Annotated in this window: 43 protein-coding genes and 1 pseudogene (2 of these 44 running past the window's edge); 23 read left to right on the top strand and 21 right to left on the bottom strand. The window is 45.8% G+C overall.

Going from position 1 to position 57,671, the window contains the following annotated elements; all coding sequences use genetic code 11:
- Both ITJ87_RS17635 and ITJ87_RS17640 read left to right on the top strand, forming a co-directional pair.
- Positions 1-35: the final stretch of a glutamine synthetase III gene (locus ITJ87_RS17635; protein ID WP_005832915.1), read on the top strand. It extends 2,155 nt beyond the left edge of the window; the window shows 35 of its 2,190 coding nt (coding positions 2,156-2,190); its start codon lies beyond the left edge, outside the window; it ends in the stop codon at positions 33-35.
- A gap of 294 nt (positions 36-329) precedes the next feature.
- Entirely contained in the window at positions 330-1,031 is a 702-nt protein-coding gene (locus ITJ87_RS17640; RefSeq protein ID WP_005832010.1) for a Crp/Fnr family transcriptional regulator, read from the top strand.
- 83 nt (positions 1,032-1,114) lie between these two features.
- Here ITJ87_RS17640 and trxB read toward each other — a convergent pair whose 3' ends face one another.
- The 5 genes from trxB to ITJ87_RS17665 form a co-directional block, all read right to left on the bottom strand.
- Positions 1,115-2,062 carry a thioredoxin-disulfide reductase gene (gene trxB / locus ITJ87_RS17645; RefSeq protein WP_117600519.1) on the bottom strand — a complete coding sequence of 316 codons (948 nt, stop codon included), beginning with the start codon at positions 2,060-2,062 and terminating at the stop codon, positions 1,115-1,117.
- Positions 2,063-2,102: 40 nt separating this feature from the next.
- Positions 2,103-2,753, bottom strand: a complete 651-nt coding sequence (locus ITJ87_RS17650) for a LolA-like putative outer membrane lipoprotein chaperone (RefSeq protein ID WP_117964173.1) — start codon at positions 2,751-2,753, stop codon at positions 2,103-2,105.
- 3 nt (positions 2,754-2,756) lie between these two features.
- Positions 2,757-5,261: a DNA translocase FtsK gene (locus ITJ87_RS17655; protein WP_117964172.1), complete on the bottom strand. Its 2,505-nt coding sequence runs from the start codon at positions 5,259-5,261 to the stop codon at positions 2,757-2,759.
- Positions 5,262-5,532: 271 nt separating this feature from the next.
- Positions 5,533-6,144 (bottom strand): winged helix-turn-helix transcriptional regulator, encoded by a 612-nt coding sequence (locus tag ITJ87_RS17660; RefSeq protein ID WP_057252352.1) that lies wholly within the window; start codon positions 6,142-6,144, stop codon positions 5,533-5,535.
- Between the two features lie 359 nt (positions 6,145-6,503).
- On the bottom strand, positions 6,504-6,746 hold the full coding sequence (locus ITJ87_RS17665; RefSeq protein WP_117964170.1) for a hypothetical protein: 243 nt from the start codon (positions 6,744-6,746) through the stop codon (positions 6,504-6,506).
- A 150-nt stretch (positions 6,747-6,896) separates the two neighbouring features.
- Between ITJ87_RS17665 and ITJ87_RS17670 the strand changes: the two are divergent.
- Positions 6,897-7,525: pseudogene (locus tag ITJ87_RS17670) on the top strand (transposase).
- 133 nt (positions 7,526-7,658) lie between these two features.
- Here the strand turns inward: ITJ87_RS17670 and ITJ87_RS17675 are convergent.
- The 6 genes from ITJ87_RS17675 to ITJ87_RS18870 form a co-directional block, all read right to left on the bottom strand.
- Positions 7,659-10,052, bottom strand: coding sequence for an alginate lyase family protein (locus ITJ87_RS17675; RefSeq protein ID WP_117964169.1), 2,394 nt, complete (start codon positions 10,050-10,052; stop codon positions 7,659-7,661).
- 23 nt (positions 10,053-10,075) lie between these two features.
- The gene (locus ITJ87_RS17680; protein ID WP_117964236.1) at positions 10,076-12,673 is read right to left on the bottom strand and encodes a glycoside hydrolase family 2 TIM barrel-domain containing protein; all 2,598 of its coding nucleotides are present in this window, start codon (positions 12,671-12,673) and stop codon (positions 10,076-10,078) included.
- Positions 12,674-12,873: 200 nt separating this feature from the next.
- The gene (locus ITJ87_RS17685; RefSeq protein WP_117964168.1) at positions 12,874-14,847 is read right to left on the bottom strand and encodes a RagB/SusD family nutrient uptake outer membrane protein; all 1,974 of its coding nucleotides are present in this window, start codon (positions 14,845-14,847) and stop codon (positions 12,874-12,876) included.
- Between the two features lie 31 nt (positions 14,848-14,878).
- Positions 14,879-18,073, bottom strand: a complete 3,195-nt coding sequence (locus tag ITJ87_RS17690) for a TonB-dependent receptor (RefSeq protein ID WP_117600469.1) — start codon at positions 18,071-18,073, stop codon at positions 14,879-14,881.
- 46 nt (positions 18,074-18,119) lie between these two features.
- Positions 18,120-19,523 (bottom strand): DUF5125 domain-containing protein, encoded by a 1,404-nt coding sequence (locus tag ITJ87_RS17695; protein ID WP_117964167.1) that lies wholly within the window; start codon positions 19,521-19,523, stop codon positions 18,120-18,122.
- A gap of 29 nt (positions 19,524-19,552) precedes the next feature.
- A complete protein-coding gene (locus ITJ87_RS18870) occupies positions 19,553-20,005 on the bottom strand; it encodes a hypothetical protein (protein ID WP_229135053.1) in 453 nt (150 codons plus the stop codon).
- Positions 20,006-20,255: 250 nt separating this feature from the next.
- Between ITJ87_RS18870 and ITJ87_RS17705 the strand changes: the two genes are divergently transcribed.
- Positions 20,256-23,132 (top strand): transcriptional regulator, encoded by a 2,877-nt coding sequence (locus tag ITJ87_RS17705; protein ID WP_117600521.1) that lies wholly within the window; start codon positions 20,256-20,258, stop codon positions 23,130-23,132.
- A 180-nt stretch (positions 23,133-23,312) separates the two neighbouring features.
- On the opposite strand, the gene ITJ87_RS17710 is transcribed toward ITJ87_RS17705, so the two are convergent.
- Positions 23,313-24,182 (bottom strand): IS982 family transposase, encoded by an 870-nt coding sequence (locus ITJ87_RS17710; protein WP_118696551.1) that lies wholly within the window; start codon positions 24,180-24,182, stop codon positions 23,313-23,315.
- 199 nt (positions 24,183-24,381) lie between these two features.
- Between ITJ87_RS17710 and ITJ87_RS17715 the strand changes: the two genes are divergently transcribed.
- The 12 genes from ITJ87_RS17715 to ITJ87_RS17770 all read left to right on the top strand — a co-directional run bounded on the left by ITJ87_RS17715 (position 24,382) and on the right by ITJ87_RS17770 (position 37,584).
- Positions 24,382-24,987 carry a hypothetical protein gene (locus tag ITJ87_RS17715; protein ID WP_229135054.1) on the top strand — a complete coding sequence of 202 codons (606 nt, stop codon included), beginning with the start codon at positions 24,382-24,384 and terminating at the stop codon, positions 24,985-24,987.
- Between the two features lie 96 nt (positions 24,988-25,083).
- Positions 25,084-27,174: a BT4734/BF3469 family protein gene (locus tag ITJ87_RS17720; protein ID WP_117964165.1), complete on the top strand. Its 2,091-nt coding sequence runs from the start codon at positions 25,084-25,086 to the stop codon at positions 27,172-27,174.
- A gap of 64 nt (positions 27,175-27,238) precedes the next feature.
- The gene (locus ITJ87_RS17725) at positions 27,239-27,793 is read left to right on the top strand and encodes a DUF5063 domain-containing protein (protein WP_196096299.1); all 555 of its coding nucleotides are present in this window, start codon (positions 27,239-27,241) and stop codon (positions 27,791-27,793) included.
- Positions 27,794-27,796: 3 nt separating this feature from the next.
- Complete coding sequence (locus ITJ87_RS17730; protein ID WP_005826911.1) at positions 27,797-28,420, top strand: 3'-5' exonuclease; 624 nt, start codon at positions 27,797-27,799, stop codon at positions 28,418-28,420.
- A 39-nt stretch (positions 28,421-28,459) separates the two neighbouring features.
- The gene (locus ITJ87_RS17735) at positions 28,460-29,641 is read left to right on the top strand and encodes a class I SAM-dependent rRNA methyltransferase (protein ID WP_117922846.1); all 1,182 of its coding nucleotides are present in this window, start codon (positions 28,460-28,462) and stop codon (positions 29,639-29,641) included.
- A gap of 314 nt (positions 29,642-29,955) precedes the next feature.
- Entirely contained in the window at positions 29,956-31,212 is a 1,257-nt protein-coding gene (locus ITJ87_RS17740; protein WP_117964164.1) for a nucleoside permease, read from the top strand.
- 26 nt (positions 31,213-31,238) lie between these two features.
- Positions 31,239-31,823: a bifunctional nuclease domain-containing protein gene (locus tag ITJ87_RS17745; RefSeq protein WP_117964163.1), complete on the top strand. Its 585-nt coding sequence runs from the start codon at positions 31,239-31,241 to the stop codon at positions 31,821-31,823.
- A gap of 1 nt (position 31,824) precedes the next feature.
- A complete protein-coding gene (locus ITJ87_RS17750) occupies positions 31,825-32,523 on the top strand; it encodes a 16S rRNA (uracil(1498)-N(3))-methyltransferase (protein ID WP_117964162.1) in 699 nt (232 codons plus the stop codon).
- 22 nt (positions 32,524-32,545) lie between these two features.
- The gene (locus ITJ87_RS17755; RefSeq protein ID WP_117964161.1) at positions 32,546-34,099 is read left to right on the top strand and encodes a DUF4836 family protein; all 1,554 of its coding nucleotides are present in this window, start codon (positions 32,546-32,548) and stop codon (positions 34,097-34,099) included.
- Positions 34,100-34,140: 41 nt separating this feature from the next.
- Positions 34,141-34,785 (top strand): ATP-binding cassette domain-containing protein, encoded by a 645-nt coding sequence (locus ITJ87_RS17760; RefSeq protein WP_117964160.1) that lies wholly within the window; start codon positions 34,141-34,143, stop codon positions 34,783-34,785.
- 11 nt (positions 34,786-34,796) lie between these two features.
- A complete protein-coding gene (locus ITJ87_RS17765) occupies positions 34,797-36,002 on the top strand; it encodes an ABC transporter permease (protein ID WP_117964159.1) in 1,206 nt (401 codons plus the stop codon).
- A gap of 619 nt (positions 36,003-36,621) precedes the next feature.
- A complete protein-coding gene (locus tag ITJ87_RS17770) occupies positions 36,622-37,584 on the top strand; it encodes a TIM-barrel domain-containing protein (protein ID WP_229135055.1) in 963 nt (320 codons plus the stop codon).
- Positions 37,585-37,731: 147 nt separating this feature from the next.
- On the opposite strand, the gene ITJ87_RS17775 is transcribed toward ITJ87_RS17770, so the two are convergent.
- Both ITJ87_RS17775 and ITJ87_RS17780 read right to left on the bottom strand, forming a co-directional pair.
- Positions 37,732-39,591 carry an SLC13 family permease gene (locus tag ITJ87_RS17775; protein WP_005832990.1) on the bottom strand — a complete coding sequence of 620 codons (1,860 nt, stop codon included), beginning with the start codon at positions 39,589-39,591 and terminating at the stop codon, positions 37,732-37,734.
- A gap of 78 nt (positions 39,592-39,669) precedes the next feature.
- Entirely contained in the window at positions 39,670-39,945 is a 276-nt protein-coding gene (locus ITJ87_RS17780; RefSeq protein ID WP_117964158.1) for a putative quinol monooxygenase, read from the bottom strand.
- A gap of 167 nt (positions 39,946-40,112) precedes the next feature.
- On the opposite strand from ITJ87_RS17780, the gene ITJ87_RS17785 reads away from it, so the two are divergent.
- Positions 40,113-40,406, top strand: coding sequence for a YtxH domain-containing protein (locus ITJ87_RS17785; RefSeq protein WP_117964157.1), 294 nt, complete (start codon positions 40,113-40,115; stop codon positions 40,404-40,406).
- A gap of 66 nt (positions 40,407-40,472) precedes the next feature.
- On the opposite strand, the gene ITJ87_RS17790 is transcribed toward ITJ87_RS17785, so the two are convergent.
- On the bottom strand, positions 40,473-40,823 hold the full coding sequence (locus ITJ87_RS17790) for a helix-turn-helix domain-containing protein (protein WP_009038044.1): 351 nt from the start codon (positions 40,821-40,823) through the stop codon (positions 40,473-40,475).
- Between the two features lie 213 nt (positions 40,824-41,036).
- Between ITJ87_RS17790 and ung the strand changes: the two genes are divergently transcribed.
- Positions 41,037-41,699, top strand: coding sequence for a uracil-DNA glycosylase (ung, locus tag ITJ87_RS17795; protein ID WP_005826944.1), 663 nt, complete (start codon positions 41,037-41,039; stop codon positions 41,697-41,699).
- 4 nt (positions 41,700-41,703) lie between these two features.
- On the opposite strand, the gene ITJ87_RS17800 is transcribed toward ung, so the two are convergent.
- Positions 41,704-42,411 (bottom strand): TIGR02757 family protein, encoded by a 708-nt coding sequence (locus ITJ87_RS17800; protein WP_117964156.1) that lies wholly within the window; start codon positions 42,409-42,411, stop codon positions 41,704-41,706.
- Between the two features lie 193 nt (positions 42,412-42,604).
- Between ITJ87_RS17800 and ITJ87_RS17805 the strand changes: the two genes are divergently transcribed.
- Together ITJ87_RS17805 and ITJ87_RS17810 are read left to right on the top strand one after the other, a co-directional pair.
- Complete coding sequence (locus tag ITJ87_RS17805) at positions 42,605-43,462, top strand: GyrI-like domain-containing protein (RefSeq protein WP_117964155.1); 858 nt, start codon at positions 42,605-42,607, stop codon at positions 43,460-43,462.
- A 342-nt stretch (positions 43,463-43,804) separates the two neighbouring features.
- Entirely contained in the window at positions 43,805-44,701 is an 897-nt protein-coding gene (locus tag ITJ87_RS17810) for a DMT family transporter (protein ID WP_117974322.1), read from the top strand.
- Between the two features lie 6 nt (positions 44,702-44,707).
- Here the strand turns inward: ITJ87_RS17810 and ITJ87_RS17815 are convergent, their stop codons facing one another.
- Positions 44,708-45,724: an N-acetylmuramoyl-L-alanine amidase gene (locus tag ITJ87_RS17815; RefSeq protein WP_035457740.1), complete on the bottom strand. Its 1,017-nt coding sequence runs from the start codon at positions 45,722-45,724 to the stop codon at positions 44,708-44,710.
- Positions 45,725-45,861: 137 nt separating this feature from the next.
- Here ITJ87_RS17815 and ITJ87_RS17820 point away from each other — a divergent pair, with 137 nt between their 5' ends.
- Positions 45,862-47,142, top strand: coding sequence for an O-acetylhomoserine aminocarboxypropyltransferase/cysteine synthase family protein (locus tag ITJ87_RS17820; RefSeq protein ID WP_087331714.1), 1,281 nt, complete (start codon positions 45,862-45,864; stop codon positions 47,140-47,142).
- Positions 47,143-47,206: 64 nt separating this feature from the next.
- On the opposite strand, the gene ITJ87_RS17825 is transcribed toward ITJ87_RS17820, so the two are convergent.
- On the bottom strand, positions 47,207-49,711 hold the full coding sequence (locus tag ITJ87_RS17825; protein ID WP_117964153.1) for a family 20 glycosylhydrolase: 2,505 nt from the start codon (positions 49,709-49,711) through the stop codon (positions 47,207-47,209).
- A 175-nt stretch (positions 49,712-49,886) separates the two neighbouring features.
- Here ITJ87_RS17825 and ITJ87_RS17830 point away from each other — a divergent pair, with 175 nt between their 5' ends.
- Both ITJ87_RS17830 and ITJ87_RS17835 read left to right on the top strand, forming a co-directional pair.
- Complete coding sequence (locus ITJ87_RS17830) at positions 49,887-52,175, top strand: NADP-dependent malic enzyme (RefSeq protein WP_034522738.1); 2,289 nt, start codon at positions 49,887-49,889, stop codon at positions 52,173-52,175.
- A 363-nt stretch (positions 52,176-52,538) separates the two neighbouring features.
- Positions 52,539-53,876, top strand: a complete 1,338-nt coding sequence (locus ITJ87_RS17835) for an NADP-specific glutamate dehydrogenase (protein WP_117964151.1) — start codon at positions 52,539-52,541, stop codon at positions 53,874-53,876.
- A 214-nt stretch (positions 53,877-54,090) separates the two neighbouring features.
- Here the strand turns inward: ITJ87_RS17835 and ITJ87_RS17840 are convergent, their stop codons facing one another.
- The 3 genes from ITJ87_RS17840 to ITJ87_RS17850 all read right to left on the bottom strand — a co-directional run.
- Positions 54,091-54,933 (bottom strand): endonuclease/exonuclease/phosphatase family protein, encoded by an 843-nt coding sequence (locus ITJ87_RS17840; protein WP_118696548.1) that lies wholly within the window; start codon positions 54,931-54,933, stop codon positions 54,091-54,093.
- A gap of 91 nt (positions 54,934-55,024) precedes the next feature.
- The gene (locus tag ITJ87_RS17845) at positions 55,025-55,756 is read right to left on the bottom strand and encodes a DUF3823 domain-containing protein (RefSeq protein WP_117964149.1); all 732 of its coding nucleotides are present in this window, start codon (positions 55,754-55,756) and stop codon (positions 55,025-55,027) included.
- Between the two features lie 24 nt (positions 55,757-55,780).
- Positions 55,781-57,671, bottom strand: the 3' portion of a protein-coding gene (locus ITJ87_RS17850) for a RagB/SusD family nutrient uptake outer membrane protein (protein ID WP_226791211.1). Its footprint extends 68 nt past the window's final position; the window shows 1,891 of its 1,959 coding nt (coding positions 69-1,959); the start codon falls outside the window, past its right edge; it ends in the stop codon at positions 55,781-55,783.

The following is a 57,671-nucleotide window of genomic DNA, read 5'->3' on the forward strand; positions in this document are numbered from 1 at the left end:
TTCCGAAGTATAGGGAGCTGCTGTTTACAAAGTAGGCCTCTCCCTATCCCCCTCCCCCGTAGGGAGGGGGATAGAGATACTACGATAAACAATTAAGTTACTACGATTTACGATTTGACGGTTTACGGTTGGAGTTACTCGTACAATCATAAACCCACCTGCTAATGAGCAGTTGTTTAACAATACAAACTTCAATCGTAAATCGTCTAATCGTAAATATATAGATTTTCCTTTATCTCCCCCCCCTACGATATCTTTTTGTCATATTTGTGCAATATTTAATTTTTTCTTTTTACATTTGTGCTGTATAACACAGTTTTGCAGCAGTTATGGTAAAAGTAAACTTATCTGATATTAATGTTCCGGAGTTGATTGCAGATATATGGTCTCCCCTGAATGACGAACAACGGGAATTCCTCGCCAACCACTTCACACTCCAGAACTACAAAAAAAACGAAGTCATCCATTGCGAAGGCGAGACACCTACGCACTTGATGTGTCTGCTGAGTGGAAAGGTAAAAATCTATAAAGACGGAGTCGGTGGTAGAAGCCAAATTATCCGTATGATTAAACCTGTCGAATATTTCGGTTACCGCCCTTACTTTGCAAAAACAGACTATGTTACGGCAGCATCTGCATTCGAGCCGTCTCTTGTTTGCCAAATCCCCATGACTGCCTTGATGACTCTGCTCACACAAAACAACGACCTTGCCATGTTCTTCATCAAGCAATTGTCCGTTGACTTGGGCATTGCCGATGAACGTACCGTAAACCTGACGCAGAAACATATCCGCGGAAGACTCGCAGAATCCCTGCTGTTCCTCAAAGAAAGTTATGGTTTGGAGGAAGACGGCTCCACCTTGAGTATCTATCTCTCGCGTGAAGATCTGGCCAATTTGTCAAACATGACCACTTCCAACGCCATACGTACGTTGTCACAGTTTGCCACAGAACGGTTAATCACCATCGACGGACGTAAAATCAAAATCATAGACGAAGAAAAGCTGAAGAAAATCAGCAAGATAGGATAAAGAATAAGTGACAAGGGATAAGCGATTAGGGATTAGCATAATAAAAACACATTGTTGCCATCCTAATCCCTAATCGCTAATCACTAAATCAGTCCTTTCGCAGACAAATATCTTTCCGCTTCAATGGCTGCCTGGCAACCTGTTCCGGCGGCGGTGATGGCTTGACGATAGTGAGGATCAGCAACGTCTCCGGCGGCGAATACGCCCGGCACTTTCGTACGCGGTGTTCCCGGCTCGGTGACGATATAACCTACTTCGTCCGTATCTACATAAGGTTTGAAAATATCAGAGTTGGGCTTATGGCCGATAGCCAGGAAGAAACCGTCAATGGCCACATCATAGCGCTTCTCATCAGGTTCACCCACACGCTGTACCAAATGCACCCCTTCCACACCGTTTTCTCCAAACAAGCCTACGGCATTATGTTCGAACAGTACTTCAATCTTGTCATGCTTCATCACACGCTCCTGCATAATCTTGGAAGCGCGAAGATAAGGTTTGCGGACAATCAGATAAACCTTGGCAGCCAGTCCGGCAAGGTAAACGGCTTCCTCGCAGGCAGTATCTCCACCCCCTACAACAGCTACCGTTTTCTTGCGGTAGAAGAAACCATCACAAGTGGCACATGCGCTGACACCCATCCCCGCATATTTCTTTTCATCCTCCAGTCCCAGATACTTCGCTGCGGCACCCGTAGCAATAATCAGCGTTTCAGCCTCAATCACCTTTTCGTCATCAATTGTAATCTTGTAAGGTGCTTCAGCAAGATTGGCAGCAGTAGCGACTCCATAACGCAAATCTGCACCAAAACGTTCGGCTTGCTTCCGCAAGTCTTCCATTAATTCCGGACCAGCGATACCTTGGGGATAACCGGGAAAGTTCTCCACATCAGTGGTGGTCGTTAACTGGCCACCGGGCTGCAATCCTGCATAAAGCACCGGTGAAAGATTGGCACGGCCTGCATAAATAGCGGCAGTATAGCCGGCAGGACCCGAACCGATAATCAGACATTTTACTTTTTCTGTTTCCATCATTATATTATTTACTATTTGACTATTTACAATTTACTATTTAGCGCATGTCGATGACTTCAGCTGTGGGATAGGCTTTTTTGTCAAAGACAAAGAAACTATCCGGATAGGATTGTCCGGTCTGGTAGCTATCAATAAGGATAGTAGTCATATACTTACTTCCCCGTGGCGCCAAGTGCACTTGATGCAGACGATACGTATCCTTTGTCACAAACAGATAGACACTTTCAGGGTCTTTCCTCTTGTCGGCAGCAGTCATGATGACATAATAAACAGATTTGTCCCGCTTACCACCGACACTGCCCAACTTCAATCTGTATCCCTGCTTGTAGAGGGACAACCAGGCATACGGATTAAGAGTCTGCAATTCCTCCTGCGTAGGTTCCGATACATTCACCTCATCTGTCGAAGCCACATAGCTCCACTGTGTATGTCCGTCAAACCAAGTCTTCATTCCCTCAGTCTCAACCACAAACTTCTCACCTTCCAGATAGAGAACTCCCGCATAAGAGCCCTGTTGTTCGTTCACGGTAAACGCCAGCTTCACCCCTCCCGCTTTCCGAAAGGCTTCGGCTGTACGATCTAATATATTCTTAGCATCCGGTTGCTGTGCCGACATCGGCACAGCAAACAACAACAATAGCATGCCAAGTAAAAGCTTATCAAGTTTCATCATTCTATAAATAACCATTCCTTATTGCAAATTGTTTAACCGCATTTCCAGGTCGTTCTCATCTATACAGAACACCTCACGCGCCTTGCTGCCTTGCGCCGGTCCCACAATCCCCGCTTTCTCCAACTGGTCCATGATGCGGCCGGCACGATTATAACCGATGGCAAACTTACGCTGAATGAGCGACGTAGAACCCTGCTGGTGAATAACGACGAGACGGGCTGCATCCTCGAACAAAGGATCAAGACGCCCCATATCCACATCCCCCAAATCACCTCCTGCATTTTCATCCACATATTCGGGCAGATAAAAAGCGGTGGGGTAGCCCTGCTGGCGGGCGATGAACTTCGTAATCTCCGCCACTTCGGGGGTATCGATAAAGGCACACTGCACACGCACCGGGTCTGCTCCCTGCAGGAATAGCATATCACCGCGACCTATCAGCTGGTTGGCTCCCGGACGGTCGAGGATGGTACGCGAATCGACCATTGCCGATACACGGAAAGCGATACGCGCCGGGAAGTTAGCCTTAATCGTACCCGTAATGATGTTTGTTGTCGGTCGCTGTGTAGCGATAATCATATGTATACCTACGGCACGCGCCAACTGGGCGATGCGGGCAATGGGCAGTTCCACATCCTTGCCAGCTGTCATAATCAAGTCACCGAACTCGTCGATAACGACTACGATGTAAGGCATGAACTTATGCCCCTTCTCCGGATTCAGACGACGGTTGATGAACTTCTCGTTGTACTCCTTGATGTTGCGCACATGGGCAGCTTTCAGCAAGTCATAGCGGGTATCCATCTCCACACAGATAGAGTTCAAGGTCTGCACCACCTTCGTGACGTCTGTAATGATGGCATCTTCCCCGTCGGGCAATTTTGCGAGGAAGTGATGCTCAATCACGGAGTAGATGCTGAATTCTACTTTTTTGGGGTCTACCAGCACAAACTTCAGCTCTGCCGGATGCTTCTTATATAATAAGGAGGTGATGATGGCATTCAACCCCACGGACTTACCCTGACCGGTAGCACCGGCAACGAGCACGTGCGGCATCTTGCACAAATCCACCATAAATACTTCATTCGTAATCGTCTTACCCAGTGCGATGGGCAAGTCGTAAGTAGACTCCTGGAACTTCTTGCTGCCGATAATGCTCTGACCGGATACAATCTTCGGATTGGAATTGGGCACTTCGATACCAATCGTACCCTTTCCCGGAATGGGAGCGATGATACGGATGCCGAGCGCCGAAAGGCTGAGGGCAATATCATCTTCCAGACCGCGTATCTTCGAAATGCGGACGCCCTGCTCGGGAGTGATTTCATACAGCGTCACCGTAGGACCTACCGTCGCCTTAATGGTACTGATTTCTATACCGAAACTACGCAGAGTATTGATAATCTTATCCTTGTTCGCGTTCTGCTCTACCATGTCAATGGTCGGACCATTGTCATCGTAATGCTTCATCAAGTCTATTGTGGGGTAATGATAGTTTTCCAAATCCAGACGGGGATTGTACGGCTCCTTCTCCGTTCCCACATACTCCTCCTCTTCAGCCTTCTCAACCTGGAATGCCGGCTCCTTCTCTACCGGCTGTTCCCGAAAAGGGGGCACCGGCTCCGGTGCAGGAGTCTCAAAAGTCATGGTAACGTCCTCATCCGCAGACTTGGCAGGCTTTATCTTTCCATCACTTCCACCCAAGTCAAGGGTGATTTCATTCAGCGGTTCGTCCTCTTCTTCCTCTGTAGCAATCTCCTCCTCCTTTTCAAGAACCTTTTCCGGCTCCGCAGCTTCCGGTGTCGGAGCAGCCGCCTTTTCCTTTGCACCCCAAGAGGTCTTGAACTCTTCCGGCGTTTCACCCTGCACGCTTTCCGCCTTCTCCTTACGCTTCAAGAAGCTGAGACTGAACAATCTGCGCAACCAGATGACAGTCCGTGCACTCAGATAGATGAGGAAGCAAATGGCAGTTACCAACAATAGCAGCCAAACTCCCGGCACACCGACTTGAGACACAAGCCAGTTACTGACATTGTATCCGTGCATACCGCCCAGATAGAGGAAAGAGTCCTTGTACTGGTCTACAAACACAAAACCGAAAAATACCGAGAACCACACCAGCATCAACGAACAGCCGATGAACCACTTCCACAAGCGCACCACACGCACCCGCATCAGCTTCAGTCCCGCCACAGCCAAGAACACGAGAATCAGGAAAGACGATACGCCGAAGCAATCATTTATCAGATAGCTGGCCAACTGCGCACCGCGGCTACCGGCGTAGTTCTTCACCCCATTGTTGGTGGAAATCAGCTCCTGCGCACTGCCTCCGTCAATGATGCTCTGGTCTGCCGCTCCCGTGAAAAAGAATGATGTGAAAGCAAGCAACAAATAAACCGAAAAGATTACCAGCACCAAGCCGATAACGAAATGAACCGTTTCACTTCTAAATAACGCTGCCACTTTCCCAAAAAACGAGAGTGACAGCTCCGTATCTTTAGCTGTTGAATTTTTCTTTGCCATATTTTTTAAATAACTATTGAGAATTGATTGCAAAAATAATAAAAACTATCCTTCTGCCGCGTTGTTTTCATTCTTTAATTTCTCGTCTGCCGATTATAGGTATTCCTAATCTACAACTGTAATTTTATCGCATGTTTTACTTACATACTTGCATGAAATGACATAGCGCACTAATTTACAACAGATTGCACCATGCAAGCAGACCTCATGCAAGCATGCAGGCAGATTTTGCCTACATGACGCAATCCATGCAAGCCCTATACGCATCAACCTACTCTTTTTCCTTCAAAAAATAAATCGGCTGTTTCTGCAACCCTTTGTTTACCAACACATTCTCCTCACAAAGACGACGAATCTGCCGCGTTGCAGTCGTGCGGGTCATGCCGCAAATCGACTGTACAACACTGCGGGTGATGAACTCATTCTTACGTAGATAGTTCACCACTTTTTGCTTCACCTCATCATCCGTCAGCCTCTTTTTCATGAGATTCCGCAATTTCAGCGGCTTTACTTTCAATACTCCTATCTCACTGCGCAACGCCTTGTCCGGTCTGAAAGTGATGTTTTTCAACTTCACCTTAGTACTTTTCCGCTTTGTCTCCAGTGTCACCGGTTCCGTGCAGGTCAGCGTGGGAACAAAGTAACCGATGCCGTCCAAATGTACCTGCCTGCCCTCCCCCAGCTCGCGTCCCACAAAATGCGACAAAGCATCGAGTACCGCCAGTACATCCGTCTCGGTCAGCGAGCAGTATTCTTGTATATGCCTGCGCAGCTCATCGGTCGTCGTGGAGCCGTTCAGTTTAATCCGGGGATGCAGGGTCAGCTCTTCCCCTTGTTTATCCTTCGTTTTCGGGTTTTCGTACCAATCAAATAAAATTGCCATATTCCTTCCTCCATTTTTAGATTCATTTCTGTTGCTGTCTGCAGGTTTCGCTCATGCAAAGTACCGGCTTTCATTAGGCAGAGCATAGGTCTTCCTTACGCAAAGAAGCGTTCTTCCTTCTGCTGAAAGCTTATCAAAAAAAGATGCGCACAGCTGTGGTTTACCTTCTTCATATTTGTGATACACCTTCTTCACAACTATGAGAAAGACATTCCACGACTGTGCGCAACTACAAACTACAGAGGCAAAGATAGTGAAAAGCAGGGGGCCTGGCAAAGGAATGCTAATCTTTTTCAGATTGAAGCATGTAATAATGCGGTAATAATAGCGCTATTTGCCCAGCTCCATAATTGCAATAATTAATCTTCTTCTTCATCATCGTCACCATCCCATCTACACCCACAAGCATCACAAGCATAATCATTAATACCGCTTGAATCAGGATAGACCAAATGCGAGCCACATTCAGGGCAACGCAACTTATTGTTATCATCGTCGTCGTCCGCAATTTCATCACATGGCCATTCTCTTCCACAATCCGGACAAACATAATTCACGCCATCGAAATAGGCATTCTCATTCAAACAAAAAATACATTCCATAACTATCTTATTTTAACGTGAGTTCGATATAAGAATAAATATCTTTCACTTATAATTAGAAACATAGCGATAAAAGTATTAAAATTATAGTGTCCAATTATAACATTTAAACGATTACCACTATGTTTCCAGAGTCTAAAGTTACATTGTATGGCCGATGATTTTTGCAAGGAATTTACATTGCAACAGGAAAAATATATGATTGAGGATAAGAAGACCAAGCATCGTAACAAACCCAACTGTATGAGTGATGCTGAGATTATGGTTGTTCTAATCCGGTTTCACTCCGGTGGTTTCCGCTGTTTCAAGCATTACTATAAGGAATATGTCTGTAAACATCTGAAACACCTTTTTCCGCGTCAGGTTTCTTATAACCGTTTTGTAGAACTGGAGAAGGAAGTACTGCTTCCACTGACCATTTTCATTAAGAAAGTCCTGCTGGGAACCTGTACCGGCATCAGTTTCGTTGACTCCACTCCTTTACGTGTTTGTCGTAACCAAAGAATCCTTATTCATAAGACATTTGAGGGACTTGCCGAGCGTGGAAAATATTCACATTGATGAGTATTGTTGACAAGATTCTGCTCAGAAAAAGAGCCTTGATTGAAACGGTCAATGACAAACTGAAGAACATCGCACAGATTGAACACTCAAGACATCGTTCATTCAATAACTTTATAGCCAACTCCTTGTCGGCTATCGCGGCATACTGCTTTTTTGAAAAGAAGCCCGCCATTGACGTAAACTTTGTCAATGACGGACAACTTGCTATTTTTTGATTTTATTTCGAACCCACGTTAATACAAGGTTGTGCATACTTAAAACGCACAACTTCTTCCTTTCGTAAGTACTGATTATACCTGAATATTTCCTTTGTTGACACAAATACTTGCTATTCCATTAACTGTTTGTCTACGGAGCCTTTCCAGGGCAATCCTTCATTTTCATATTCAATGCTTCTTTACGTGCCAATGCTTCTAGGTAGAAATAGTCGGCATAGTTCAGAGGAACGTCAATTTCACTTCCTCCGGGATGATGTCCCGTAGAGTGGAGCAACAGGAAGCCGTAGTGCGTATCCGGTGCTGCCTGGTAGTGCTTGTGGAGATTGCTTACGATTTTGTCGGCAACAGCCCTATATTTTTTTCCCTTTTCCGGAGAAACATACGTGCATAGTTCATAAAGGCCGGAAGCGATAAGGGCGGCGGCAGAAGCATCGCGTGGCACATCCGGATTGATCTTTTCGGGAGTACAGTCCTTGATGACATCCATTTTCATGTCCCAATAGGGTACACCGTCTGCCGGCATGTTGGGTAGATTCAGGAAGAAATCGGCAATGTTTTCGCTCTGTTTCAAGTAAGTGGGATCTTTTGTAAAACGATAGCACATAGCAAATCCATACAATCCCCAGGCTTGTCCGCGGCTCCAGAATGAATCGTCTGAATTGCCCTGGTGGGTACACTTCATGCGGACTTCACCTGTTTCCGGATCATAATCTACCACATGATAAGAGGAGTAGTCCGGGCGGAAATGGTTTTTCATCGTTGTATTGGCATGGTTCACGGCCACTTTCCAGTAAATGGAGTCTCCGGTAAGTTGGGTAGCGTGGAACAGCATTTCCAGGTTCATCATATTGTCGATGATGACCGGATATTTCCATTTGTCGCGGTTGTGGTCCCAGGACCGGATACTTTTCACTTTCGGACTATAGCGGGTAATCAATGTTTTGGCACTCTGTAGCACCACGTCCAGGTAGGAACGTTCGCCGGTTAACTCGTATGCCTTGCCGAAGCTGTCGTACATCATGAAGCCCAGGTCATGGGTACCTTTGTGCCATTTGGACTCTTCGATGGGCCAAGTCCATGAGATAGCAGACTGGCGCCAATAGTCGTTGTGCGTATAGGCGTACATCTGCCACAAAGAACCGGCAAAGAATCCCGAGCACCAGTCGTGGGGATGTATCATGGCCAGTGAACCGTCCTTATGGATACTTCGGGGAATGACACGGCGCTTGGCGGCATTCTTCTCTTCCTTTTTGGCCTTATCGGCACATTTCATGGCCAGATCCAGCTGTCCGGCGGCAAAGGCATAGGCATGGTCTGTTTCGGTAGCTTTTACATACAGAAGATTGAAACTGTCCTGCGGTTCCAGTATGCGGTGCGCATAGTAAAGTTGCAGGTAGTCTTTGCGTGCGGGGTTCAGATAAGCGGCTGTACGGTAGAGGTCCTTGCAGAGGTTTTGCTGGGAGTGTTCCCACCCGCTGATCTGCTGGTAAGGCCATTCACCGAGGCTCTTTCCCACGTAGGATGCCAGAAAATCCATGGCTTTGTAGAAGCTTCGTCCATCGGTTGATGTGGCGTTGTCAATGTTGCTGCCCAGTTTCTTTGCCATCAGCATGATGTCAATGAAATGTGTCAGGTTATATTGGGAATAGTGGAAAGCGAGGGTACGACGCAATTCCTGCGGTTGGCGTCCGTCGGGTTCTATCTGTGGGAAGATACGTCTTTCGGCGAAAGCATTGACTACCTCTTGTGCTAGTTTCTTGTTGCCGGTATAGAGGGCGAAAGCAATGATTTGGGCGTCGTAGGCCACACTGTGGTTGTTGGCTCCAGCCGCCTCTTCCTTGCCTTGCGGGCTGGTGAGCATCCAGTCGGTCAGTTCGGCAAACCATTTCTTCAGTTGCTTGCTGTCCTTGGCAGTGAATGCTTGTGATTGTTCCAACAGCGCTACAGCATCCAGCATCTCTATGAAGGAGTAGGTATCTATCAGTCCGTAGCAGCGCCCCTTGTTGTTATTGTGCCCCGGTATCATCTGCGCGTATTCCAGATTAGGATTCATTCGGGTGTCTTTGTCCAAAAACCACACACGGATAAGCTCAGTCGCTTTCCTGGCATATTTTTCTTCTTCGCTGAAGTACCAGGCTAATGCCAAGGTGGTGATGCGGCTAACGGTTGTACCCAGACGGTTGCGGTCCAGTTTGCTCAGTTCGGGATTCGATATGCCGTCGCGGTTGATGTAGGGCAGTCCGTCAGGTTTTGCTGGGTCGGGCCAAAAATAGCGGGCCTGGCTCATATAGTCGTGCTTGTCACCGCTGGCGGGTGTCTTTTCTTTCATCATGACAGAAAGAGGCTGTACGTCCGATAGTTTGTCCGCTTCCTTCTTCAGTGCCTCGTAAGCTGTGGCGTAGAACGGTTCCCGGATAGAACGTTTCACATTGGCAAGGTGTGTTGTGTTCCATACGGATTGCGCTTGCATGCAGGGTGCCATAAACAAGATGGCAAGTGTCCATTTTACTGCTTTCAGTTTCATTATATTCTGCTGTTTTATATGGATTAGTAAATATTACGGAGTTTGATACCATTCAGGAAGCATTTGCCGCTGATGGTATGGAAGCGTATTTCAAGACTGTCCGCTTCGTTGTTGACGATATATTTCTTCCGTAGGGCATGGAAATAACCGCTTTCTTTACAAGGTGACAGACTCTCTTCAACAGTACTTCCATTGATGGAAATACCGAATGTGCTCTCACGGTTTTCATGTGCTCCGTCACGTCCCAACAGATAGGCTGCTGAGGAGTTTTGGCGAAAGATATCCGTGAAGAGGAATTCTATCTCATAGACACCTTTGGGCACGTCAAAACGGTATCCTTCGATGCCGTTTCTGAGAGTCTGGAACAAGGGACCGTCAGCAGTGTTGCGTATTTCAGTCTCCGTACCCCGTTCCTCACCACCGATATATCCCCAACTGCCGGGTGTATAAGGCTGGTCGGGAAGCCAAGTCAGTTGGCTTTCGTCGGAAGTGAAGAAGCACCGGCTTCCCACATTTATGGCCAGTTCCAGATTTTTCAAGTTGGTTGCATCCAGTCGGGCAGGAACCGGGTGGAAATTTACTTTCAAACCGTCTTGCACCCTTATTCCCTGATGGTTGCCTTGTGCCAGAAGAAAGGGTTTCCTGCTGCAGAACGGAACTTCGAAGGTGACGGTGTAATTCTTTGTTTGCTGCTTACCTATGGACTTCCCGTCGATGAAAAGCTCTACCTCGGGAAGATTGGAATAGACCTTTACCGGCAACAAGACAGGGGCATTTCCCTGCTGTACGCCACTGCGGTATGTCCAATCACGACTGGCAATGTGCAATACGGGGATGTCCTTACGCCAGGCAGCTTGGTAGTAATAATATATATCTTTAGGAGTACGGTCGGCATACAGCAATCCTTTGTTGTTGATGCGTGGCATGGACTCGTCACGTAGGGCCGAGCAGAAGTCGATGAAATTCCAGTGTGTACCGCCACAAACATAAGGTGTATTCTCCAGTACCGGAAGATAGTGTTCAAGGTATTTCTGCTGGTATTCAATACTGAAATCGAAAGCGCGTGGGGTGAGTGAATGCAACCGCTTGTCCGATCCTGCACCATATTCGCTGACAATCATCGGATGGGCAGGACAGTCCCGGTGCTGTTGTGCCAGATATTTTTCGAATCCAGTGACGTCTCCGCCATACCATCCCTGGTACAGGTTCCATCCTACAATATCGGTGATGTTGCTTATGCCGGTCTCATTATAGCTGTTGCTGCCATGGAATGCCATGGCACTGACGCGTGTAGAATCTTCCGCTTTGAGTACTTTCTCCAGTCTTTTGGCAAGTGACGATGCACGCTCTATAGCGGGCTTCAGTTCGGTTTCGGTTTTATATTTCCGTTGGGTGACAAGTAAGATCTCGTTCATGTATCCCCATGCAATGATGGAGGGATGGTTATAGTGCTGGCGAATCATCTCACGCAGGTTTCGTTCGCAATTGTCTCCATATCCGGGAGTCTCGGGCACGATGTCAATGATGGGGATTTCTTCCCAGGCCAACATACCGAGTTTGTCGCACATCTCCAGGAGAGCGTCATCCTGGGGGTAATGGGAGACACGGATAAAGTTGGCTCCCATTTCTTTCATCATTTTCATGTCACGGCGGTGTATTTCGTCGGTCAATGCCACCCCGATAGGTTTCTGGTCTTGGTGACGGCAGATACCGCGAAGCTTATAGGGTTTACCGTTAAGGAAGAATCCTTTGTTGGCATCGAAGTGGAACCACCGGAAGCCGGTATGATGGTTACTCTGGTCCAGAACCACTTTAGTCTTGCAGTCACGCAAGGTGGTTTCTATCCGGTAGAGGGCAGGCGTTTCGGGAGTCCATAACCGGGGATGCAGGATGGGCGATGCAACATTCTGGAAAGCATAGGTCTCCCCAGGATTCAGTTGTATGGACTTCTTTAGTGTTTGTAACAAGATACCGTCTGGCTGGTAGATGGAATGAACGAGTTCCAGGTTTGCCTTTTCGCAGGCGTCATTCTTAATTTCGCCACGGATGGAGAGGGTGGCTTTCTCCTCGGACACTTGGGGGGTACTGATGAAGATACCGTCCGAACCGTGGTCGGTTAAGTTGAAATGTTGGTTGGGAACGGCAGTGAGCCATACATCCCGATAGATACCTCCGAAAAAAGTGAAATCTCCGGAGATGGGAGGGATGTCCATCCGGGCATTATCCACGCGAATAGCCAGAACGTTGGGGGAATGGAAAGAGAGGAAGGGGGTGATATTGAACGTACAAGCAGTATATCCTCCCGCATGTTCACCTATGTTTTTGCCATTGATGAAGAAGGTAGCCGCCTTGTTTGCAGCATCCAGTTTCAGAAAGACCTGCTTGCCTTTCCAATTTTTGGGAAGGGTGATACGATGGCGGTACCAGCCTATTCCGCGATAATAGTCTTTTTCGGTATAGGCATCAGTATTCCAAGTATGCGGCAGGTGGATGTTTGCCCATTGGCTGTCGTTGAAGGTACTGTCTGCAGCGGAAGTACATTCGCCTTTTAGAAATTTCCAGTCGTGGTTGAGGCTCTTCGTTTCTCGTTGCGCACGGAGTGACATTGGCATCACAATCATGGCAAAGCAACAGATCACTGTCCATAAGGCAAAAAGGAAACGGCCTCTTTTGTAAGGGTATCCCATAATCTGATAGTTGTTGAGTTGAGGTGGTAAAGTTATAAAAGAACGGTGGAAATTCTGTTTCTTTCTTGCACGAATTTCCACCGCTTGTTAATCCTTATATCATAATCTCTTTTTTTTCATCTTCTGTTGGTCATTTACCATCCATAGTTTTGAGGAATTCGTCCTTGTGACAGATTGATGACATTCTGATGAATAGGATACAAGTAAAGCTTGTCGCTCCATTGCCGGTTCTCTAACTGAGTACGGGTATAATAGGAAGCCGGGTCACCAGGGGTCTTGTCTTTTGAACCCTTCATGTTCATGCCGTAGAAGCGTGTCTGGTCACAGCCTATTTGCCCGTTGTCACATATCATCCAGCGGCGAATGTCGAAGTAGCGTTGACCCTCGCAGTATAGTTCAACATAACGCTCGTGCTGTATAGCTTCAAACTGTCTGTCGTAATTGCCGATAACCCCTGTTTTCATACCGCTTTCCTGCAAGTCTTGGTAGCCGTTGATGCCTGCGCGGTGTCGTATCATATCTACATATTTGATAATTTCCGGATTGCTCGGGTCAATTTCGTTCAAGGCTTCGGCATAGAACAAATAGAACTCGGCCATACGGTAAATGATGGAAACACGCTTCCAAGCTTGCGTGTAGCCGTTAGCATGGTTTACTGTACGGTTCTTGAACTTACCAAGCATATATCCAGTTTTTACATTGTCACCGTTGGAGAGGTCATTGCCACCACCGGCAGAGAAGTCTACGATGTAGTTCGGATTACCGTCCATCCAATTCTTGAACCAACTTCTTCCTTGATAAACCACGTTGGCATAGAAACGAGGTTCGCGGTTCGCATACATATTGTAAATGTTTTTGTCTATCTTGGTGGCTTTGTATGCGGGGTCGTAGCAGCGGTTTTCCACTTCACTGAATCCAGTTTCATTGTATCCACTATTGTCGTCATTGATTGTCAATCCATTGGACATGAAGAACATATCCACTGCGTCTTGGGACGGTCCAATGGTTCCGTAACAGGAGTTCACATCACGTGGGTTGGTACGCTTTTCCATTTTATATTGATCGGAATAGCTATTGTTCGTACTGCTCCAAAGAATTTCTTGATTGTATTCCTGAAAAAGGTTGTACACCGAACGGTCTGGAGCTTCCACCCCGTTTGCCATTACACGGTAGAGTCCATGGTGATGTGCTTCAGCATAATCTATCAGATCTTTTACACGGTCTCTGGCAATAATCCATTTCTGCGGGTCTTTGCTTTGGGGGAAGATGTATTCTCCTTTAGCATTTTGGAGTTTTTGCAGTCCTTGGTAGTATTCAGAGCCATCACCACCATTGAAAAGCTTGGAGGCGGCATACATCCACAGCTTGGCACGCAGGGCCTTAGCCACTACGATGGTGGGGCGTACTATTTCATGGAAGTTATAACTATAGTTTCCATCGGCAAACGAGGTGATGGCTGATTCTGGCAGTTTGGATTGTAGCGGATCGCATAGCGGCTCCAATATACCATCAATGTAATTCACCATTTCGTCCACAGTGGCACGATCGTAATCTGTCACATGAGGCTCTGCCGCATCATCTATTTCTGTAACGATACAAGCGGGACCGTAAAGTTCAAACATAGAAAAATAATAGTAGGCTATCATGAATCGGCATTCATCTTTCATGCGGGCTATTTCGTCAGCTGTGATTTTGTTGTTGCTGCTGGGGTCACCTACGCCTTCATTGTGGGCACGTTCTATGAAAATCATGGCTTGACGGATGTCTTTATAGAAAGCAGCCCAACGATGATAGCTTCCGCTGGCCGCCGTGAAGCCAGCCGTCATCACATCGCGTGAACTGGCTTTTTCGGATGCAATCTCACCACATAGGTTTGACCAAGGATTTTTAAAGGCATTGGTTTCCGAACCTGTTTCAGAATACTCCATCAAGTCGCGATAAATCACTCCATACCAATCGCGGGTATAGTTTGCGTTGTCCCAAACTTCATCCACTCCCAAGCTAGCATTAAACTCGCCAGAGATGTCCAGGTAGTCTGAGCAGGATACGGTGCCGAGTGCAAGAGCGGCAAAGCTAACAGTTGTATATAATAAATTCTTAAGTTTCATATAATATATATCTTTTAATTCTTTTGTTTAGTTAGAATGTTACCTCTGCTCCGAAAGTCCAAGTACTTGATATAGGGTATTTGGCTCCTGAGTTCGCATCGCCCAGTTCTGGATCCCAATATTTCACATGGTCCCAAGTCTTCAGGTTGGTTCCCTGCACGTAGAGACGCAAGTTGGTGAGGCGCAATGATTTAAGCTGCTTTCTATTGAACTGATAACCGAATTCCACGTTCTTCAAGCGAATGAAACTGGCATCACGATACCACCAAGTGCTCGGCTGCAGATTGTGTGCAAAGGTATTGTTGCGCAAACGCGGATAGAGCACGTTGTCATTGTACGGATCGGATGCTTTCCAACGACTCATAGCTTCCATACGGGCGGATGAGGCATCTTTGCCCTGATTGAACGGCATGAAGTTGGATGCTTTGCTCATTAGATTGATGGAAGCGCCTGATACACCTTGGAAGAAGATTCCGGCAAAGAAGCCTTTCCAATCCGCGTTGAACGACAGTCCATATACGCTGCGAGGTGTCTTATCCAAATGTCCATTGTGGTATGTCTTGTCATCGTCATTGATAATACCATCTTTGTTCAAGTCGCAATACTTGATATCACCGGGAGCAACCGCCGCACCGGGGTTGGGACGGTCAGATTTCAGTTGGTAGCTTTCGGCGCCACTTACGGGATCGACGGTAATGTTGAAGTCATCAGGTGTATAAAGACCATCGGCAATATAGAGGAACGGAGTCCATAATGACATTCCCGTAAGGTCTTGGTAGCTATAGACATGTCTGATCTCATCCGTTTCTATAATCTTGTTCTTTGCATACGTGTAATTGGCACGGAAAGTTAGATTAAGGTCGCCCACGTGTTGCTTGAAGGTCAAGTTGCCATCTATACCCTTGTTGCTCACCACACCATAATTCTGAATTGGTGTAGATTGCAAACCGCTCATGGACGGGATGGTATTACGGTTTACCAAGATATCTTTACGACGGTTGGAGAAGTAATCCATAGTCAGATCGATTTGTCCGTTCAGCAAGCCGAGATCGAAGCCGAAGTTGCTCTTGTCTTCAATTTCCCAACGCAGGTTGGGGTAGAATGCACGGTTTTCGCTTAAATTACCATACCAGTTCTCGGCATTCCCATTTGATCCTCCCGAAATGCCCAGATTAAGTCCACCAGCACCATTGTTCATCTCCTCCTGGTAAGGGAAACGGGTTCCACCCAATTGATCGTTACCGGTACGTCCGTAGGAGGCACGTATTTTCAAGGTACTGATAACCTTCTGTATTGGTTCAAAGAACTTCTCGTGGCTCACATACCAGGCTCCACCCACAGCGGGGAAAATACCCCAACGGTGTCCTGGAGCAAAATTCTCACTACCTGTCATACCAAAACTTCCTTCAAGGGTGTAGCGGTTGTCAAATGTGTAAGAGCCACGTCCCACAATGCTTTGTTTGCGATAGGGCAATAAATTCAGCCCACTTGCATTCTGATTTTGAGTCTCTTTTTGGTTGTAGAGCAACAAACCGGTAACATCGTGTTTATCGTTGAAGTTGCGTTTGTAGTTGAAAGAGGCTTCGATGTAGATCTTTTTGTTACCACCGGAAGCTCCGCTTGAAGGATTGCTCAGTGCAGACCCAGCTTCCAGTGCTTTGAAAATCAGATTGCCGTTGGCATCACGGCCAGTAGCTGTGAAAGTTGCTGGTGACATGGTTCGGTTGATGTACTGATTAGAGTTAGCATCGAAACTCACACTGCCTTTTACAGAAAGTCCTTTGGTGATGAAATCCAAATCCTGTTCCAACAAGACCTTGCTTTGGAAGGTTGCGTCCCAACTCTTGCTGTAACCGCTGAAGTACAAGAAATTATAAGGGTTCTGACGCAGCCCCGAATTGTCGTAGTTTGGGTGCTGTGAGGCTGAACCGTCTGAATAGATTTGTGGATAAAGGTGTACTGGTTGTAGTGTCATGCCACCAAAAATATCGGAAGCTGTCTTACTGGGGGCTACCCGGTTTATATATTGACCGGACATATCCACAGACATACGAGTAGTTTTGCTTAACTCGAAATCAATATTGGAGCGTAAGTTATAACGCTTGAAGCTGATATTGGAGTCATAGTCGGCATTTTTTTTCTCCTTATATACACCGTCTTGTGTATAATAGGCGCCGGATACGAAAAAGCGTACACGATCACCACCTCCCCGAAAGTTAATGGTATAACGCTGGCTGCTGGTATGGTCGCGCAACATATTCATCCAGTTGGCATCCGGATAAAGATCAGGATCAGCTCCGGTGCGGTATTTTTCCAAGTCAGCATCGCTTACCGGAGCAGTATAGTTGGCACGCGGATTACCATTACTATTCCAATCAGCCTCGTTATACAAGCTTAAATAGTCGTAAGAGCTCATCAGGTTGGGCAAGCGGAGCGGCGTAGAGTAACCATATTCAGCAGACATGTTAATGACCGTTTTCTGAGATTTACCTCGTTTGGAAGTAATCAATACAACTCCATTGGCACCTTCTGCACCATATACAGCTGTGGCAGCCGCATCTTTCAATATGGAGAAGGTCTCGATTTCATCCACATCAATATCGTTCATCTTACGGGGCACGCCATCCACCAATACCAGAGGGTCTGTGCCACCGGCATAAGAACTGATACCTCGGATAAAGAATTGGGCATCGTCCCATCCTGGTTCGCCCGAGCGTTGCACTGCAATCAGTCCGGGCAATTTACCTGCAATGTTATTGGTGAGATTAGCACTCTTTACGCTCAACTGAGCCGGTCCTACGGTAGACATGGAACTCACCACACTTTCCTTTTTCTGTTTACCGTAACCCACTACTACCACTTCTTCGGTAGAAATAGCATCCATCTCCATGCGTAGATTAAAGGTGGTCTCCTCTGCTTTTACTTTGTGTTCTACGGTGATGAATCCTATGTAACTAAATTGAAGTGTTTCGCCAGGATTTACTTCGATGGAGTATCGTCCGTTGATGTCACTGATCACGCCCCGTCCGGTAGTGCCCATTACCATGATAGTTGCCCCAATAATAGGATCGCCGTTAGAATCGGTCAGCAAACCTTTGATACGCGTTTTTTGTTGTTGCATGTTTTCCATGCCATCTGTCTTGCGGGCAGTGTCGGCCTTTACAAGCGCTGGTTGTATTGCCAGTGAAATAGCAAATAGCGCCGCAAGATAATATCTCTTCTTCATTTGATTGTCATTTAATTAAATTAATTATCCCTTTGTATTCCTTACCTTATTCTGCAGCCTCGTAAACAGGCATTTCCTCCAGTGCTTTCACCCACAATCCAGCGGGCTTGGTGGCAGTTTCCATGGTCATTACCATGTACTTGCCTGTAGGCCACATCTCTGCACTTTGGAAGTTACCGTCACTGGCATATTTTATATAGTTACCACCTTCTTTCAGCGTATATGCGCCAGGACCTACCCATTCCAATCCCCATCCTTTTTGGCCGAAAAATTTGAAGTTGACATTGCCGCTATCAATGTTCTGGCCCACCAACATCACCAGTTCGTACTTAGTGCCGGTCAGTGGAACGAGGTTGAACCCTTTGTTTGTATTCCAATTGATGTTGTTCTTGCTATATGATGGAAACCCTATTCTCTCATTTCCGATAACCCATACGGCAGATGCATTTTGGTTACCTGAGGCGGTCGCATTTTCCAACTGTTCCATCATGATGGCTTTCAGCCCTTTATCCAAGGTGAAGCGATATTTGCCATCTCTACCACGGAAATGGAGCAGTTGTTCATCTCCTTTTACACCACTGAACCAAGTGGGGTTTTTCCAAAGCTCGGGGTACTCTTCTTTGATGCCGCTCACTTTGATAATGTCATCCTTTTTAAATTCCGTCTCAACCGTAAACACATTGCCCGAACCCTCGAATTCCACAAATTTATTCTGCGTATCAAATCGTAAACCAAATTTAGGGAAAGGAGTTCCCTCAAAAGTCAAGGTGTTGAATGTAATGTCATACATACCATCATCGCCATATCCGGTAGTCTCAAAGCTGATATTTTTTGGAGCATTCATTGAAATACGACCGTTGTCCATACCAAAACGAATCTCGTTGCCTGTTAGATAAGGATTGTTGCTTCCGTCGGAATAAGCCGGGAGTACAATGGATGCTTCCATTTCAGCAGGAAACTTGGCGCGCGCACTGTACTCGTATTCCTTTCCTTTCACAGGCATCATGGCATATTCTGTTCCATCTGCCGCTACTAAACGAAGTGTCTGATACTTGGGACGCTCTATTGCTACCGTCATTTCACGGCTGTCTGCAGCAAAGCGTTCGTTTTGTACACGCAGGATTACTTTGGCATCTCCGTCCGGGGTATTCTTTAAGAACGGAACCAACACTTTTCCGCTATACTTTCCATCGGCTTTCAACATGTAAAGTGCTTCAGATACCATTTCTTCTCCATAATAGAGTTGTACTTTGGCCTGGTTGATTTTCACGCTACTGCTCTTTACTTCAAAGTCAAAAGAGATACTGTCGCCCATGTAGGCTTTATCGGAGCCTTGAAAGGAGACAATTGAGGAGTTACCGTGATCATCAAATTGGTCAATCTCATCTTTGCACGATGTTGTTCCGACGAGGCAGAATGTCATCATGCCGAGCAAAAATCGATTTCTCATAATCTGTGATTTTTTAATTTAAAAAGTAATTAGTTATCTCTGTTTTTATCATCCCATTTGAAAGAATTTACCGAACAGGGTTGCAAGATGCAATTTGCCGAGTGCTTTTTCCCAGAATTGTCTGGAGCGGTAAGTACAATATTCTTGGCTGTATTGCTTTTATTGATGATGACAAAGGCATAGCTTCCAGATGAACCAGTAAGTGCAGCTCCGAACCCTTGCATAGTCTGAAAAGTCTGTTGCGGATTCAACAAAATGTTTTTAGGTGACATGCTGACTTGGGATTCAAATTTCGCTGTAGACTCTTTTAGCTCATAGGTACGGGTGTCAGTGGTAGTAAGCATGTAGGCTTGCAAACCGGCCGAAGTCACCGGATTTTCTCCGTCAGGTATTTTGGAAGAAATTGTTCCATCATTGTCTGATCCACATGCACTACTGCTAATCAATAAGCTGAATAGGAATAAATAAGATGCTTTTCTCATTAGTATGCAATATATAGGTTTAACAAAAAGATGCTGCAAATATATGTGAGTAATAAAAGGAAGCTTAAAAAAATATTACATCAAAACTTTCTCATTAATTAGTCTTAACTACATCAAAACCTTCTCACTTCTTAATTATTTTGCTGATAATTAAATATTTATTATAATAATTCAAGTACATCTATAAATTATTATTTTATTTGTAGATAAAATATTTTATCTTTGTTTTAAAAATAAAATGTTAACTGCTATGAAACAAAAGCTCACTTGTTTTTATATTCTTCTTTTCTTTATATCTATTCCTATAAATGCCGGATGGCAACGTCAAGTGACAAATTACACTCGACATGTTTATAAGGCTGGCAATCAGAATTGGCATATTCAACAACACGATAATGGTTGGATATATTCAGCTAATAATAAAGGGTTATTGGAGTTTGACGGGGTGGAGTGGAATACATATCCGATTCATAATGCTAAAACACGTACGGTAAAAATGGGGCATGATGGACGGATCTATATCGGTGGAATGGGGCAATTTGGCTATTTTACCCCAAATCATTTGGGTGGATTGGAGTATACCTGCCTTTCTGATAGCTTATCGCCCAATGTAAATGTGGGGGTCATTTGGAATATTCTGCCGGATAGTGACCGTGTGTATTTTCAATCAGACCGCTGTTTTTTCTATATAGAGAAAGGCGTGATGAATAAGGTAGACCATACATCAGAGATCTATACTTCATTGATTTTACAGAACAAACTATATATAGTTTCCGATAAAGGGTTGTTAGTGCTAAATGGAACAAAATTCAAACAAGTGTCCAACTCTTCGGCAATAGGTGCTACGGTGAAGATTGGAGGGCTATTACCTTATAAGGACAACTTGCTGGCAGTAACCAGAGATAACGGTCTTTTCATTCATGATGCTACTTCTTTCCGAAAATTTCCTAACAGCGCTGAAGAATTCTGCCGTAAGAATAAGATATTCTGTGCAGCGTTACAAGACTCATTGTTGGCTTTAGGTAGTATTCAAGGTGGAGTTTGTCTTTTAAATCTGAAGACAAATAAAATGGAGGTGATATCTACAGAGAATGGCTTGCAAAATAAAACAGTCTTAAGCATGATGTTTGATAAGACTGGCAATCTTTGGTTAGGTTTGGACAATGGCATCGATTGCATCCATTTAAATGAACAGCTTGTTTCACTATATGGTGGTAAACCGATGATTGGTTCAGGATATGCTTCTTGCAACTACCGAGGCAAGTTCTATTTTGCAACGAATCAAGGTTTATATCGGTCTACTCCTCCAGAACTATTAAATCAGAAAAGTCCTATTGATTTTGTGCCAGATACGGGTGGACAAATGTGGTCGCTTCACCAATACGACAATAAGCTTTTCTGTTGCTCAGATAATGGTATTTTTATAATAGATGGAGATCATGTGGAGCATCTCAATAATCCTAAAGGGGTATGGGGGATGGTATCGGTAGATGCACGCAAAGATGCGCTGATTGCAGGAACTTATAGCGGATTGTATTTACTTACGAAAAAAGGGGCGAATTGGACTGTGGAAAGCTATATAGAGGGCTTCAGCCGCTCGTGCAAAGATATGTTGATGGAGAATTCCACCAATATTCTGTGGGTAGGAAATAAGGAAAATGGGGTTTCCCGCCTGACATTGTCAGATGATTTGCGGAAAATAGAAAAAATTAAGGATTACAATAACAGAAGGTTCCCTCGTGGCTATGATGCATGCCTGCTGCGAGTGAATGACAAAGTAACTATAGCTTCACATTATGGCTTATGGTACTATGACCAGAGCCGTGACTGTTTGGAGGCGTATACTAGACTTGAACAATTATTAGAAGGCAAGACTGCTTATACCTATATGAAGATAGATTCATTGCAGAATATCTGGTATGTGGTGAACGGAACATTGAAGGTGCTGCATTATGATTCCACCAATAAGGAGTACTATCAAGTGAATAATGAATTGTTTTTGAAAGGGATGTTAATAGAAAATTTTGAAGATGTATGTCTTTATAAAACTGACCAAGCAATTGTTGGAACTGAAGATGGCTTTTCACTGATAAAAATGGATAGCTCGCAAATACAGCGCCCACCGTTGAACTTACAAATCAGAAAAGTATATCTGACTGGATTTCGTGATTCGCTTATCTATGGCCGCAGTTATTTGTATGATACAGTTCCAGTGGTGATTCCTTATTCTCAGAATTCGATTAAAATAAAATATAGTGTGAATAATTATAATAAATCACGGACGGCTCTATATTCATATCAGCTAAGTGTAGACGGTAAGCAAGATGTCTGGAGTGAATACAGTGAGAATAATGTGAAAGAATTCACAGAGTTACATGAAGGCAAATACGTATTTAGTGTGAAATTACTGACCGACGGGGATCAAGATCCGGTAAAGACTGCTTTTACTTTTGAAATCCTGCCACCTTGGTATCGTACATGGTGGAGTTATTTGATGTATTTGATAGTTGTAATGTCGCTGTTTTATTATATGTATTATCATATTTCAGAAAGTCGTAGACGTCTGCTGGTACAAAAAGAATCGGAACTTTACCAGCAAGAACAGAAATTCCAAAAGGAGAGTGATTTGAAAGATAAAAAAATAGACATTCTGAAGGAAGAAAACTTGCAGTCGGAGTTGCGTCATAAATCAGAAGAATTGATTCGTACTACGCTCAATATTGTACGTAAGAATGAAACCCTATTGAATATCAAAAAAGAAGTATTAAATATTTCCCATTCCATCAGTGAAGAGAATCTTGTTTTGCTTCGCCGGAAGACACTTCGATTATTAGGAGAGATTGATACAAATATTGAGCATGATGATGATTTGCAGGCTTTTCAGAGTAGTTTTGACTCAGTATATCATGATTTTTTTAAAAAATTAGAGGAGGAATTCCCCGAACTAAGCAATAAAGAAAAGTTACTTTGTGCTTATATCAAGATGAATTTGCTTTCTAAGGAAATAGCTCCATTGCTGAACATCTCTTTACGAGGAGTTGAAATCAGCCGTTATCGCCTGCGCAAAAAATTAGGTCTAGAAAAGGGAAGTAATCTTACGGAGTTTCTGCAAAAGTTCTCAAAGTGACGCCTAAAAGTAGCGGTGCTTACTGCTTTATCCGTTACAAATGGATTTTTATAATACTAATAGGCTTTCTAGCCTCATATTAATAAGAAATCAATGATGCAGGAATGAGTCAGAAAATCAACGAATTCCTAAAAATATTGATTATAAATTTACTATCATTAACGTGAATTCAATATAAAATCAAAAAATAGCAAGTTGTCCGTCATTGACAAAATTCACGTCAATGGCGGGCTTCTTTTCAAAAAAGCAATATGCTACTATAGCCGACAAAGAGTTGGCTATAAAGTTATTGAATGAACGATGTCTGGAGTGTTCTATCTGCGCAATGTTCTTCAATTCGTCATTGACCGTTTCGATCAAGGCTCTTTTTCTGAGCAAAATCTTGTCGGCAATACTCATCAGTGAATTCTTCATATTGTTTTTAACTTTAGTGACAAGCTGTATCCCATTAAGAAAAAGATTCTCAAACAGAGCCTGACCTATATATCCTTTGTCTGCACATAGTTTTCCTTTGATGTTTTCCAGAAACTTACCCTGTTTCAACGGTTCCCGGTCATCCACGTTTCCAGACGTAAACATGAAATTGAGAATCTCACCCTTGTCATTGATTATCAGATGCAGCTTGAATCCGAAGAACCATCCCATTGAACATTTTCTACGCTCGGCAAGTCCCTCAAATGTCTTATAAATAAGGATTCTTTGGTTACGACAAACACGCAAGGGAGTGGAGTCGACAAAACTGATGCCGGTACAGGTTCCTAGCAGGACTTTTTTGATGAAGATGGTCACGGGAAGCAATACTTCCTTCTCCAGTTCCACAAAATGGTTATAAGAAACCTGACGCGGAAAAAGGTGTTTCAGATGTTTACAGACATATTCCTTATAGTAATGCTTGAAACAGCGGAAACCACCGGAGTGAAACCGGATTAGAATAACCATAATCTCAGCATCACTCATACAGTTGGGTTTGTTACGATGCTTGGTCTTCTTATACTCAATCATATATTTTTCCTGTTGAAATGTAAATTCCTTGCAAAAATCATCGGCCATACAATGTAACTTTAGACTCTGGAAACATAGTGGTAATCGTTTAAATGTTATAATTGGACACTATAAATTTAATGATTTTATCGCTATATCTCTAATTGTCAGAAAAATATATTTATTCTTATTTCGAATTCACGTTAACTTATGGGTATACCCCGACCGGACACCGGAAAGCGAAGCGGACATCTTCATCTGTCAATCTTTGGATGATAAGGCGCGAAAGAGACTGAGCCAAGGAGGAAAGATACTGCTTATACCCGACCACAAAGCCATTGAAGAACAGAGTGTAGGCGGCCTTTTCACTCCTGACTACTGGAACTATGCCATGTTCAAAAGCATTTCGGAAAACGCCGGCCGCGAAGTTTCGCCGGGCACCCTCTCCTTGCTGATGGACGAGAAACATCCCTTGTTCCGGCAGTTCCCCACCGAGTGCCATAGCAACTGGCAATGGTGGAGCATCGTACGCCATGCCCGTCCCTTTATTCTGAACGCTACACGCCACGAATACAAGCCGCTTATCCAAGTAGTAGACAATGTGGAGCGGAACCACAAGTTAGGCTTGCTGTTCGAATTTGCCGTAGACAACGGTAAGGTATTGGTTTGTATGAGCAACCTCGAAGCAATTCGCCACACTCCGGAAGGAGGTCAGCTGCGCAATGCCATTTTAAGCTATATGAAGTCGGCTGAGTTCTCTCCCACCGAGACGCTGACCTCACAGCAGTTGCAGCACATATTAACAACCGAGGTGAAAAAGCAAGACATTGTCGGCGTGAAAAACCAGTCGGATTACGACGTACAGCCGGAATAAAAAATAAGTATGAGAAGTTTCATCATAATTCCACTTTTCCTCGGCTGTCCCGTCATTTTTCAGTAGCTTTGCGGACTTTAATACAGCAAGCACCCCATGAAACTTACCCTTATACGCACCGCTCGTGAAACCGGCAAAGAGACATTCAGCACATGGCCCAGCGACACCTTGATGGAGAAGATGAAAACCGAGAACAAAGCCGGACACATATCCGCCTTGCGCAGCCTCATTCCCCACATCACCGGAAGCAACGGACACTACCCCTGCATAGACAAACTGCCACGCATCTGCCCTGCCGCAGAATATGCCCGCAGCAAAGAGGGGGAAAGATACCTGAAAACCTACAACGGACTGGTACAGATTGAAGTCAACCACCTGGCCAATGCCGTGGAAGTGGAGCAAGTAAAGCGCCAGGCGGCCCTGCTGCCGCAAACTTTTGCCGCCTTTTGCGGAAGTAGCGGACGAAGCGTAAAAATATGGGTACTGTTTGCCACCCCCGACGGTTCGCGCCCCAGGCAGGAAGAAAAAATCAGGCTGTTTCATACCGCTGCCTACCGGCTCGCCGTAAACTGTTACCAGCCCCTGCTCCCCTACCCCGTCACACTGAAAGAACCTGCCGTGGAGCAAAGCTGCCGCATGACGCTCGATGACCGTCCCTATTACAATCCGTCTGCCGTCCCTTTCTGTTTGGAACAGCCTTTGTCCGTGCCCGACGAGCCCACCTTCGGCCAACGGAAACAGACCGAAGCAAACCCGCTGATGCGCATTGCCCCCGGCTATCCGGCCTCCCAAACCTTCTCCATCCTCTTCGAAGCCGCCCTGAACCGTACCTTCGAAGAGCTGGAAAACTGGAAACGGGGCGATGACCTTCGCCCCCTGCTCTACCTGCTTGCCGGGCATTGCTACAAAGCCGGCATTCCCGAAGAAGAGGCAGTACGTCAAGTCATGATGCACTACTACCGCGAAGCGGATGAACAGCTGGTACGCATGACCCTGCACAACCTCTACCGCGAATGCAAAGGCTTCGGCACCCGCAGCAGCATGACCCGCGACCAAATCACCGCCTTCCGCCTGGAAGAATTCATGAACAGACGCTATGAGTTCCGCTGGAACACCGTGCTGGGAGAATTGGAATTCCGCCAACGGGACTCCATACACTTCCACTTCCGCCCTGCCGACCAGCGGGTAAGAAGCAGTATCGGACAGAATGCCCTGAAAGAAGGAATCAGCGTATGGGACAGAGATGTGGCACGCTACCTCAACTCGGACGCCATTCCCTTGTACAACCTCATCGAAGAATATCTGAACAGCACCGGACATTGGGACGGCAAGGACCGTATCCGCGCATTGGCCGACCTCGTCCCCTGCAACAATCCGTACTGGCGGGAACTCTTCTACCGCTGGTTTCTCAGCATGACGGCGCACTGGCAAAACATCGACCGTCAGCATGGAAACAACACGTCTCCCCTACTGGTCGGAGCCCAAGGCTATCGTAAAAGTACCTTCTGCCGCATCCTGCTGCCACCCGAACTGCGCTTCGGATATACCGACAGTATCGACTTCAAAAGCAAGCAGGACGCAGAGCGGAGCCTCGGCCGCTTTTTCCTGATAAACATCGACGAATTCGACCAAATCAGCGTCAATCAGCAAGGTTTTCTAAAGCATCTGCTGCAGAAACCCGTGGCAAACCTGCGCAAGCCTTACGGCACCGCCATCCAGGAAATAAGACGCTACGCCTCCTTTATAGCCACCAGCAACCAGAAAGACCTGCTGACAGACCCCAGCGGCAGCCGCCGTTTCATCTGCATCGAAGTCACCGGCCCCATCCATACCAATGTCACCATCAACTACCGGCAACTCTACGCACAAGCCATGGATGCCATAGCCAAAGGTGAACGCTACTGGCTGGACGATTCCGACGAAGCCATCTTGAAACAGACCAACCGGGAGTTTGAACAGCCCACACCGTTGGAACAGCTCTTCCTCTGCCACTTCCATCCCGCCGAAAATGAAGAGGAAGGAGACTGGATGACCCCTATGGAGATTCTCTCCTTCTTGCAAACCAAGACCAAAGACCGGCTGTCCATCAATAAAGTGGCTCTGTTCGGACGTGCACTCCACAAACTGGGCATCAGCAGCCGCCGGAAGACAAGAGGAACAGAATATCATGTAGTGAAAAAAGAATAATCCTGCCAATTAATTTGCTTCTACTTTCGGTTTGCGCTATCTTTGCGTTTCAAATCAAGAAGATATGAAAAAAGAAAGTCAAGTGATATTCGACCGGAATGCCGTAGAGTTTGTGGCCGTAGCCGCCGAGTTTTGCAAGTTTCTGGAACAAGCGGAAGGGGTGAAACGTTCCGCGTTCGTCGATACCTCCTTAAAAATACTTCCGCTGCTCTACCTGAAGGCCTCCATGCTGCCCGAGTGCGAAACCATAGGAGACGAGGCGCCGGAAACATTCGTCACCGAAGAGACCTATGAGGTACTCCGCATGAACCTCGCCAATATCCTGGCCGAGAAAGACGACTACCTGGACGTATTCGTATCCGACATGAAGTATAGTGACCAGCCCATCACCAGGAACATTTCCGAAGACTTGGCCGACATATACCAGGACATCAAGGACTTTATCTTCGTATTCCAGCTGGGTTTCAACGAGACGATGAACGATTCGCTTGCCATCTGCCAGGAAAACTTCCGCCTCCATTGGGGACAAAAGCTTGTCAACACCCTGCGTGCCCTGCACGAGGTGAAGTATGCGCAAGGCGAGGATGAAGAGGAGGAAACCGCAGACTTTGAATATTAAATTATGGTTATCAAAAGAACAATAGATAAAGAAACAGTGAAAGACCTGCCCAAAGCCGCCTTTCCGGGACAGATACATGTCGTACAGACACCGTGGGAAGCGGAGAAGGCAGTCGCCTATCTGAAGTCCTGCCCGTTGCTGGGCATAGACAGCGAAACCCGTCCATCGTTCACAAAAGGACAGATACACAAGGTGGCCCTGCTGCAGATTTCCTCAGAGGAACATTGCTTTCTGTTCCGCCTCAACCTGACGGGACTGACTCTGCCGGTTATCACATTGCTGGAAAACCCAAGTGTAACGAAAGTAGGCCTTTCCTTGCGGGATGACTTCATGATGCTGCACAAGCGTGCTCCTTTCGAACAACATGCGTGCATTGAATTGCAGGAATACGTCCGCGCTTTCGGCATCCAGGATAAAAGCCTGCAAAAGATATATGCCATCCTCTTCGGGGAAAAGATTTCGAAAAGCCAGCGCCTTTCCAACTGGGAAGCCGAAACCTTGACCGAACCGCAGAAACTGTATGCCGCCACCGATGCCTGGGCATGCCTCAACATCTACAACAAGCTGCAAGAACTGAAACGGACAGGAGATTTTGAGATAGAAGCCAATAATAATGTGGTAATGTAATGCACATTATCACATTACCACATTAATCACATTATATATATGTACAAAGTATACCTTAAACCCAATAAAGAGGAGTCATTAAAGCGTTTTCACCCGTGGGTGTTTTCCGGCGCCATCGCACATTTCGACGGAGAGCCCGAAGAAGGGGAAGTTGTTGAAATCTACACGTCCAAAAAGGAATTCATAGCCAAAGGGCATTTTCAGATTGGCAGTATCGCCGTACGCGTACTGACCTTCCGTCAAGAAGAAGAAATCAATGCGGACTTCTGGAAACGCAAACTCAGCATAGCATACGACATGCGCCGCAGTATCGGCATAGCCGGAAACCCGACAAACAACACCTATCGCCTGGTGCACGGGGAGGGAGACAACCTGCCGGGGCTGGTTATCGACATTTATGCCTGTACCGCAGTGATGCAGGCACATTCTGCCGGCATGCACCTCGACCGCATGGCCATTGCCGATGCCCTTACCGAAGTGATGGGCAGCCAGATTGACAATATCTATTACAAATCGGAGACGACCCTTCCCTTCAAGGCCGACCTCTATCCGGAGAATGGTTTCTTGAAAGGCGGCAGCACGGACAATGTAGCCATGGAGTACGGCCTGAAGTTCCACATCGACTGGCTGAAAGGCCAAAAAACCGGTTTCTTCGTAGACCAACGCGAGAACCGTTCGCTACTGGAACGTTATGCCAAAGGCCGCAGCGTACTGAATATGTTCTGCTATACCGGCGGCTTCTCCGTATATGCTATGCGTGGAGACGCCAAACTGGTGCATTCCGTGGACAGCTCCGCCAAAGCCATCGACTTGACCAACAAGAACATCGAACTGAACTTCCCGGGTGACACCCGCCATGCCGCCTATGCAGAAGATGCCTTCAAATACCTTGACCGCATGGGCGACCAATACGACCTGATAGTTCTTGACCCTCCTGCTTTTGCCAAGCACCGCGATGCCCTGCGTAATGCCCTGCAAGGCTACCGCAAACTCAATGTCAAGGCTTTCGAAAAAATCAAGCCCGGAGGTATTCTTTTCACTTTCTCGTGCTCGCAAGCCGTCAGTAAAGAGAACTTCCGCACGGCCGTGTTCACAGCCGCTGCCATGTCCGGCCGCAGCGTACGCATCCTGCACCAACTGACACAACCTGCCGACCACCCGGTAAGCATCTATCATCCGGAAGGGGAATACCTGAAAGGGCTGGTTCTATATGTAGAATAAAGGAAAAAGAAGGCCTCATCGGCCTTCTTTTCTTAAATAGAGTTAATAAAAAGTAGAAAAGTGCCAAAATAGCATGTTATATAACATAAACCATGTATATTTGCACTGTGTTTTTCATGGTATTAGATTTAAGGTTAATAAAGATTGGGTGTCTGGGATAGATACCCTTCTTTTTTTATAATACATTCCTTCCCAAAATCCATCCCTCATTAATCTCTTTCGTTGAAGAAAAAGCCGTACAGAACTTGTTTTTCTCCTAGTCTCATTGTACATTTGCATCTATTACATAATTTAAAATATAAAAAGCTAATATTATGAGCATCAAATTCCGACTCACTGCCATGCAATTCCTGCAATTCTTCGTTTGGGGAGCATGGCTGATTTCATTAGGTGGTTACATGGGCGGTACGTTACATTTTGAAGGCGGACAAATCGGAGCAATCTTTGCAACCATGGGTATAGCCTCACTGATAATGCCCGGACTGACCGGTATCATCGCCGACAAATGGATAAACGCCGAACGCCTTTATGGCATACTCCACCTTATCGGTGCCGGTGCTCTGATTTATGCTTCCACTGCCACTACGTACACCCACATGTACTGGGCCATGCTGCTCAACATGCTTGTTTATATGCCCACGCTATCCCTGGCCAACACCGTGTCCTACAATGCGCTGGAAAGATATAAAATGGATTTGGTAAAAGACTTCCCCCCCATCCGTGTATGGGGAACGGTAGGCTTTATCTGTGCCATGTGGGCTGTGGACCTTACCGGGTTCAAGGCAAGTGCGGCACAACTCTATGTGGCAGCCATCTCGGCAGCCATGCTGGGGCTTTACGCCTTCACCCTGCCTGCCTGCCCTCCCATGCGCTGCGAAGGAAAAACGATGCTCTCCGCTTTCGGACTGGATGCACTGGTGCTGTTCAAGCGCAAGAAGATGGCCATCTTCTTCCTATTCTCCATGTTGCTGGGAGCCGCCCTCCAAATAACAAACACCTATGGTGACCTTTTCCTGGGTTCGTTTGCTTCCATACCGGAATATGCAGATTCGTTCGGTGTGAAACACTCCGTCATCCTGCTCTCCATCTCGCAAATGAGTGAGACGCTGTTTATCCTTGCCATCCCCTTCTTCCTGAAACATTTCGGAATCAAGCGTGTTATGTTAATCAGTATGTTTGCATGGGTATTCCGTTTCGGGCTTTTCGCCCTCGGAGACCCGGGAAGCGGACTTTGGATGCTCATTCTCTCGATGATTGTCTACGGCATGGCATTTGACTTTTTCAATGTATCGGGCTCGCTGTTTACAGAAATGGAGGCACATCCCAGTATCCGTGCCAGCGCACAAGGCTTGTTCTTCATGATGACGAACGGTGTGGGAGCCATCATCGGAGGTTATGCCAGCGGAGCCGTGGTGGATGCCTTCTCGGTATATGCCGAAGGCGGAGGACTGGTAAGCCGCGACTGGACACCGGTATGGTTTATCTTTGCAGGATATGCCTTAGTCATTGGTCTGTTATTTGGAATAGTATTCCGCTATAAGCATAATCCGGAGAAAATAGAGAAAAACTGATTGAAAATCAGGTTGATTTAATAGGTATGAATAAGAAGAAGATAGAACTACAAGTACTAAACATTTCCAACAGCCAGGCGCAAGCGGGCGCCTATGCCCTGGTACTGGGTGAAGCGGGCGGCGAGCGTCAGCTTCCGATTATTATAGGTGCCACCGAAGCACAAGCTATGGTCATCGAGATGAAAGGTATTGTACCGCCCCGTCCGCTGACCCATAACCTATTCGCTTCCGTTCTTGAAGTGCTGGGCGTAAAACTGATGCGTATTCTTATCTATAAAGTAGACAACGGAGTATTCTACTCTTACCTTTATATGAAAGCCGAAGAAACCATTCTCCGGATTGATGCGCGTACCAGCGACGCCGTTGCCCTGGCATTGCGCATGAATGCCCCTATCTTTGTCTACGAAGACATCCTCGAAGCAGAATGTCTGAAAACCGTCGAAGGTTCCATCGACCCGATGGAAGGCAGCGAACCGGACAAAGACGAACTGCTGCAGGAAGACACGATAGGCATACTGAAAACGGCCCTGCAAAAAGCAGTCGATGAAGAGGACTATGAACGTGCCGCACAGCTAAGAGACCAGATTAACCAACTCAAGAACAATTTGTAATATGCACGTATTCTATACCCCCGACATACAAGCCCACGCAGAGCTGCCCGAAGAGGAAGCCGCACACGCCGTACGCGTCTTGCGCTTGCAGGCTGGAGACGAGGTCATGTTGACAGACGGAAAAGGCTGCTTTTATCGTGCCGAAATCAGTACGGCTACAAACAAGCGCTGTCTGGTGAATATCCTGGAAACCCTTCCGCAAGCCCCCTTGTGGAAAGGTCATCTGCACATTGCCATGGCGCCTACCAAGAATATGGACCGCACAGAGTGGTTTGCCGAGAAAGCGACGGAAATTGGGTTTGACGAACTGACATTCCTGAACTGCCGTTTCTCGGAACGGAAAGTCATCAAGACGGAGCGCATTTCCAAAATACTGGTTTCCGCCATCAAGCAGTCGCTCAAGGCACGCCTGCCCCAACTGAATGAGATGACAGACTTCAACAAGTTCATCACACAGCCTTTTCCGGGCCAGAAATTCATCGCCCACTGTTATGAAGGCGAAAAACCGCTTTTGAAGGATATGGTACATCCCGGAGAGGATGCCCTCGTACTAATCGGTCCCGAAGGAGACTTCAGCGAAGAGGAAGTCCGGAAGGCGGCGGAAAACGGGTTTATCCCCATCAGCCTGGGAAAATCAAGGCTGCGCACAGAGACGGCGGCACTGGTTGCCTGCCACATCCTCAACTTACAGAATCAATGATACTCACTAAAACAAAAACTATATGAAAAAGAACCTATTCTTCCACTTCTCAGTACTGGCAATGCTCATCGTGCTGATAAGCGCTTGTTCGTCCAAAAAGTCGGAATATACCAATGTGATTCCCTCCGATGCCTCGCAAGTCATCGCTGTCAATTTAAAATCATTGGCAGACAAGGCCGGTACCAAAGATAAAGAGACTAAAGAAGCACTGCAAAAGCTGACAGATGCCTTGAAAAGCGATATGAATGCAGCCACTTTCCAACAATTGGAGGCTGTACTGAAAGACCCTGCCAAATCGGGAGTGGACGTTCATGCGCCCATCTATATCTTCAATGCTCCCTCGTTCCCCTACACCACCATGGTAGCCAAGGTTCAGAACAAGGATGACTTGCTGAAACTGCTGGAAGTTACGGAGAAAGAACAGATAATCAGCCACGTGTCAGAAGCGGACGGCTACAGCTTTGCACAAATCAACAAGCAGGCACTGCTCGCTTTCACTCCCACCACGCTTATGGTGGTGAACTACACCGGCACATCGCAATTGGAAAAAGTCAAGGAGGAAATACCCGCCCTACTGAAACAGACGGAAGAGAACAGTATCAACAGCAATACTGCTTTCAAGAAGATGCAAAAGCAGAACGGAGACGTCAACATGCTCATTACTCCCTCCAGCCTGCTGAGTGCCTATGCCAATCCGCTGAATTACGGAATATCCCAAAGTATTGATTTGAAAGATTTGAAGATGCTGGGAAGCCTCTCTTTCGAAAAAGGAAAAATTGAGCTGAAGATAGATAACTATACAGAGAATGCAGAACTGAAAGCTCTCTTCGAAAAGCAGGCCAAAAGCACTTGCCCCATCGAAAACACATTTCTGAAATATTTCCCCAAATCTACGCTGGCACTGCTCAGCATAGGTATCAATGGAGAGGAGTTCTACAATGTACTGCAAGAGAATGAGCAGTTCCGCAACGATTTCTCCATTACCAAAGCCGCTGAAGTAAAGGACTTGTTCAATGCTTTCCACAACGACCTGACCATAGGCCTTATCAATGTAACCATGAACAGTAATCCTTCTTTCCTTGCCTACGCCAGCGTAAAGAACGATGCTCCTCTGAAAGCCCTTTATGAGAAAAAGTCCGAACTGGGACTGAAACGCGGCGAAGACATCGTGAAATTGAATGAGAATGAATATGTCTATAAATCACGCGCTATCAACATTTTCTTCGGCATACGAGACAAACAAATGTACGCCACCAACGACGAACTGCTGTATAAGAATGCCTGCAAGACCGCTGACCCGTCTGCCAAAGAAACAGACTTCGCTTCCAGTCTGAAAGGCAAGCGTACAGCCTTTGTCATCAATGCGGAAGCCGTACTCGACCTGCCCGTTATAAAATTGCTTGTTGGGTTCGGCGGACAAGAGTATAGCACCTATTACTCGCTGCTCGGCAATATCTCGTATCTGGAAGCTGTCGGTAACGAGGACAAGGCAACCGTTACCCTGCAACTGAAGAATAAGGATGTAAATGCGTTGAAACAGATTGTGGACTTCATCAAGCAGTTTGCAGGAATGTAATTTAAGGATTAAAGATTAGAGATTAAGGATTAATACCACTCATGAATAGGATTCACCTACGGCAAACACTACCTCAAGTGTTTGCCGACCGTGATGCCATTACCTCAGACGTATGGCATCGGGACATTACGTTCCACAAAGGGAAACGTTATCTCATAGAAGCCGCTTCGGGTACCGGAAAGTCATCGCTTTGTAGCTATATTTACGGCTATCGGCACGATTATCAGGGAATCATCAACTTTGATGAACGCAATATCCGTTCACTCTCCGTCAATGACTGGATAGATATACGCAAACACTCTCTCAGCATTCTTTTTCAAGAGTTGCGTATCTTTCCCGAACTTACCGCCATCGAGAACATACAACTGAAGAACCGGCTTACCAATTTCAAAAAAAGGAAAGAAGTCCTTACCCTCTTTGAGGCCATCGGCATTGCCGACAAGGTAAACGAAAAAGCCGGAAAGCTATCTTTTGGCCAGCAACAAAGAGTCGCCTTTATCCGCAGCCTCTGCCAGCCTTTCGACTTCATCTTCCTGGACGAACCCATCAGCCATCTGGATAACGAGAACGGAACAATCATGGGCAGACTGCTGACAGAAGAAGCCAGCCGCCAAGAAGCGGGAATCATAGTGACTTCCATAGGTAAGCATCTGGAACTAGAGTATGACGAAATTTATAAATTATAAATGTAGCTAATATGAATCGACTTGTTTGGAAACTTCTCCGCCAGCACATCAGTGTCGGACAGCTGGCAGGCTTTTTCCTCGCCAATCTCTTCGGCATGATGATTGTATTGCTGAGCGTACAATTCTATCGTGATGTCCTTCCCGTTTTTACGGAAGGGGATAGTTTCATGAAGAAGGAGTATATCATTGCTACCAAAAAAATCAGTACTCTGGGCAGCTTTGCCGGGAAAAGCAATACCTTCTCCAAAGAGGAGATAAAGGACCTGAAAGCCCAACCTTTTACTAAGGGGGTAGGCGCGTTCACTCCTTCCCAGTTCAAGGTTTCTGCCGGACTCGGTATGCAGGAAGCCGGTATCCGTCTGTCAACAGAGATGTTTTTCGAGTCTGTACCCGACGAATATGTGGATGTCAGTCTGGACAAATGGCATTTTGACGAAGATGCCCGGGTAATTCCCATCATCATTCCACGTAACTATCTGAACCTCTACAACTTTGGCTTTGCACAAAGCCGGAGTCTGCCGAAACTCTCCGAAGGCCTGATGAGTCTGGTACAAATGGATGTGATGATGCGGGGTAACGGACGTGTGGAACAATATAAAGGCAACATTGTAGGATTCTCCAACCGGCTGAATACCATTCTCGTTCCCCAATCCTTCATGGACTGGGCCAATAAGAATTTCGCACCGGAGAAAGAAGCGGAACCGTCCCGGCTGATTGTGGAAGTAAAGAATCCTACCGACACAGCCATCACCGACTATTTCCAGCAAAAGAATTACGAAACTGAAGGCAACAATCTGGATGCCGGGAAGACAACTTATTTCCTGCGCCTCATTACGGCCATCGTCATGGGAGTAGGATTGTTCATCAGCATTCTGTCATTCTACATCCTGATGCTGAGCATCTTCCTGCTTCTCCAAAAGAATACGGTAAAACTGGAAAACCTGCTGCTGATAGGATATAGCCCGACGCAGGTAGCCACACCTTATTATATACTGACAGTAGGGCTGAATGTACTGGTACTGCTCCTCGCCATCGGCTGCGTGGCATGGGTGCGCAGTTACTATATAGAAGTAGTCCAAAGCCTCTTCCCGCAATTGGAGAGCGGATCACTGCTTCCATGTATATTGATCGGTTGCCTATTATTTTTTGCTGTATCACTGCTGAATATTTTGGCAATAGGCAAAAAAATTATCAGTATCTGGAAAGGGAGAAAATAAAGATGGAAAAATTCCATCCAGCAAATATAAAGTTCATGATATGCCATCATTACAGCAAGCATCCGCCTCTACATATACCGCACCCGAAAGGAGATGGAACGGAAACACAAAGAAGAAATCCTTTTGCTCCGCATCCGCAACTTGATAAAGCAGTGCAGCCGTTATGAAGCGGAACAAAAGAAATGTACGGTTGCCACCCCTCGGAATATGCGGAAAAAATGCAGAAATCAACCTGAGTGTTGTTCCGTTTCAACAAGATTGTTGCCGTCTAAAGAGGATTCAGGGCTACTTTTGCAGCATAATTTTAAAAGAACCATGAAAATGAATTTTATGAAAAGAGCCGGCTTCGTGCTGACTTGTGCAACCATGCTTGCAAACTTGTGTGCCGCCCAGAACACAGAACGCACACCTCAAGGAATGAAATGCACCACATAAGGAATGGACATCCGTGTGGAATTCTATTCGCCTTCCATTGTGCAGGTTTCAAAACTCCCGAAGGCAAACCCTACAACAAAGAAAGTCTGGTAGTGGTCACAAGCTGAATGCCAAGCTGATGATTGTGGCATGACCCGGCTTTGGCACCCACACAGAGCAACGCAAGGAGTTGGATGCCAAAGGGATGATTATCAACTTCAACACTTGGCCACCCAAAAGTGGCACACGCCCCTACGACGTCTACAATCCCGAAGCAAGGGACATTTATTGGAAATATCTGAATAAAGGCATTTTCAGTTACATCGGCAACGACGACTGGTGGCTCGATTCTACAGAGACTGACCATATCAACCGACAAGAATCGGACTATGACCTCTCCACTCACTTGGGGTCTTACCGGAGTGTAAAAAATGTCTACTCACTGATGCACAACAGCAGAATAGCCTCGCATCAAAAGGCTTTGAGCAAAGACAAACGCGTTATCATCCTGACCCGTTCCGGATTTATCGGACAACAACGTTACGGCTGCAACACCTGGAGTGGTGACGTGACCTCCACTTGGGACATGCTGGAGAAACAGATTCCTGCCGCACTGAACTATAGCTTGATGAACATCCCGAACTGGAACAGTGACATAGGTGGCTTCTTTGCCGGACGCTGGATGCAGTTCGGCACTTTCTGCCCGATAATGCGTTCGCACGGTACGGAGTTGCCCCGTGAAATCTGGAACTTCGGCAAGCGTGGCGAGTGGTGTTTCGATGCCCAGGAGAAGGTGATTAATCTGCGCTATCGCCTTCTGCCCTACGTTTACAGCACTTCCTGGGATGTGTTCCACAATGACGGTACATTCATGCGTCCTTTAGTAATGGATTTTGCGCCGGTTTACCTCCCTCAAGGCGCAGACTGGTGGGACTTCTGGAGTAACGAAAAGCAGCAGGACAGACAGACCTTGAACCGCAGTGTATCTTGGGAGGACAAGGCCCGTCCTCTGACGATAGAAGAGCGGGAAAGCAGTTTTCCGAACATGCTGAAAAGCCGCAAGTTCAAGGTTGTCCTGGTCGGTCAGGACTCCGGTACGGGAGACCGGCCGATGAAAGGCAGAAAGACAATAAGCTATGCAGGAAAGAAAAAGAGTATAAAGCTGTAACAGTAAAAAGGAGGAACGTGTCAAAACTACCTTACTATTTTTTAGGCGCGGATTACGCAGATTTCAAGAATCCAATTTGCATAGTCCGCGTTACTCCACGTAATCCGCGCCTAATATTACAGCATAATGAAGTGGTCATATACTTTGCTAAAAAGGAAACAACAACGGCAGCACAAATACCATCACCACTCCCATAATAATCTGCAACGGGAGCCCCACTTTTATATAATCCATGAATGTATATTGTCCTGCCGGCATCACCAGTGCATTGGGCGGTGTAGAGAATGGAGAAGCGAAACACATACTTGCCGCAACCGTCACGGCAAACAAGAACGGAACGGGACTTACTCCAATCTGAATCGCACTTTGAAGAGCAATAGGGGCCATCAGCACTGCCGTCACCGTATTGCTGATGAACATGGTCATCAATGAAGTGGTGAAATAGATACCTGCCATCAACACAATAGGACCATAACTGCCCAACCCACTTACAAGACTGTTGGATATATATTCCGAGGCACCGGTCTTTTCGAGTGCAAGAGACATGGGGAGCATGGCTGCAAAGAGTACAATTGTTTCCCAGTTTATCGTTTTATAGGCGGCTTCCACATTCCTGAAACATCCCGTCAGCACCATCAGCAAGCCGGCAATCATCACCGCTGTCACCGGGGCCACGGGAATAAAGTCGAAGACCATCATGGCAACCATCAGCACCATGATAGCGGCAGCTATGGGCGCTTTATAATCCAGCGTCACTTTGGCGGCTTCTGCCAAAGGCTGCCCCAATACCACCCAATCGGAATCTTCCCTGCTTATCCGTGCGATGTCCTGCCACGCACCCTGCACCAGCAAAACATCGCCACTATGCATACGCTCACGTCCCAATTCACGTAATATATATTCCTTCTTACGACGGATGCCCAATACATTTACATTAAATTTATCACGGAACCCAGCTTCCTTCACCGTCCGGTTCACGATATTGGAAGAAGGCATCAACACAATTTCGGCAATTCCGATGTCATAAAAGTCAAGGGACTTGTCGGCTTTAGAGGCTTCTTCAGTGGTATGCCCGTCGAGCATTTCCATTAAAAAGTCTTCAGCAAAACGATTTACGTTCGATACCTCTCCCGTAATATAAAGCACGTCGCCCACCCAAATAGTCGTATCGGGTGATGCCAATTTCTGGGTAATAGTTTTCAGGAATCTATGTTGGGAAGAGTCTACACGCCGTACTTCAATGATATTCAGACCATACTTGCGGCGTACATCCAGGTCTATGATGGTTTTTCCTATCAGACGGGAGTCATTGACAGCCCTCAAACGGAACAGGTTGCTGGAAAGTCCGTACTCCTGTACCAGTTGGTCCAATGATTTACCTGACAATGTTCCGTCATTCTTTTTGCCTTTCTTGGAGAGAAACCATTTGGTCAGAGGCATTAAAACCAAAGTTCCCACTATCACGCACACAATGCCCACCGGCAAGAAGGAGAAGAAAGACAGCGGTTCAAAGCCCGCTCCCGTCAATGTATTCTGAATGACCAAGTTAGGAGGCGTACCGATAAGTGTCATCATACCACCCATGCTGCTGGCAAAAGCCAAAGGCATCAATAGACGGCTGGGATTCATTCCTGCACTCAGTGCCAAACTCACCACGATAGGCAGCATCAAAGCCACCGTTCCCGTATTGCTCACAAAAGCACCAATGGCAGAGGTAACCAGCATAACCAGCAAGAAGAGTTTCAGCTCGCTTTTGCCTGCCAACTTTAGAATACGCGAACTTATCATTTTAGCCAGCCCGGTCTGAAAAATGGCGCCGCCCACAACGAACAAGCCTACCATCATAATCACCACCGAGTTGGAGAAGCCGGAAAGGGCCTCTTCAGGAGTAAGAATCTGAAATATCAATAAACCAATCAGCGCACAAAGCGCCACAATGTCCGAACGGACTTTGCCTGCTACAAAAAAGGCAGCGGAGAGAACAAGGATAATAAGGGTAATCAGCATAAATATGTATATTAAGAATGCACAAATATACTTATTTACGCATGATCACACAACCCCTTACTACCTCAAACTACTGATTTAGAACTCGAATTTTTCCAGCTTCATGGCGGCCAGCCCCTGGATTTTGGGCACCAGGGCCACAAAATGGTCCGCTTTTTCATGGGCAGACAATGACTCTGCATCTTTCCATGTTTCACAAATCATAAGAACATCGCTGCGAGTGGCGCTCTCAAACACATCATAGGCAATGCATCCATTGTCCTTCAAGGAATATGCGACCAGTTCTTTGGCAGATTCCAATACTGCGGTACGGTTTTCCGCACTTACCTGAATAAAAACATTTAATCTAATCATACTTGTATAAATTTTAAGTGCATCGCAAATTTAAGCAGAATAAATCTCTCCACCAACAAAAGTAAATTGTTATTAATTCCTTTCCCGCCGGATGAACCAATCTTTGGCAAGTATGTTGTCTCATCAGAATTGATTCTAACTTTAACTATTAAAAAACTGACTTGATTATGAAATGTAAAGATTCTAATTTCTGGATCGGACTGGGAATAGGTTCGGTTGCCGGTGCATTGGCCTACCACTTCTCCCGTACGGAGAAAGCTAAAAAGCTGGAAGATGCCATATGCCGTGCCATCCACAAAGCAAGTGGCGAAGCCAAGGAGTTCATCAACACTGCTGAAGAAGAAGCATTGCACACTGGCACCAAAGTAGCGGACAAGATGGCCCATGAGGTCCATGAGGCCGCAGAGAAAGCTGACAATCTGAAAAACAAGGTTCACAATTTTGCCGATGCCAAGAAATAAAACAAGCACTTGGAAACTTCTGAAGACGGATGTATTTTGATACATCCGTTTTTTCATATCGCCCCATCAGTTCTGCAGACTGCGCCGATTCAAAATATCATTCATATGCTCCAATGCCCATCCTACCAAAGATTCAATATGCGGCATCAGGCTACATCCGGTTTCTGTAAGGTTATACTCCACACGGGGAGGAACTTCCGCATAGACTTTCCTGACAATCAGCCCGTCCGTCTCCAATGAGCGCAATGTAACCGTCAGCATCCGCTGGGAAATATCCCCTATGGTTTTCTGTATATCGCAAAAACGCATCGTTCCATTCGCTTTCAGTGTGACCAGCACAAGCATTGTCCATTTGTCTCCCAACCTGCTCAGTACATCCCGTACCGGACAAGCATCCATACGATGAAAATTTTCCATTCCTTTATTTTACCAATCAGTTCAACCTCAGCAATGGCGACTCTATGCTTAGTGTCCGGCATTGCACCACAAAAGTAATAAACTTACTCAAAATAACTATCGTTTCATACAATAATAAAAACATTCTTTATACTCATAAAAGCATCCATCTCATCCGGATTATTTGTATGTTTGCAACATCATTTCCCATTCATATGTAACTGCAAGACTCTTATGAACGTAAAAATAGAAGAAAGCTGGAGAAAACGCCTGCAAGAGGAGTTTGACAAACCTTATTTTGAGAAGCTGGTAGCATTTGTAAAAAGTGAGTATGGACATGCCAACGTGCTACCTCCCGGCCATCAAATTTTCCACGTCTTCAACTCTTGCCCGTTCGAGAAAGTGAAAGTCGTCATACTCGGACAAGACCCTTATCCTAATCCCGGTCAGTATTATGGAGTCTGCTTTTCCGTACCGAAAGGAGTAGCCATTCCCGGTTCTCTGGCAAACATATTCAAAGAAATACATCAGGACCTGGGAAAGCCCATTCCGACTTCCGGAAATCTGGACCGTTGGGTAGCGCAAGGCGTGTTTCCTATGAATTCCGTCCTCACAGTACGTGCCCACGAAACCGGCTCGCACCGGAACATGGGATGGGAAATCTTCACAGACGCTGTTATCAAGAAACTGAGTGATGAACGGGAGAATCTTGTATTCATGCTTTGGGGAGCGTACGCCAAAGAAAAAGCCGCTTTAATTAATAGCAGCAGGCACTTGATTCTGACTACCGTCCATCCGTCCCCACGTTCTGCCGAATACGGATTCTTCGGTTGCAGGCACTTCAGTAAAGCCAACGATTTCTTACGAAGCAGAGGGATACAAGAAATAGACTGGTAACGCGCTACAATACTCCGCTGACTCCGCTTCCAAACAAAGCAAAGTCCCCCAGGCACGGGTCGTCCGGAAAGGCCTCTGCCAGAGCTTCAGTAATCCGGCGGGCATTCTTCAAAGAAAATGTTTCTGTCTCGGTGAGTCCCAAAGCATAAGCCACACGGCAGACATGCGTGTCCAAAGGCACAATCAGGTCCCTGCAATCAAATCTCTCCCAAATACCAAAATCCACTTCCGGACCTTTCCTTATCATCCAGCGCAAAAACATGTTCAGTTTCTTTTGAGGACTCTTCGCCGAGACTTCCAAAAATGCACATAACCTTTCCATCGGATTACCGGCATACGTACATAAGGCATCCTCCAGACTGTCAAAAGCAGAATAAGCTGCATGCAAACGTCTGAAATAGGAATGAAAGTCAGCATAAGAAAGCATCCGGTAAAAACTGCTTCTGTCCGCAGCAGGAAAGTCATTCTTCCATCGGCAGGACAACACGTATTGATGAGGTGATGCCCCCATCAACCTATGCAACTCTTCAGCCTTTTTCAATATCTGTTTACGGTTACCGAAACTCATGATGGCAGTCAGCAGCCCACTGATTTCAATATCCTGCTTCCGTTCATAGCGATGTGGAAACTGTATGGGATCGTTCTGAATGAAGCCGGCGCAATGATAGGCCGCCGCCCACTCCCAAAGTTGTCTTTTAATCTCCTCGGTCATCTGCAAGCATTTGTTTTTTCATCTGAAATGCAAAGATATTGCAAATCGAATGCAAAACTTTCATGCTTGCACGAAAAAGTTGTGCCGGGATATAGCTTATCTTATTTAAAGATATTGCATTTATAGCAACATCGGACAAGTAACCTATTTCTTTTCCTCCTATTTTTGCAACATGAAAAAGCCCAATAGAGCCATGCAGCAGAAAAAGACAACCCAGGAGGAATACCAAAAGTGTGTGAACGCAGTAGTGGATTATATAAATCTGCACCTCGGAGAAGAAATTGACCTGAAATCTTTGGCCAGGATTTCCCATTTCTCTCCCTTCTACTTCCACCGCATCATGAAAGCTTTTCTGGGTGAACCCGTCGGTACGTTCATTGTCCGGACGCGTACCGAAGCCGCTGCCCGGTTGCTTCGTTACTCGGACATGCCGATAGCGGACATAGCCTACCGTATAGGCTACTCTTCGCCCTCGTCACTGTCAAAAGTATTCAAGCAATTATACGGCATTTCACCATTAGAATATCGTAACAATAAAAACTTTGTAATTATGAAACCAGCCATTATTCGTCCGGAACTGGAACTGAAACACGAAATCAAAGAAGTTCCTGCCCGCAATGTGATTTACATCCGCCTCTTTGGCGACTATAAACTGAACGACTATTGCAGCGCATGGACGCACCTTTGCCAGTTCATCCAGGAAGAAAAACTGCCTATGGGAGAAGTGATGCCCTACTGCATCTATCACGATGACCCCAAAGTGACACCCCCTGAAAAGCTGCGTACCGATGTATGTATGGTCCTACCCTCATTTGCAACGGCCAAAGGAGACATAGGATTTAAACAGCTCGCTGCAGGCCGCTATGCCATATTCCTATACAAAGGTCCATACGAACATCTGCAGGCCGTATACGATACCATCTACGGGAAGTATATCCCCGAAATGGAATGTAGCTTACGGGATGAGTCCAGTGCGGAACGTTACCTGAATAACCCCGCAGATACGGCACCGGAGGAACTGTTGACAGAAATTTATATTCCGGTAGAGTAGGCAAACTGTTCTGCCGGAGCCATCAGACTTTCTCCCCGGAAGAGTTTAGGAACCGGACAGCGAACAAGTATTCGTTCCTCCATGGAGTAAAAATCGTTCCACCATGGTGGAACGATTTTTACTCCACGGTGGAATGATTTTTACCTCATGATGGAACGAATAAATATCAGGCAAGCCGGTCGATACTATATTAGATACCCATATCTATACTGTATTGTAAAAAAGGGACACTCCCTTGTCTGTATGCTTGTTTTTATTCATTAATTTTGCACGACGCAATGCGAATCAAGCAATTGACGCAAACAGATAATTTTAAAATCTCCATTAAAATCAAGATAAAAGATGCAAAATGTTTCCATAAAAGGGTTTATATATGCGGCTCTCTCCTCTGCCACCTTCGGGCTGGCTCCTTTCTTCACCATTTCATTACTCCTTGCGGGCTTCTCCTCTTTCGAAGTATTGGCCTACCGATGGGGAATAGCTTCACTTACCTTGGTCGTTTTCGGCATTATGCTGGGCGAGACATTCCGCATCAGCAGGAAAGACTGGGGAACGGTGTTCATCCTCAGCCTGCTCCGGGCAGCTACCTCCTTCAGTCTGGTCATCGCCTATCAGAACATAGCCAGCGGAGTGGCATCCACCATTCATTTCATGTATCCGCTGGCCGTGGCACTGGCCATGATGGGCTTTTTCGGAGAAAAGAGGTCATTCGCCATTCTGTTTGCCGTGTTGGTGTCACTAAGCGGAGCTGGACTTTTGTCATCCGGCAAAATAGACTTTGAAGGAGGAAACACGACCATCGGGCTGATTGCTGCCGGTCTGTCCGTATTCTTTTATGGAGGATATATCGTAGGAGTAAGGAAGAGCCGTGCCGTGCAGATTCCCTCCACTGCATTGACATGCTACGTAATGGGGTTGGGAGCCTTGTTCTTTATTATAGGAGGATGTCTGACCGGAGGCATCCGGCTGGCCAATGACACCCATACATGGCTGAATATTCTCGGACTGGCACTGCCGGCAACAGCTATATCCAACATCACCCTGGTAAAGGCCATTAAATACATAGGGCCTACACTGACTTCCATTTTCGGGGCCTTGGAACCTCTGACAGCCGTAGTTATCGGTTGCCTGATATTCAATGAAAGCTTCACACCGGCCAGCGCCGTCGGCATGGCGCTGATAATAACGGCCGTTACAGTCGTGGTGGTACACGAAAAGAAAAAGGAGAGCCAGAGTTGATTGTCCTTATTTCGCCTTTTTATAATCCGTGATGAAACCTTCCATCATCCACTTGGCCAAGGCCTGGCGGTTCGAACTGATTACAAAACGGCGCTGGTCAAAAGTGTTCTGGATATTTCCCAATTCCACGAATACGGAAGCGGGAGAAGTATTGGCTAACACATAAAGATTGCGTGCGCTGACAGTTCCGGTAAACCCACGGTTGGGCTGGTGCTTGTCATATTTCGACTCGAAAGTTTTCTTCATGGTCTTAGCCAGACGCTTGCTGTCGGGCTTGCTTTTAGAGTGGTAAAAGAACACATCGGTCTGATGGCTCTTGCTGCGACTGTCCACATGAAGAAAAATGGCACGGCAATATTTATAGTTCTTGCGGTCCTTCTTGTAAAACTCATTGATTTTGGCGCAACGTTGCCGGAGACGTGCCACTTGGTTCAAGGGTATGGGAGCTCCCATGCACGTCTCACGTTTGCTGTTGGAAAGGTACTTGTCATCACGGATTCCGTCTTTAGCATCCTGGATAATGATACGGACTTCCGCTCCCTCTTGCATCAAGTTACGGGCAAGGCGCAAAGCCACATCATACGCATACTCATCTTCATGCAGTTCTATTTTGCCGATTCTGCCGATAGCTCCGGGGTCGGGGCCTCCATGCCCGCTCACTACATAAAAACAAGCACCCTGCAAACGGTTGGATGTCACTTTTACACTGGCAAGCGCTTTCCCGAACAAAGGTTCATTGATTGTCTTCTTCCCATTGCCAACCGGCTTTGATAATGGGGGCAGTACATACTTCACTCCCAGCCGCAATTCCTCCTTCCCTTTAAGAAGTTTCTTGTTCAGCTCCAAAAACTCCTTATAATAGGCTCTCCCCGGGCGCTTGTTACGTTCCAGGAAAACAGAGATTCCTTCTCCACGTCTCGGACTATCCCGCTCTTCCTGAGCCGAAGCATTAAAAGCAAACGAAGTACAAAAGAGGATGGTCAGTAAACAAAATATGCGTTTCATATTCCAATTATTCATCATTTATTCGGTTCGCTACAAATTTCCAGCCGCTAATTTATAGCATTTTACCATACTTAAGCACAAAATTATAATTTTTTCCCTACTTTTGCGACAACTTACGCGATAATAGATAAGAAACTTTTAAAACAGATAACATTATGGCAAAGCAATTCAAGCCGGAGACGCTGTGCGTACAAGCCGGATGGACTCCTAAAAAGGGCGAGCCCCGTGTACTCCCCATCTATCAAAGTACAACTTTCAAATATGATACCAGCGAACAGATGGCGCGCTTGTTCGACCTTGAAGACAGCGGCTATTTCTATACCCGCCTGCAGAACCCTACGAACGATGCAGTAGCCGCCAAGATTGCCGCCCTCGAAGGTGGTGTGGCCGCTATGCTGACATCCAGCGGACAAGCAGCCAACTTCTATGCCATTTTCAATATCTGCCAGGCAGGAGACCATTTTGTTTGCTCCTCTACCATCTATGGCGGAACATTCAACCTCTTCGGAGTAACTTTGAAGAAATTGGGCATCGACGTCACTTTCGTCAACCCGGATGCCAGCGAGGAAGAAATTTCCGCTGCTTTCCGCCCCAATACCAAGGCCCTATTCGGCGAAACCATCTCCAACCCTACGCTCGAAGTGCTCGATATAGAGAAGTTTGCCCGCATTGCCCACAGCCACGGCGTGCCCTTGATTGTGGACAACACCTTCCCTACCCCCATCAACTGCCGTCCGTTTGAATGGGGTGCCGACATCGTAGTACACTCTACCACCAAATACATGGACGGACATGCCACCAGCGTAGGTGGAGTCATTGTAGACAGCGGTAACTTCGATTGGAATGCACACGCCGACAAATTCCCCGGACTGTGCACACCGGACGAGTCTTACCACGGACTGACTTATACGAAAGCCTTCGGCAAAATGGCTTACATCACCAAGGCTACAGCCCAACTGATGCGCGACCTGGGCAGTATCCAGTCTCCACAAAACGCATTCCTGCTGAACCTGGGTCTGGAAACACTGCACCTGCGTATGCCCCAACATTGCAAGAATGCACAAGCGGTAGCCGAGTATCTTGCCCAGAACGATAAAGTGGCTTGGGTGAATTATTGTGGTCTGCCGGGCGACAAATACTACGAGCAGGCACAGAAGTACATGCCGAACGGCTCTTGCGGCGTTGTCACCTTCGGCTTGAAGGGCGGACGGGAAGAGTCTATCAAGTTTATGGATTCACTGAAACTGGCGGCCATCGTGACTCATGTGGCCGATGCACGTACTTGTGTGCTGCACCCAGCCAGTCATACACACCGCCAGTTGACAGACGAGCAACTGATGGAGGCAGGTGTACGCCCCGACCTAATTCGCTTCTCGGTAGGTATAGAGAATGCAGAGGATATTATTGCGGATATAGAACAAGCGCTGAACGCCTAAAGGAATAAACAAAAGGGAGTGCATTTTCGGACAATGCACTCCCTTTTCATTTCAATATTCTCTATTACTCAACATTCAATATAATCGTCAAACTTTCCTTGCCTTGGTAGAAGGTCTTTGCTTTCACGACCAGGGAACCACACTTCACCGGTTCTTTCCATAAGGTTGACTGGGCAGTAGGTTCCGAACCATCAGTTGTGTAACGTACTTCAGCACCATCAATGGCCACATTAGCATACAGATTTCCATCTTTTACCAATAATCCCGGCTGAGGCAAGCGGAAGTTAATCCCATTCTTTGCCCAATAAGGCATTTCACTCTTGCTGATTTTCTCATAATAAAGTGCCAAAGCCTGATTGAAAGCCTGCTGCTCCCGCACGCCGGACAGATTTTCCCATACCGGATGAGCATTCCAGCCACGTTCTGCCAGCCCTAAGATTTTCGGGAAGAGAAGATATTCCACGCCATCAAAACTACGGATAGTTTCGGCGAATAATTGCCCTTGTACACCCATAATATGTTTCTTGCCTATCTCTGTCAAAGCAGTCTTCCCCTTTTCCGCATTACCCAAATCAATGGGATTGCCTGCCATATCCACACGCAGCGAACGATAAATGCTGAAAGGAAGCATAGAGAAAGAGACAGACTCATCCACATAACCTCCCCAATCGAGTCCACGCTCGTCCGGATGACCATTGTAAGCCATATCCATATAGAAATTGCCCACGTTGCAAAGGATGACCGGGTAACCGTTATTGGCTGTCTGATAAACCACTTCATCAGAGCCCGGTACAGTATTCCAGCAATACACACCGGCAGCCTGGCCCCTCAACTGTTGATGAGCCTCTTCGGTATGCCCCAAAGCAACTTCCTGCCAACCACTGAATTTCAGTCCGTTCTTCTGCATCACATCCGCCATTTGCGTAATGAAATACTCCGACAAATCATGAGCTTTCGTCATGCCTTTTTTCTTCATCAGTTCCTGACATTTCGGGGAGCCCATCCACACGCCGCGAGGCACTTCGTCACCACCTAAATGCACTGTAAACAATGAAAGACCGGCTTCCTGATACATCGCATTAAGTTCCTGAATCACCTTCTCCATAAAACGGTAGGTAGAAGGCAAGGCGACATTCATCACATTGTCCGTATAATATTGTACAGAAACATAACGTGAAGTATCTTCCGGTTCACTCAACATATATTCTGTAGCTTTTCCCGGATCAGTTTCAAAATATTTGTTATAGCGTGCCTTCATGGAGACAATGGCAGCGCGGGCATGCCCCGGAGATTCTATTTCCGGAACAATGCGGACATGTCTTTCGGCAGCATACTTCAGCAAATCAATAAATTCCTCGCGGCTATAATATCCATTGCCTACAGTCTTTGCATCAGGGTCATAGCCACCGTCATAACATGGGTAGAGGCACTGGCTTTCGTCAGTGGTATGTCCGCGACGGCTACCCACAGCAGTCAGTTCCTCCAAACCGGGAATCTCCAAACGCCAGGCTTCATCATCACAAAAATGGAAATGCAGGACATTCAATTTATAAGATGCAAAAATATCCACCAGTTTCTTCAAGTTCTCCGGAGCGGTGAAATTACGGGCAATATCTATCATTTGTCCACGATATGCCAAGTCCGGATAATCCCGGATGGAGACTGCCTCCAGCAAATAAGGTGTCTGCTTATCCTTCAACATTGACAAAAGTGTCTGTGTACCATTAAAGATGCCATGAGGAGTGGCAGCACTGATTTTTATCAGGTTGTCACCTATATTGATAGTATAATATTCATCATTTACGGCCTCCTTCCTATCAAGCAGTTCTTCCAGCACAATCTTCACGGAAGCATTTCCGACAACTTCCAAACCATACAAACCTGTCAGTTTCTCTTTCAACAACTTGGCTTCACCGGCAAAGTTCTCCGGAAATACCAAAGCTACCTTACCTTCCAATACGACATTATCGCCTTCAATGGCTACCGCTTTCTTTACAGACGGAAGAATGTCTGACTGCACCAAAGTAGGAGCACCACCCAAGCGAAGATTGGATTCATAAATCTTAGTCGCATCCGGATAGCCGCTCATTGACTCGGGAGAAGGAAGCGGCAGCGCCTTCAAAGCCACGGGCAACGGACTGCCCTCTTTACCATCCACAGTCTCCACCCAATAAATTCCTTCCGGTACATGGGAGTTCCGGTCCAGCTTGTAAGTGCAAAGGAAAGTAATCCGCATGGAATCACCGGGAGCCAGCGAAGCAAATTCGTCTGTCGGATACATTTTGAAAAAATTACCGTTCACTACCTCTACCTTCACTTCAGAGGCTCCTTCCTGCTTCACCCCTCGGGGAAGCTGTGAATAGTAAATCGTCCAGTTCTTTTTTAGAGGTTTTTGAGAGATATTCTTGAGAATAAAGGTATTCTCATAATATCCGGGTTCGATGTCACTTGCACCCATTTCCCAGGTCAGAGCAACCGGTGCCTTAGGTTCATTACTCGTTTTACATCCAGCAAATAGTGCCATTACACAAAATAATAATCCTGCCAGAGGAAGTTTCAAAATTCTCATGCAACTCATATGTTAAGTTAATAAATGGGGGTAATCTCTAAAATCTGATGCCAAAAATAAGCATTTTAAGCTAATTAACTGATAAAAGTAATAGATTTTATTGACAGCGAGCTACAATTTAGAACTTTTATACCTACATTTGCAGCCAAATTATAACCAATTTAACTATTCTACCATGGCTAAAATAACCAAAGAAGCAGCCTTGCTCTACCATTCGCAAGGCAAACCGGGTAAGATTGAAGTAGTACCCACCAAGCCTTACAGTACACAAACCGATCTTTCTCTCGCCTACTCTCCGGGCGTTGCAGAACCGTGCCTCGAAATTGAGAAAAACCCGCAAGATGCATATAAATATACAGCAAAAGGCAATCTGGTAGCTGTCATCTCCAACGGAACCGCCGTGCTCGGCCTGGGCGATATTGGCGCCCTCAGCGGCAAACCCGTCATGGAGGGTAAAGGTCTGTTGTTCAAAATTTATGCCGGTATCGACGTATTCGACATCGAAGTAAATGAAAAAGACCCCGACAAGTTCATCGAAGCTGTCAAGGCTATTGCCCCAACATTCGGAGGTATCAACTTGGAAGACATCAAAGCACCCGAATGTTTCGAAATAGAACGCCGCCTGAAAGAGGAATTGGACATCCCCGTGATGCACGACGACCAGCACGGCACCGCCATCATCTCCAGCGCAGGATTGCTGAACGCCCTGGAAGTGGCAGGCAAGAAGATAGAGGAAGTGAAAATCGTCGTAAACGGTGCCGGGGCTTCCGCCACCTCATGCACCAAACTGTATGAAGCGCTCGGCGCACGCCGTGAAAATATCCTAATGCTGGATAGTAAGGGAGTCATTACCAGCGATCGCGAGAATCTGACCGAGCAAAAACGTTACTTTGCCACCGACCGTCGCGATGTACATACTCTGGCAGAAGCCATCAAAGGCGCCGATGTATTCCTCGGACTGTCAAAGGGTAATGTGTTGACCCAGGACATGGTTCGCAGCATGGCAGACCATCCCATCGTGTTTGCCCTTGCCAACCCTACTCCGGAAATCTCTTACGAAGACGCCATGGCAGCACGTCCGGACGTACTGATGTCCACCGGTCGTTCCGACTATCCTAACCAGATTAATAATGTAATCGGTTTCCCCTACATCTTCCGCGGTGCCCTCGACACGCAGGCAAAAGCCATCAACGAAGCCATGAAAATTGCTGCCGTGCACGCCATTGCCAACCTTGCCAAGCAGCCCGTGCCCGATGTGGTGAACGAGGCATACCACGTAAACAACTTCACCTTCGGTCCCGAATACTTCATCCCGAAACCGGTTGACCCGCGCCTCATCACCGAAGTGTCCTGCGCTGTGGCCAAAGCCGCCATGGAAAGCGGTGTAGCCCGTAAAGACATCGAAGACTGGGATGCCTACCGCCTGCAACTGCGCGAGCTGATGGGTTACGAAAGCAAACTGACCCGCCAACTCTACGACACCGCCCGCCGCAACCCGCAACGTGTGGTATTTGCCGAAGGCATCCACCCCAATATGCTGAAAGCTGCTGTGGAAGCCAAGGCTGAAGGTATCTGTCATCCTATTATATTGGGCAACGACGAAGCCATCGAGAAGCTGGCAAAAGAACTAGACCTTAGCCTTGAAGGTATTGAGATAGTAAATCTGCGTCATCCGGATGAAGCGCCGCGCCGTGAACGCTATGCCCGCATTCTATCTGAAAAACGTGCCCGCGAAGGAGTCACTTACGAAGAAGCCAATGACAAAATGTTCGAACGTAACTACTTTGGTATGATGATGGTGGAAACGGGTGAAGCAGACGCTTTCATCACAGGTCTTTACACCAAATACAGCAATACCATCAAGGTTGCCAAGGAAGTCATCGGCATCCGTCCGGAATACAAGCATTTCGGCACCATGCATATCCTGAACTCCAAAAAAGGTACATACTTCCTGGCCGATACGCTGATTAACCGTCATCCCAATGCCGAAACGCTAATCGATATTGCCAAGCTGTCGGAATATACCGTCCGCTTCTTCAATCATACACCGGTAATGGCCATGTTGAGTTACTCCAACTTCGGTGCGGATAAGGAAGGTAGCCCGGTAAGTGTACACGAAGCAGTGGATTATATGCAACAAAACTATCCTGACCTTGCCATTGACGGAGAAATGCAGGTGAATTTCGCCATGAACCGCGAAATGCGTGATGCCAAGTACCCGTTTACACGCCTGAAAGGAAAAGACGTAAACACACTGATTTTCCCGAACTTGAGTTCTGCAAACTCTGCTTACAAGCTGTTGCAGGCGATGGATACGGACTCCGAACTGATTGGTCCTATCCAAATGGGATTGAACAAGCCTATCCACTTTACCGATTTTGAGAGCTCCGTGCGCGATATCGTTAACATCACTGCAGTAGCAGTTATCGATGCTATCGTAGACAAAAAGAAGGCTGCCAAATGAGACGACCGTTATCAAAATTCCAAATAGTTTGCATTGTGCTGCTTTGGGCAGCACTTTGCTACATTGTTTTGATATCTGTCGAACGAATTGACGGTCCAATTATCCTAACGCTTGTCATTTCGGCGGCTTTAGTGTTTATTCCCGTCATAAAGTCTCTAAAAAGAGGATAAATAATATCTTTTTATTCCATTTTGTGGTATAAAACAATAAAATTGTTGTTTTATACCGCATTTTCTTTATAAAATGTTTGCTCGTTTCATTTTTATGTGTACTTTTGCAACCGCAATGAGAGGAAAAGGAAACAAACCGAAAATCGAATTGTTTTAGGTAACATATAGTAGCAACCAATAAAAGAAATAGATTATGAATGCAGCTAAGGTATTAGAAGACCTGAAAAGACGGTTCCCCAACGAACCGGAGTATCATCAAGCAGTAGAAGAAGTTCTTTCTACGATTGAAGAAGAGTATAACAAGCATCCGGAGTTTGACAAAGCCAATCTGATTGAACGTCTTTGCATCCCCGATCGCGTTTACCAATTCCGTGTTACTTGGGTAGACGATAAAGGTAACGTACAAACCAACATGGGCTATCGTGTGCAGCACAACAACGCTATCGGCCCATATAAAGGCGGTGTTCGTTTCCACTCTTCTGTAAACCTGAGCATCCTGAAATTCCTTGCTTTCGAGCAGACATTTAAAAACTCATTGACAACTCTGCCTATGGGTGGCGGTAAAGGCGGTTCGGACTTCTCTCCGCGCGGCAAGTCGAATGCTGAGGTTATGCGTTTCGTTCAGGCTTTCATGCTGGAGTTGTGGCGTCATATCGGTCCTGAAACAGACGTACCTGCCGGTGATATCGGTGTAGGTGGTCGCGAAGTAGGTTTCATGTTCGGTATGTATAAGAAGCTGGCTCATGAATTTACGGGTACTTTCACCGGTAAGGGCCGTGAGTTCGGCGGTTCGCTGATTCGTCCGGAAGCTACCGGCTACGGTAACATCTACTTCTTGATGGAAATGTTGAAGACTAAGGGTACTGACTTGAAAGGCAAAACTTGTCTGATTTCCGGTTCCGGTAACGTAGCTCAATATACGGCCGAGAAAGTATTGGAATTGGGTGGTAAGGTATTGACCATGTCTGATTCTGACGGTTATGTATACGATCCGGACGGCATTGACCGCGAAAAGTTGGATTACATCATGGAGCTGAAAAACCTCTACCGTGGACGTATCCGCGAATATGCTGAACAATATCCGGGTGTGAAATATGTGGAAGGAGCCAAGCCTTGGGGCGAAAAGGCTGATATCGCTTTGCCTTCTGCCACTCAGAATGAATTAAATGGCGACCATGCCCGTCAGTTGATAGCTAATGGGGTAATGGCAGTATCCGAAGGCGCCAACATGCCCTCTACACCGGAAGCCATCAAGGTATTTCAGGATGCAAAGATTCTGTATGCTCCGGGTAAGGCAGCCAATGCTGGCGGTGTATCAGTATCTGGTCTCGAAATGACTCAGAACTCTATCAAGTTGAGCTGGAGTGCAGAGGAAGTGGACGAGAAATTGAAGAGCATCATGAAGAACATTCACGAAGCTTGCGTGCAATATGGTACGGAAGCCGACGGTTATGTAAATTACGTGAAGGGTGCCAATGTGGCCGGATTTATGAAGGTGGCAAAGGCTATGATGGCACAAGGGATTGTGTAAGAATAAAAGCCATAGTTGTTATGAAGAAAGGCGAAGGGAGTTGTACCTCTTCGCCTTTCTTCATAATAGTAACCTAGTCAGTAGGGACATATTAAGAATTTCCTTGTCCTTCCCTCATTTTTTATTCGGTTTCGGACTCATCCATAATTCTAACAGCCCTCCATTAGCAAACACATCGTGAGAAAACCAGAATACATCATGATTTTTCACATAATTAAAACTTCAGTACCCCCTTAATCGGATAGTGATCAGAAATAAAAGTTTTTCCTGCATATTTTTCTCGAATTGTAACGTATTCCGTACACATTTTAAACCCTTTATAATAAATATAATCTATAATGGAGCTACGGGTCCCCCATCCATTGAAAGTACCAAAAGAATCCGTTTTTTTAGCAGAAGTTCTAGCATCTATCATTTTTTCATTCAGTTTTTGTATGGAAGAATCCGTATGCTCCATATTAAAATCTCCGGTTAAAATTAATGGAAAATTATCAGGATTAATCTTCTGTATCTTTTCTAAAATGAGATTCAGACCTTCCTTCCGTGCCACTCTTCCGACATGGTCCAAATGAGTATTAACGTAATAAAATTTCTCCATTGTCTTTTTATCCTTCAAAAGTGCCCATGTAGCAGTACGGGTACATGCAGCATCCCACCCTATAGAAGGAATTTCAGGAGTTGAAGAAAGCCAAAAATTACCCCACTCCAACAATTCTATTTTTTTCTTATTATACATTATTGAAGCATGCTCTCCGTTGTGCTTACCATCAATGCGTCCAACACCTACAGCCTCATAGTTCGTGCAATTCTCAAGAATAAACGCCAGCTGAAAATCCAAAGCTTCCTGAACTCCCAAAATATCAGGCTTATGCTTTTTAATCATTTTTATAGTAGCTGGCTTTCTGAATTCCCATGCATTAACACCGTCCTCTGCCGTACCATACCGCATATTATAAGAAATAACAGTAAGTTGTGAACTATTTTTCCCCCTTTTTGCAGAAACGAACTGAGGTAACATAAGGGTAATTACCATAAAAATAAAAAAGGACTGTTTCATATTAATATCTATAAAAGAGATGAGAGTGTACAAAACCCAGACCAAACAATGTGCTTATCAAGGTTCCAATACACTCTCATCCAGATTATTACTAATTACGTGCTATAGTTGTGATTTCTTTAATTGTTGTATAGTTATAACGATTGGTACCGCTAAAGCTTTTTGTAGTACGAGCACCTACACGCAAAAAGAATTTACGCGAATAATCAGGGAATTGGCCTTTTGTCTTAATAGTAATTTCTTTACCTAAAACATCAGTTAAAGCTGCCCCTAACAACTGAGTAGAAAAACGCGGACTGAAGTTGAAATCTCCGACATAACTCGTTTCGCTCACAAATAACCAAGCTTCGGTAAGCGGTTGTTGGTAATCCGGATTATTTGTACCACGAGTAATTATAACCTTCACCTCCACAGTACCATCTGCATTGACCTGAGGTTCGCTTACCCATTTCACGCGCAACAGTGGCTCAATCTCATAAGTTTTCTCTACAGTACCTTTTATATCAATAATCTCTTCATCCAATGGCACAAAAGCACCTTCAGGAATAATACCATAATTGCCTGCAAATATTTTGGTATTCTGGAAAGTACCATCCTGCATACAATTAAAATCATAAGGTTCCGGAGTATCACTCCAGCTATATTCCATCATACGGATACGAATGCCGGTATTACCAATAGCTGTTTGGAAAGGTTCTTTAGTTTCCTTATCAATAAAAGCACCACGGAAAGTTTCTTCAGGTTCTCCATAATTATCCACATCGCAAGAGGTAAAATTTACCAATAAGCATAAGGACAACAAAATATATGTTAACTTTTTCATAATTGAATGTTTCGTTTCTTATAATTAATAACCTGGATTTTGTTTACAATTCGGATTCTTGGTGATTTCACCAGTCGGAATCTGCTGATAATAATTACGTGTATCATAAGTATAAGTATATCCATATTCCTGCTCCTTGATATCCATGAAATACTTCATGGCATCTGCTGCAAAGAATGGCTGCAAAGTGCGATATCTGCGTGTAGACTGTTCATCATCAATAATACGCCAACGCTTCAAATCCCAATAAGTTTTATTTTCGAAAGCAAGCTCTTTACGACGCTCTATACGCACTACATCAATTGAAGTTTCTGCAGAAGAAGCAAGCAACGTAGCACCAGCACGTTCACGAATGAGATTCACACAGCGGAAAGCCTCCTCTACATAATTCTTACCGGCATCATCGGTAACACTACCCACAGCTGCAAGTTCCATAGCCGCCTCGGCACGATTGAGCAATACTTCTGCATAACGGATGTCAATCCAATCTGTAACAGACTGATTCCAAGTTGTATTCTTCTGTTCAGGATTCAAATACTTACGAATAAGGAAACCGGAAACCGTACAGCCTATCTCCTGATTCTTCACTGTACCACTTTTCCCTGCACGCTTCATCATTGTACCATCCTTTAACAGAATTGCATTAGCATCCGTATTTTGCGATTCGCGACTGGCCAATTTCAGCAAGCTCGTCGCATCGTTAGCGTAAGCACTATAATCATCATAAAAGCCATAGGTATCTTCTGAAGGAAGAAGAGGAGAAATTTTATCACCTTCTCCAACCCAAATACCACGACGGATTTCAATGGATTCACCCTTAAACTCGTCACCCGGCAGCAATACAGTAGCACGCAAACGAGGTTCGGCATTCTTGAAAGGTTCCATTGTTGTTTCATACAATTTATAATAACCTTCCGTGTTCATGTTGGCAAAATGCCCATCGGCATCTTTCTCAAAACCTTCAAACATTTCTACAAAATCCAATGTAGGACAAATTTCTGTGTTGCTACCACCGGTAGAGGTTTGCGTAGGCTGTGCAAAACAATCATATGAATGTACACAGTCCGGATAATCAAAATATTTCACGAAAATATTCTCTTCCGTATCTTTCAAGAAAATATTCACGAAATTAGTATATTGTGCATCCTTATTATTAGCTGCCCAGTCCCCTTTGTAAAGAGCATAACCTCCTTCATCAACAATCTTCGATGCTTCATAAGCCTGTTTAAAATAATCGGCAGCACGATTTGCTGGAATTCCGCAAATACGCGCATCATTATAAACTTCATTCACATCATTATATTTGGCAATACTTCCAGCATAAAGCATAGCACGCGATTTAAAAGCTGCAGCTGCATATTTATTGGCACGTCCTTTTTGGTTCTTTGCAGACAAATGCGCAATAGCGTAGTCCAAATCACTGGAAATAAAATCCCAGACAGCCTCTTCCGAATCACGGAACAATTGTGCTTCAGGAATGCTTACTGTAGCCGGATAATCAATTACTGTGTTAACAATAGGCACACCACCATAACGCTTAACTAATGCAAAATAAGTATAAGCACGAATGAAATACGCTTCGCCCAACAAACTTTCAATTTCAGTAGCAGAATGTGAATCAGCATATTTGGGAAGTGTTTCTATAAAATAGTTCGTTTCACGTATTAAGGCATACGCAGCATCCCAATAGTTTGCTGTTTCAACTTCTGCCCCCTTCGTGTCACGGCTAATAGCTTCACCAGTCAAACAAGAAGGTTGCGCAAAATTAGAACCTCCCGAAAAGAACATGTTTACATGCGAATAGCGGAAATCTTCTACAGGCAACGTACTATACAAACGGGCCATATAGCTTGTAACCCCCGCCGTACTTCCAAAAATATCATTATCACCAACAATATTCATTGGTGGGATGTCC

It is taken from the genome of Bacteroides sp. HF-162 (assembly GCF_015679285.1).
Lineage (GTDB): Bacteria > Bacteroidota > Bacteroidia > Bacteroidales > Bacteroidaceae > Bacteroides > Bacteroides uniformis.

Coding starts and splice junctions, on each gene's coding strand:
- ITJ87_RS17685 (WP_117964168.1), bottom strand. CDS start 14,847: ATGAAACTTAAGAATTTATTATATACAACTGTTAGCTTTGCCGCTCTT.
- ITJ87_RS17770 (WP_229135055.1), top strand. CDS start 36,622: ATGATTATCAACTTCAACACTTGGCCACCCAAAAGTGGCACACGCCCC.
- ITJ87_RS17760 (WP_117964160.1), top strand. CDS start 34,141: ATGAATAGGATTCACCTACGGCAAACACTACCTCAAGTGTTTGCCGAC.
- ITJ87_RS17695 (WP_117964167.1), bottom strand. CDS start 19,523: ATGAGAAATCGATTTTTGCTCGGCATGATGACATTCTGCCTCGTCGGA.
- ITJ87_RS17720 (WP_117964165.1), top strand. CDS start 25,084: ATGAAACTTACCCTTATACGCACCGCTCGTGAAACCGGCAAAGAGACA.
- ITJ87_RS17680 (WP_117964236.1), bottom strand. CDS start 12,673: ATGATTGTGATGCCAATGTCACTCCGTGCGCAACGAGAAACGAAGAGC.
- ITJ87_RS18870 (WP_229135053.1), bottom strand. CDS start 20,005: ATGAGAAAAGCATCTTATTTATTCCTATTCAGCTTATTGATTAGCAGT.
- ITJ87_RS17840 (WP_118696548.1), bottom strand. CDS start 54,933: ATGAAACAGTCCTTTTTTATTTTTATGGTAATTACCCTTATGTTACCT.
- ITJ87_RS17735 (WP_117922846.1), top strand. CDS start 28,460: ATGTACAAAGTATACCTTAAACCCAATAAAGAGGAGTCATTAAAGCGT.
- ITJ87_RS17825 (WP_117964153.1), bottom strand. CDS start 49,711: ATGAGAATTTTGAAACTTCCTCTGGCAGGATTATTATTTTGTGTAATG.
- ITJ87_RS17805 (WP_117964155.1), top strand. CDS start 42,605: ATGCAGCAGAAAAAGACAACCCAGGAGGAATACCAAAAGTGTGTGAAC.
- ITJ87_RS17775 (WP_005832990.1), bottom strand. CDS start 39,591: ATGCTGATTACCCTTATTATCCTTGTTCTCTCCGCTGCCTTTTTTGTA.
- ITJ87_RS17705 (WP_117600521.1), top strand. CDS start 20,256: ATGAAACAAAAGCTCACTTGTTTTTATATTCTTCTTTTCTTTATATCT.
- trxB (WP_117600519.1), bottom strand. CDS start 2,062: ATGGAAACAGAAAAAGTAAAATGTCTGATTATCGGTTCGGGTCCTGCC.
- ITJ87_RS17655 (WP_117964172.1), bottom strand. CDS start 5,261: ATGGCAAAGAAAAATTCAACAGCTAAAGATACGGAGCTGTCACTCTCG.
- ITJ87_RS17765 (WP_117964159.1), top strand. CDS start 34,797: ATGAATCGACTTGTTTGGAAACTTCTCCGCCAGCACATCAGTGTCGGA.
- ITJ87_RS17660 (WP_057252352.1), bottom strand. CDS start 6,144: ATGGCAATTTTATTTGATTGGTACGAAAACCCGAAAACGAAGGATAAA.
- ITJ87_RS17835 (WP_117964151.1), top strand. CDS start 52,539: ATGAATGCAGCTAAGGTATTAGAAGACCTGAAAAGACGGTTCCCCAAC.
- ITJ87_RS17820 (WP_087331714.1), top strand. CDS start 45,862: ATGGCAAAGCAATTCAAGCCGGAGACGCTGTGCGTACAAGCCGGATGG.
- ITJ87_RS17800 (WP_117964156.1), bottom strand. CDS start 42,411: ATGACCGAGGAGATTAAAAGACAACTTTGGGAGTGGGCGGCGGCCTAT.
- ITJ87_RS17810 (WP_117974322.1), top strand. CDS start 43,805: ATGCAAAATGTTTCCATAAAAGGGTTTATATATGCGGCTCTCTCCTCT.
- ung (WP_005826944.1), top strand. CDS start 41,037: ATGAACGTAAAAATAGAAGAAAGCTGGAGAAAACGCCTGCAAGAGGAG.
- ITJ87_RS17785 (WP_117964157.1), top strand. CDS start 40,113: ATGAAATGTAAAGATTCTAATTTCTGGATCGGACTGGGAATAGGTTCG.
- ITJ87_RS17740 (WP_117964164.1), top strand. CDS start 29,956: ATGAGCATCAAATTCCGACTCACTGCCATGCAATTCCTGCAATTCTTC.
- ITJ87_RS17750 (WP_117964162.1), top strand. CDS start 31,825: ATGCACGTATTCTATACCCCCGACATACAAGCCCACGCAGAGCTGCCC.
- ITJ87_RS17745 (WP_117964163.1), top strand. CDS start 31,239: ATGAATAAGAAGAAGATAGAACTACAAGTACTAAACATTTCCAACAGC.
- ITJ87_RS17730 (WP_005826911.1), top strand. CDS start 27,797: ATGGTTATCAAAAGAACAATAGATAAAGAAACAGTGAAAGACCTGCCC.
- ITJ87_RS17790 (WP_009038044.1), bottom strand. CDS start 40,823: ATGGAAAATTTTCATCGTATGGATGCTTGTCCGGTACGGGATGTACTG.
- ITJ87_RS17845 (WP_117964149.1), bottom strand. CDS start 55,756: ATGAAAAAGTTAACATATATTTTGTTGTCCTTATGCTTATTGGTAAAT.
- ITJ87_RS17640 (WP_005832010.1), top strand. CDS start 330: ATGGTAAAAGTAAACTTATCTGATATTAATGTTCCGGAGTTGATTGCA.
- ITJ87_RS17710 (WP_118696551.1), bottom strand. CDS start 24,182: ATGGCCGATGATTTTTGCAAGGAATTTACATTTCAACAGGAAAAATAT.
- ITJ87_RS17815 (WP_035457740.1), bottom strand. CDS start 45,724: ATGATGAATAATTGGAATATGAAACGCATATTTTGTTTACTGACCATC.
- ITJ87_RS17675 (WP_117964169.1), bottom strand. CDS start 10,052: ATGAAACTGAAAGCAGTAAAATGGACACTTGCCATCTTGTTTATGGCA.
- ITJ87_RS17690 (WP_117600469.1), bottom strand. CDS start 18,073: ATGAAGAAGAGATATTATCTTGCGGCGCTATTTGCTATTTCACTGGCA.
- ITJ87_RS17755 (WP_117964161.1), top strand. CDS start 32,546: ATGAAAAAGAACCTATTCTTCCACTTCTCAGTACTGGCAATGCTCATC.
- ITJ87_RS17650 (WP_117964173.1), bottom strand. CDS start 2,753: ATGGTTATTTATAGAATGATGAAACTTGATAAGCTTTTACTTGGCATG.
- ITJ87_RS17780 (WP_117964158.1), bottom strand. CDS start 39,945: ATGATTAGATTAAATGTTTTTATTCAGGTAAGTGCGGAAAACCGTACC.
- ITJ87_RS17830 (WP_034522738.1), top strand. CDS start 49,887: ATGGCTAAAATAACCAAAGAAGCAGCCTTGCTCTACCATTCGCAAGGC.
- ITJ87_RS17665 (WP_117964170.1), bottom strand. CDS start 6,746: ATGGAATGTATTTTTTGTTTGAATGAGAATGCCTATTTCGATGGCGTG.
- ITJ87_RS17725 (WP_196096299.1), top strand. CDS start 27,239: ATGAAAAAAGAAAGTCAAGTGATATTCGACCGGAATGCCGTAGAGTTT.